The organism is Cellulomonas fimi (genome assembly GCF_012952065.1).
GTDB classification, from domain to species: domain Bacteria; phylum Actinomycetota; class Actinomycetes; order Actinomycetales; family Cellulomonadaceae; genus Pengzhenrongella; species Pengzhenrongella fimi_A.
Genome location: NZ_JABCJJ010000010.1, coordinates 57,672 through 115,342, shown reverse-complemented (window position 1 = coordinate 115,342; position 57,671 = coordinate 57,672). Strand labels below are relative to the sequence as shown.

Below are 57,671 nucleotides of genomic sequence, written 5' to 3'. Positions count from 1 at the left end.
GGTGTCGCACCCGTTCCGGTCGACGTCGGACCAGGCCTGCCCGAACAGCTCGCGCTCGTACCCGGTCCTGGGTGCGCGACCCTTGGTCTCCAGCGCCGCGAGCTGCGCGCGGGCGGTCGCGACGTCGTCGGCGGTGACGGGGTAGCGCGGGCCGCTCGTCGCGGCGGTGATGCTGGGGAGCGCCAGGCCGACGCCGAGCACGACCGTCAGCGCGGAGGCGACGTAGACGGCGAACGCGACGACCCGGCGTCGGGCACGGGATCGGGCGCGGGCGCTCCCGCGGCTGGGCGAGCGCCACGGTGGGGGCGGACGGGTGGTCACGACGGCGAGCGTGCCACGCGCCACCGACACGTCCCGACCGGGTGCTCCGCGGATGTGGACGGGAGCCCGCCCCCGGCCCTCGGCGTCCGGCGGCGCGCGCCCGCCCTACCCCAGCTCCGGTGGACGCGCCTCGTGCCCCAGGCGTCCGGGGGTGCGGTTGAGCTCCTTCAGCTGGGCCTCGTAGACATGGCGTCGCCCGCCGAGCAGCTGCTCGCGGACCTTGCGCTCGAGGTCGCGGAAGGTCTGCCAGTAGTTCTCGTCGTAGTCCTCGACCATCTGGAAGGTCCATCGCCCGTGGATGACGTTGCGCCCCACCAGCTCCGCCCGGAGCTCCTCCGCCAGATCCTGGTGTCCCGCCTCGTCGAGCTGGTCCAGCGCCTCCTGCAGCTCGTTGTCGGACCGACCGGTGAGGCGGTGGAAGGCGTACAGCATCCCGCGCGCGTGCTCGGTGACCTCGAGCGCGGCGGTGAGCTTGCCGACCGCGACGACGGTCGCGTCGTCGACCTCCTGCGGGATGCGGTGCTCGCGGTCGGGGCCGTCGGGGCGGGCGTCGTCGGGGGGAGTCAGGTCCATGCGGTCATGGTGGGGGCGACGAGCGGGGTTCGCATCCGCGACGGTCCTCAGCGCTGCGTGAGCACCACGCAGCAGCGGCCGGGAGCCGGCTCGAGCCGGGCCTCGAGCCCGGGGTCGAGGGAGCTCGCGAGCCCGCCGAGGAGCGACAGGTTCATACCGCACACCAGTTCCGTGTGCTCGCGCGCGAGCGCGTGGAACGGGCAGTTCGCGAGCGTCACCGTGTCGGCGTCGCGGCGCGGTTCGTAGCCGTTGTCCGCGAGGACCCGGCACGCGCGGTCCAGCGGGCTCGTGGCCGGCGCCACCTCGTCGGTCGGCATCGCGCCGGATCGTGTCGCCTCGTCGCGCGGACTCGTTCCGGACGACGTCACCTCGTCGGCCGGCACCGTGCCCGACGTGGCAGGCTCGCGAGTCGGCACCGCGCCCGACGGCGTCGCCTCCGGCTCGGCGGCCGTGGCGCCACCGCGGGACGTCCGCGCCGCCCCGGCGAGCCAGGCGCCGGCGTCGGCGGCTGCGCGGTCGAGGGCGGTGAGGACGTCGGTTCCCTCCCGGCGCGAGTCGTCGACGGCGCGGGCGAGCAGGCGCCCCGCGAGCTCGTAGCGGCGGTCCGGCAACGAGACGGACATCTCGCGCGCGGCGCGCCGGTAGAGCTTGGCCGGACGACCCGCGCCGGGGCCCTGCCGCCCGGTGAGCCGGCGGGACTCGGTCTCCAGGAGACCGTCGCGCACCAACCGGTCGAGGTGGAACTTGGCCGTGTGCCGCTCGACGCCGGTCCCCGCCGCCGCCTGGTCGCGACTGACCGGCTCCGGTTGTGAGACGACGAAGAGGTAGAGCTCGCGCCGGACGGGCTCCGCGAGCGCGGCCACCCCCGCGACGGCGGACACGAAGTCGTCCACGGTGCTCCTCTCGACCCTTGACCTGCGAGGCATTGCGTTCTAACGTCAACCATAGTATCCGTTAGAAACGAGGGCAACGATGCTGACCGAGGGTCTCACCGCAAGGACGGGCGTCGACACCGCGGGCGGCGGCTCGCCGGTCGTCGATCTCAGTGCGGCGGAGCGGGCTGCGGCGGCGTTCCTCGCGGCGTTGGGGGTCCCGCTGGACTCGGAGAGCCGGCGCGCGACGCCGGGTCGGATGGCGCGGGCGTACGCGGAGATGCTGACGCCGCGACCGTTCGAGCCGACGACGTTCCCCAACGACGAGGGGTACGACGAGCTGGTGCTCGCGCGGTCGCTGCCGGTGCGGTCGGTGTGCGAGCACCACCTGCTGCCGTTCGTCGGGGTGGCGCACGTGGGCTACCTGCCGGGGGAGCGCATCCTGGGGCTGTCGAAGCTCGCCCGCGTCGTCGAGATGTTCGCGCGGCGGCCGCAGGTGCAGGAGCGGTTGACCCAGCAGGTGGCGAACTGGATGCAGGGGACGTTGGCCCCGCGTGGGGTGGGTGTGGTGGTCGAGGCCGAGCACATGTGCATGTCGATGCGCGGCGTCGGGGTGACCGGCGCCTCGACCACGACGTCGGCCCTCCACGGCCTGCTGCGCGACGACGCGCGGTCCCGGGCCGAGTTCTTCGCCCTGGTCGACCGACCCGGGGCCGCCGGTCCCGGCCCGCGACCTCATCCGGCGCGGCCTCATCCGGCGCGCCCGGATCCGGCGCGACCTCATCCAACCTTGACCCGGACCCCGATCCCGATGACCACGGAGTGATCACGATGGCCGACACGAGCACGATCGTCATCGTCGGCGCCGGCCTGACCGCGGCGTTCGCCGCTCAAGGGCTGCGCGAGGAGGGGTTCGAGGGGCGCATCCTGCTGATCGGCGCCGAGCCGGAGCGACCGTACGAACGGCCGCCGCTCTCGAAGGGCTACCTGCTCGGGACCTCCCCACGGGACGAGGTGTTCGTGCACCCGGCGCAGTGGTACGACGAGAACCGGGTGGAGCTCGTGCTCCGTGCCGAGGTCGTCGCGATCGACCGGGAGTCCGGGGAGGTCGTGCTCAAGGGCGGCGTGCGTCACGCCTACGACCGCCTGCTCCTCGCGACCGGGTCCGAGCCCCGGCGCCTCAGCGTCCCGGGCGCGACGGACTACGGGGTGATGTACCTGCGCCGGCTCGAGGACAGCGACCGGATCAAGGCCGCGTTCACCCGTGGGCCGCGCGTGGTGATCGTCGGCGCCGGCTGGATCGGCCTCGAGACGGCCGCCGCCGCACGCGCAGCCGGTCTCGAGGTCACCGTGCTGGAGGCCGCCGAGCTGCCGTTGCTGCGGGTGCTGGGCCCCGAGATGGCGCGGATGTTCGCCGACCTCCACCGCGAGCACGGCGTGGACCTGCGGTTCGGCGTCCAGGTCGCGGGGATCACCGGCACAGGGGCCGACGGCGGCGGCGCCGTCACCGGGGTCGAGCTGGGCGACGGGACCGTGATCCCGGCCGACCTCGTCCTCGTGGGCGTGGGCATCACGCCGTCGGTCGCGCTCGCCGTCGAGGCCGGGCTCGACGTGGACGACGGCGTGCTGGTCGACGACCACCTGCGCACCTCGGACCCCGCGATCTTCGCGGCCGGCGACGTGGCGAACGCGTTCCACCCCCGGCTCGGCACGCACATCCGGGTCGAGCACTGGGAGAACGCCCGGCGCCAGGGAGCGCTCGCGGCGCGGACCATGCTGGGGCAGGACGCCGTCTTCGACCGCCTGCCGTACTTCTTCAGCGACCAGTACGACCTCGGCATGGAGTACGTCGGCTACGCCGAGCCAGGGGCGTACGACCACCTCGTGATCCGCGGTGATCTCGACAAGCGCGAGCTGGTGGCGTTCTGGCTCGCCGAGGGCCGCGTGCTGGCCGGGATGAACGTCAACGTCTGGGACGTGGTCGGCGAGGTCGAGGCGCTGATCCTCAGCGCGCGCGTGGTGGACGTGGAGCGGTTGGCGAACCCGGGGATCGCGCTCGCGGACGTGTGACGGCCCGCGCGCGGCCCGCTCACTGCGCGACGTCGGCCCCGAACGCCCTGAGGGCGCGTGCGAGCGCGCCCCACGGGTCGTCGGCGCCGCCGTCGTCCAACGCGTCGGCCGCGCGGTGCAGCTCGCGCGCCAGGGCGGCCGCCTCCCGGGCGTCTTCGCCGCCGAGCATCGCCGCGTACCGCGCGTCGAGGAGGTAGGACACGTCCGACGACGCGTACATCCCGAGCGCGTCGAGGAAGATCGCGAGGTCGCGCACCGTCTGGTCCGACGCCGCGTCCCGGCCGTCCGCACCTCGCGGCGGCACGACGACGTCGCTCACGGAGACGTGGTCGAGCTCGCCCTCCCAGAGCTCCGCCTGGGCGGCCTTGATGCCGAGGGTCAGGACCGTGCCGATCGGGGTGTCGAGCTGGTTCATGCGACGGAAGTCGATCACCTCGTGCGCGAGCCGGAGCAGGTTGTCGTCGGTGAGCGAGGCACCGACGACCAGCAGGTGGCGCGACAGCATGAGCGTCTGCACGACCGAGCCGACCGGTCGCCACATCGCGTCGTAGCGCACGAAGTCCCGTCGCGACAGGACGATCGACTGCGGCCGGCGCACGTCGCCGTGCATCTTGAGGATCCACGGGCGATCTGCCCGCGGTCGCATCCAGGGCAGGACGGCGATCGCGTCGTCGTCCCCGCTGACGCTCCTGACCGCGCGCTCGAAGAGGTCGTCGAAGTTGGTGGTGATGATCTCGCGCGTGTCGAGGCCGGCCAGGAGGGCGTGCGCGAGAGCGGGCGGCTCGCCGGCGTCCATGACGTCGACGACCTCCTCGCCTAGCCGTCCCTCACGCGACTCCCACCGGCGCCGCAACAGCTCGGCCTGGTCGAGCAGCCCGAGGTCGTCGAGCGGGGTGTCGTCGGGCGCGAGGCGGCGGATCAGCTCGCCCCACGACGGCAGGCCGGCGCTCATGCTGACGCCGGCCCCGAGGAAGAGCGCGAGCTCACCGGCGCGCGCGACACCGCCGAGCTGGCGCGCGACCGCGAGCCGCTCGTCGTCGAGCCCGCGGAAGCCACGGGTGCGACGCATCGCCTGGAGCGCCGCGAAGGCCGACGCGTTGAGCGCGACGATCGCGACGTCGATCCCCAGGTGGTCGACCGCGTGGTCGGTGACGTCGAGGATCTCTTCGAGCAACTGCCCCCGGACGTGGTTGAACCCGCCACCCGCGCTCCCGAGCACCGGCATCGCGATGAGCGGACGGACGCGCCGGTTGCGCGGCTCAGGCTTCGCGCTGTCGATCGCGCGCAGGAGCCGGCCGAGGCTGCGTCCGACGTCGGGCACGTCACCCTCGACCACGTCGAGGAACCAGACGTCGTCCCGTCCGACCGCCGGAGCCGCTCCCTGGCGGCCCCAGTCCGGCGGCCTGACCCCGGCCGGGTCACCGCCGCCCCACAGCGCCCACCAGTGCCTCTCGACGGTGAACGACGCATCGGTCGGGACGACAGCCACGTCCCACCCGATCTCCTCGAGCCGGCCCCGAACGACGAAGACGTGCCCTCGCGTCATGGCCCGATGATCCCGTGGCAGGTGGCGCGACGCCTCCCGGCTCGGACGAGTCAGGCGTTCTCGCGTCGGAACGTCGCCGTGCCCCACCAGATCGCGAGCGCGAACATCACCAGCGCCCAGATGCCGCCCCACAGCAGCCCGTTCGCGGCGAAGTCTCCGGCGAAGGAGCTGCGGACGCCGTCGACCACGTGGCGGAACGGCATGAAGTCGCTCGCGGTCTGCAGCCACTTCGGCCCGATGGTCATCGGCAGGAGGATCCCGGAGAGCAGCAGCACCGGCATCATCACCATGTTGATGACCGGCGCCATGACGTCCTCGCTCTTGGTCGTCAGCGCAAGGGCGTTGGATGCTGCCGCGCACGCGCCGCCGACGAGCAGGGTCAGCGCCGTGCCGAGCACCAGGCCGGGCACCGAGGCCCGCATGCCGAGCAGGTAGCCGAGCCCCACGAGGATCAGCGCCTGCACGAGCAGCTGGAGCTCGTCGCGGACGAGCCGGCCCACCAGCAGCGCGGTGCGGCTCGCGGGGGTGACGCGCTCGGCCTCGATCACGCCCTCGCGCCACTCGCCGATCAGCGAGAAGCCGGCGAAGAACGCACCGAAGATGCCGAGCTGCACGAGCATGCCGGGCACGAAGAACGTGTAGGCGTTGGTCGCGCCGAACTGGCTGATCAGCGGCTCGAGCAGCGGGCCGAAGAGGAGCAGGTACAGCACCGGCTGCAGCATGCCGATGATCACCCACGCCGGGTTGCGGAGGTTCATGCGCAGCTGCCGGCGGAACACGATCCAGGACTCACGGACGAAGGTCATCGCAGGGCTCCTTGCGGTGCGTCGGCGGCGGAGGCGGGCGGCACGCCGGGCGTGAGGCCCGATCCCGCCGCGTCGGCCGCGGTCGGGAGGGGCGCGTCGGTCCCGTCGCCGGTGCGGGCCGTCGTCTCGGCGTCGCGGAGCGAGCGGCCGGTGAGGGTGAGGAAGACGTCGTCGAGGGTCGGGCGGTGGATCTCGACCGAGTCGAGCGTGAGGCCCGCGCGGTCGAGGTCGCGGAGCAGCCCGGGCACCGCGCGGCCGGCCCGGGGCACGCGTCCGCGCACGTGCGTGCCCTCGATGGTGACCTGGCTGTCGCGCCCCTCCGTGATGGCCTCGAGCCGGCGCGCGGTGTCGTGCACGTGGGCGGCGTCCGAGAGCTCGAGGTCGACCAGGTCGCCCGCGACCTGCGTCTTGAGGTTCTCCGAGGTGTCCGACGCGACGATCCGGCCCTGGTCGATGATGACGATCCGGTCGGAGAGCGTGTCCGCCTCGTCGAGGTAGTGCGTCGTGAGGAAGACCGTGGTGCCGAGCCGGTCGCGGAGGCCGCGGATGTGCTCCCAGAGGTTGGCGCGGGCCTGCGGGTCGAGGCCCGTGGTCGGCTCGTCGAGGAACATCAGGGTCGGCTCGTGGATGAGGCCCATGACGATGTCGAGGCGCCGCTTCTGCCCGCCCGACATGGTCTTCGGCATGCGCGTCCACAGCCCGTCGAGCTGCATCTGCTCGAACAGGTGCTTGCCACGCTCCTCGACGACCTTGCGGCTGAGCCCGTAGAGCATGCCGTGGTCCACGACCTCGTCGCCCGCGCGCGCCTGGCTGAAGGCGCCGCCCGCCTGCGAGACGTACCCGATGCGGCGTCGGACGTCGACGGAGTGCGTGACCACGTCGTAGCCGGCGACCCTCGCCGAGCCGCTGGTCGGCCGGAGCAGCGTCGTGAGCATGCGCAGCGTCGTCGTCTTGCCCGCGCCGTTGGGCCCCACGAAGCCGACGACCTCGCCCTCGGCCACGTCGAGATCGACCCCGTCGACCGCCCTGACCTCGGACTTCTCCCTGCCTTGTCGCGTCGTGAACGTCTGCACCAGACCTCGCGCGTGGATCACGGGTCCATCCCCTCCGCGACCCCCGACGGATCGCTCGACCAGTACAGACCGTGCCACCGACACGAACTCATCTGCGCCCGCTTTTCCACCCGCTTCTTCCACCCGCCGGGCGCGGCGACCCCGGGGGTGCCTCGGACCGCGGACGCCGCCGGGATGGGGTTAGGCTGCGCCGCGAAGCCGACCGGCTCTCCTCGACCGCCGTCCCGTCGCCCGGCCCGCCCGGGCACTGAGGAGTCAGACATGGCCGTCCTGTCCGAGGTCTTCGCGACCAACCACAAGGGCGCGCTCGAGCGCGCCGACGCTCTCGAGTCGGGTGCCGACGTGCCCGACGACGTCGCGCGGCTCGAGCTGAGCGACGTGGGCCCCATGGACCTCGAGGCGCTCGGGGCGATCGCCGCCCGGACGCTGCGGTTCGGCACCGGCGACCTGGAGCTCGAGGAGGTCGACCTCGACCACGAGCTGCTGTTCGAGCTGCCGCCCTACCTGTGCGAGGTGCTCGTCGAGCTCGGCAAGGCCGAGGACCCGGACGCGCTCGCCGAGGTCGCCGCCGAGTGGGCCGACGTCGAGGACGTGACCATGTCGGCTGCCACGGCCCAGCCGGTGCTCAGCGACCTCGTGGAGCTCGTCACGACCGCCACGCGCGACGGGAAGAACGTCTACCTCTGGGTCGAGGAGGTCTAGCTCGAGCCCGCCGCGCGCTCGACCGGTTGACGCAGGATCGTCCGGAGCTTCTCGGGGGCGACCTTGCGGACGTCGCTGAGGTAGATCTCGTGGTGCTTCCCGGTCAGGACGAGCCCGTGCTCGGGGATGAAGCGGTGGTGCAGGTCGTCGAGCACAGGTCCCTCGGCCTCGAACGACCCGACGTGGAGCGTCTGGACGCACAGCCCCTCGTCGAGGGTCTCGAGCCGTACCCTCTCGAGCGCCGTGGTGCTGACGGCAGGCTTGGCCCGAGCCGCCTCCCTGACCACCTCGACCGTCTCGGCGGAGATCCACTCGGGGACGAGGAGCAGCAAGGTCCAGCTCCACGCCGACTTGTCGCGCGCGGTGGTGAACGCGCTCATGTCGTCGGCCCACCACAGACCCTCGAGCGGCGGCACCACGTAGTCGCGTCCGAGCTCGTTCTTGCTCGCGAACTTCAGCCCGTAGGCCATCGGGTACAGCGCGCCCAGCGCGTCGGCGTACTCCGGGGCGGTGTTCGGGTCGCCGTGGCCGTCGAGCATCAGGTACTGGAGCGGTGGCACCTCGAGGATCCGGAGCTCGCCGGCCTTGGCCCGGTACGAGTCCAGCGTCTTGAGGTCGAGCTTCGTCATGGTGCCGGCGCCTCCTAGCGTCCAGTGTGCCGCCCGCGGCTGAGCCCGAGGAAGGCGCCGAGCTCCTCGAGGCCCTCGGGCTTGGTCGGCAGGTAGTCGGTCAGGGTCGCCGAGCGCACGATGATCGCGCACCACTTCCCACGCGAGACCGCGACGTTGACCCGGTTGCGCGACAGCAGGAACTCCATGCCGCGCGGCACGTCGTCGGCCGACGACGCGGCCGTCGTCAGGATGACGACGGGAGCCTGCTGCCCCTGGAACTTGTCGACCGTGCCGACGCGCACGCCGCCCAGCCCGGCGCCCTCGAGCGCCTGGCGCACGCGAAACACCTGCGCGTTGTAGGCCGCCACGACGACGACGTCGTCGGCCGCGAGCGGGCGGTCCTCGGGCCGACCGTCGACGACGTGTGCCGGGTCGTGCCAGCGTCGCCCGACGACGGCCCGCACCTGCCGGACCACCTCCGCCGCCTCCTCGACGGAGGCCACGGCGTTCCCCGTGTGCTCGACGAGCACCGTGCGGACGCCGGGCTCGACGCCTTCGAGCGAGCGGGCTGCCGTCGACGGCACGCTGGTCAGCCGGTTCTCGTACGACAGCCGCGACACCGCCGCCGTCAGAGCGGGGTGCATCCGCCAGGTCGAGGCGAGGAAGTACCCGAGCGTCTCGGGCAGGGTCTCGTGCCCGTCGGTGAGCCACCCGAGCGCCGAGCGGTCGACCGGCTCGGGATGCCGGCCCTGGCTCACCTGCGGGAGCTGCTGAGGGTCGCCGAGGAGCAGCAGGTTCCGCGCGGCCCCGGAGACGGCGACCGTGTTGGCGAGGCAGAACTGGCCGGCCTCGTCGATGACGAGAAGATCCAGTCCGTCGGCAGGGAGACGTGCGGCGTTCGCGAAGTCCCACGCCGTCCCGCCCACCACGGCGCCGTCAGGATGGGCGGCGTAGAACGCGGCGAAGGCCGTGGAGTCCTTGAGCGCCCGCCACGGCACCGCCGCCGGACCGCGCGGCGCCGAACCGCGCGCTGCCGAACCGCGCGCTGCCGGACCGCGCGCTGCCGGACCCCGGGGCGCCGAGGGCGCCGGCTTCTTCCCGATGCGCTCGGCCGGGACGCCGGCTCGCGCCACCTCGGCCAGCATGTTCTCGACCACGGCGTGCGACTGCGCGACGACGCCGACGCGCCACCCGCGCTCGACCAGCGACGCGATCACCCGGGCGCCCGTGTACGTCTTCCCGGTCCCGGGCGGTCCCTGGACCGCGAGGTAGGAGTGGTCGAGGTCGCGGACCGCCGCCGTGATCGCGTCGACGTAGCCGCCGTCCACGACCGGTGGCAGCCCCGCGCCGCTCCGCGTGCGCGGCGCGATGCGCTGCAGGACGTCGAGCGCGGGCTGGCCGGGAAGCACGAGCTCGTCGGCGCCCTCCAGCTTCCCGGCGACCTCCGTGGCGAGGTCGCGGATCGCCCGCTGGATCGTGCCGGTCGGCGGCGGCGCAGCGGGACCGAGCGCCATCGGCAGCTCGGCGTACGGAACCGCGTCCGTCGGCAGCTTCTCGTCGACGACGAGCACGTCGAGCTCCCTGCCGCCCTCGGTGATTGCGGTCACCTCGACGACCACCGCGCCGACGAGCCAGCCGCGGACCCCCTCGGTCGAGGTCCTCGCGCAGTCCGGGACGGGGTGGTCGTAGAGGGTCACGGCCTCGGCGCCGACCCGCAGGTCGCTGCCCGGCTCGAGCTGGCCGGTGATCCGGACCCGTCGCCGTGGGTTCTGCCGCGGCGCTCGCACGGTCCAGTCCTGCAGCACCTCGACGTGGTCCGCGACCAGCGTCCCGCGCGGCTCGGTCCACTCGGCGGGCGGGAACACGAGTCGCTGGTAGTGCGCCCACCAGAACGGCTTCGCCTCGCGCCAGTGGTAGCCCAGCGACGCGGCCAGCATCGCGACCGCCTGTCGCTCCGGGCCGCGCGTCGCGACCGACCCTTCGCCCGCGACCGACCCTTCGTCCGCGACCGACCTTTCGCGCGCGACCGACCCTTCGCCCGCGATGGCGAGCAGCGCCGCCGCGAGCTCGTCCTCCTCGGGCGCGTCCGAGCCGATCCCCTCGTCGTCGTCGCCGGCGGCGGGCGGGACGCGGGTCGCGGGACGGGACGGCAGGACATCGACCAGCGCAGCCTGGGCGAGGAGCCAGTCGCGCAGGCCGAGGGTCGAGAGGCAGTCGTACCGGTTGTACTCGGCGATCTTCACCATGCGGGCGTCGAACGCCTCGACGTCACCCGCGTCACGCAGGACGCAGGCGTCGGCGTACTCCACGATCGAGTCGCCGGCCGTCGTGACGTCACCCTCGCGTCCTCTGGTCATGTAGAGCGGCTCGAGCTTCTTGAGCGAGTACGACCCCTGCCCGACCCGCAGGCTCGCGCGGACCGTCGCGTACAGGTCGACCAGCACGCCGCTGCGCAGGAGGTCGTCGATCACGTCCTCACCGACGCCGTGCCGTCCCGCGAGCCGCAGGAGGGCCGTCTTCTCGTAGGGCGCGTAGTGGTAGATGTGCAGGTCGGGGTAGCGGGCCCGCCGCTCGGCCACGTACTCGAGGAAGTCGATCAGCGCCTGCTTCTCCTGGGCGCGGTCGTGCGCCCAGAAGGGCCGGAACACCGGCTCCGCGCCGGAAGCCGCCGGCGCCTCGACCACGCCGAACAGGTACTCCAGGCCCCAGTCGGTGGACCCCTCCTCCATCCAGAGCGGGTCGCCCTCGAAGTCGAAGAAGAGGTCGCCAGCGTCCGGCGCGGGGAGCGACCGCACGACCTCGGGCGCGAACAGCTCGTGCAGCACCTCGTCCGGCGCCTGCCTGACCTGCAGCCGGGCCTGCGCACGCAGCTTCTCGAGGGTGACGGCGCCGATCCCCTCGACCGGACCCTCGCTCGCGGCGAGGCGCTCGATGGTGGTGATCCCGGCGTCGTGCAGGCGGGCGCGCTGGGTGGTGCGCATGCCGGCGACCAGCAGGACGTCGCGGGTGCGCTCCACCTCCGGGGCGCAGATCTCGCAGCGACCGCAGGCGCGGACCCCGGGGTCGCCCCACGCCACGGGGTCCGGGCCGGCCTGGTGCGAGTCGAGCATCGCCTGGAGCCGGGCGCGGCGGTCGCGGTACACGGGCAGGAGGTCGGCGAGCCGGTGCGTCGTGATCGTGCGGTCGCCGAGGACGAGGTGGACGTGCTCGGCCGGGGTGATACCGCCGGCGAGGAGCTGGTCGCCGTACGCCGCGAGCTGCAGCATCGCGGTGATCTTCGCGTGCCGGGCGAGCTTGGTGTCGTGGACGGCGTAGACCGGGCCGCTCGCCGTCGACCCGGCACCTCGCTCGCGCACGAGGAAGTCGGCCCAGCCGCCGAAGCGTCCGTCGAAGAACCCCGCCTGGAAGACGACGTCGGCACCGGTCCGCAGGGCCGTCATCGTCTCGTCGTGCTTGCCCTGGAGCGCCGTCGCGTCGGTCAGGCGCTCGCGGTCCGGACGCTCGATCTCGACCACCCCCGTGCCGCGCGCGGCGTCCCACGGCCCGAATCGCGCCCGGTACTCGTCGAGGACGCGGAGCTCGTGCGCATCGCCGAGCCGCGCCGCCCGGTCGAGCATCGCGTCGGCCGGGAGCTCGATCGGGTCGATCCGGCCGAGCTTCGCGTCGAGCGAGCGCAGGACGGCGAACTCGCATGCGGCCGCGTTGGCCAGGTCCGAGGCGCTGTAGACCAGCGTGCCGTCGCTCAGCAGGAACATGGGACGAGGGTAGGTCGAGGGTCTGACACGACCGTGTGCAGCACGCTCGAACCCTCCTCGCACCACGAGGATGTCCCCATGGACCCCATGGACCCCATGGACCGCACGGACTACGAGCTCGACGACGACCCGACCCGCCTCGACCTCGACGCCGTCTGGGCCTTCCTCTCGACCGAGGCGTCGCCGTCGCCTACCTCGCCGACGTCTACGTGCGCGCGGAGCACCGCGGCCAGGGTCTCGCGAAGCTGCTGGTGGCGACCATGGTCGACGACGGCCCCGGCGCCCACTTCCGCTGGATCCTCTTCACGCAGGACGCGCACGGCCTGTACGAGGCGTTCGGGTTCGCTGCGCCCGACGAGACGGCCATGGTGCGGCCGGCGCGATAGCCGGCGACGACGGGCGACCGGACCTGCCGCCGAGACCCCGCGACGGCACACTGGCAGCGGGCGCCGAACGCCCGACCTCACCCGATCCCACCCGATCCCACCCGACCGTGAGGAGCCACCGTGGCCACGTCTGCCGTCGCTTCAGCCGTGCTCGCCGGGCTCGACCGCATCCGCGCGGCGCAGGAGGACCTGTACCGCAACCTCCACCAGCACCCCGAGCTGTCCCATCAGGAGCACCGCACCGCGGCGGCGGTCGTCGGGCAGCTCGAGCAGGCCGGGCTCGAGGTCCACACCGGGGTCGGGGGGACCGGCGTCGTCGGCGTGCTGCGGAACGGCGACGGGCCCACGGTGCTGCTCCGGGCCGACATGGACGCGCTGCCGGTCCGGGAGGCGACCGGCCTGCCCTACGCCAGCACCGACGCCGCGACGGACCTCGACGGCGTCGAGGTGCCCGTGATGCACGCGTGCGGCCACGACGTGCACGTCGCCTGCCTGGTGGGGGCGGTCCAGCTGCTCGCCGGTCGTCCCGACGCCTGGAGGGGGACGGTGGTCGCCCTGTTCCAGCCGGCCGAGGAGACCGGCGACGGCGCTCGCGGCATGGTCGACGACGGCCTCGCCGGGTTGGTCGCCGGCGTCGACGTCGCGCTGGCCCAGCACGTGCTGGCGTTCCCGGCCGGCCTGGTCGGCACCCGCGCGGGCCCGGTCCTCTCCGCAGCGGACAGCGTGCGCATCACGGTGCACGGCCGCGGCGCGCACGGGTCGATGCCGCACGCGGCGGTCGACCCGGTGGTGCTCGCGGCGATGATCGTCGTCCGCCTGCAGACCGTCGTCGCGCGCGAGGTCCCGCCCACCGAGACCGCGGTGCTGACGGTCGGCAGCATCCAGGCCGGGACCAAGAGCAACGTGATCCCGGACTCCGCACAGCTGCTGCTCAACCTGCGCACCTACGACGACGCCACCCGCACGACGATGCTGGACGCGATTCGGCGCATCGTCACGGCGGAGTGCCAGGCGTCCGGATCGCCCCGCGACCCCGAGCTCGAGCTGTTCGACCGGTTCCCGCTGACCGACAACGACCCGGCGACGACCGCCACGGTGGCCGCGGCGTTCACCGCCTCGTTCGCGGAGCGTGCCGTCAGCCTCCCGCGGCAGTCGGCGAGCGAGGACTTCAGCGACCTCCCGACCGCCTTGGGTGTCCCGTACACGTACTGGGGCATCGGCGGTGTGGACCCCGAGTCGTACCTCCGCGCAGAGCAGGCGGGCCGGGTCGCGCAGGACATCCCGGTCAACCACTCCGCCGCCTTCGCGCCCGTGCTCCAGCCCACGCTGGACACCGGCACGCAGGCGCTGGTCGTCGCCGCGCTGGCGTGGCTCGCGCGCTGACTGGCCCCACGCGGGTGGTGTCGCCTCATGCCGTCTGGCCCGACGAAAGAGCAGCGTCGAGTCCGACGAACCGGTACGCCCTGCCTTCCTCATGCGCTCGCGACGAGGAACGTGGGCACGGTCATCCCCGTGACAGGGTCGGTGATCGGTGTGAAGTCCAGCTCGCCGACGCCTGGCGGCGGGCTGCCGCGTGACGCGTCGCCGACGGGGGGCGGCTCGCCGTCACGTCGCGGCGGGGCAGCGAGGCGGCGGCCGGCGGAGTCGTGGAACTCGTAGTGGACCCGCGCCATGGTGCCGTGGTCGCGCGTGGATGCCGTCCGCCCCATGGTCGCCTGCGCGCCGCGACGGGTGATGGTCAGGTCGCGACGGTGGACCTCGTGGTGATGGAAGCTGCACAGGAGCACACCGTTGTCGACGGAGGTGGGTCCGTCGTCGCGGTCCCACCACGTGATGTGGTGGACCTGGCACCAACGGGCGTGGGCGCCGCACTGGGGCCAGGCGCACTCACGGTCCCGGGCGATCACGGCGCGGCGCTGGATCCCGGTGAAGACCCGCTCGCTCCGGCCGAGGTCGAGGGGAGCGCCGGCGGCGTCGATGACGATGCGAGTGAGCTCGCAGTCGCACAGCGCGGCGGCCAGCTCGCTCACCGGCACGGGAGCTCCGTCCTCCAGGGTCGCCGGCAGGTAGCTCGAGGAGTCGCGACTGCTCGGGTGGCCGTCGTGGCGTCCGGAAACGCCGGCGTCTTCCGCGGGAGCGTCGCCCGACCCGAGAGCGCGTCGTCGACGGTCGCGCTCCGCGCGTGCGGCGAGCCAGGTGGTCTCGGTCAGGATCAGGGAGACGTGCGGCGGGACGTGCGCGCCCGGCTTGCTGTCCTTGAGCGTGAGGATGCGCTCGGCGACGGTGTCGAGAGCGTCGGCGCGGCGCTGCCCGGGGTCGCGGTCGTCGTCCGCGGCGGGTCGGGCGGTGACGGCCTCCAGGGCAAGCGTCAGCCGGTGCCCGGCCATCGAGTCGAGCCGGCCCTTGACGAGGGTGCCGTGCGGGGTGTGGGTCACGTGCAGGTACCGCTCGGCGCGCTGGGCCTGGTGGTCGCGTTCCAGGCCGGCGGGGTCGACAGTGGCGGCCCAGCGCGCGGCGGTGGTCGCGAACGTGCCGGCATCGAGGTGCTCGGCCAGCTCCAGGAGGTGCGCCTGACCGGCCGGGGAACGGGTGGCGTCCCGCTGGGCCGGGGTGCCCGCGCCGGCCACCTTGGCGATCGTGGTCGCGTGCTCGAGGCTGATGCGCCCGGCGGTGACCGCCGCGACCACCGCGGGTACCGCGTCGAGCTGCTCGGCCTGACGCACCTGCGCCTGCGCCGACCGCTGACCGGCGCGCGACGTCCGTCCGCGCCAGGCCTCGAACGACCGGTCCCCGGACCCCCGCCACGACTCCGACTGCCGCTCGGCCACCAGCACCGCGGCACGGACGGCGGCCAGCCCGTCGATCGCCCGATCGAGCTGCTCGAGAACCTCCCGCCGCTCACCGGCGGACCAGCCGGCCGCTGTGCCGGACTCCGCCGCGAGCCGAACCACCACCGCCCCCACGGACCGCGCATGCGCCACGGCGGTCGAATGGCCCACGGCGGGCGCAGGACCAGCCACGATCACCTCTCCCGTGGGCATCGCACCTGCCGCCTCCGCGATCGTCGTTCGAACGTATGTTCGAATAGTAGCAATTCGGACAGGCGTACCGCAAGCACCTGCGCCTGCCGACTCCCGGGGCCTGCCGACTCCCGGGGCCCGCCGACTCCGCGGGGCCCGCCGACTCCGCGTGGCACGCCGACTCCGCGTGGCCCCGCCGACTCCCGCGTGGCCCGCCGACTCCCGCGGGCGCCGCCGCAGCTCGACGCTCCGTCCCGACCCCCGACGTCGTCCGACGGAGGAAGAGCGAGGTCCAACCGAAGCCGGACACCCACTGCCCACCTACGCTCCGGCGTCGTCCACTGTCGCTGCGTCGACCGCGGGACCCCGCGGCATCGACCTCGCCGCCAGCACGACGCCGACCGCCACGACGGCGACGGCGACCAGCACCCACGTCACCGAGGTGGCGAACAGCGCAGGGTCGTCCCGGGGGTCCCGCCCGTCGAGCACCCCGTTGACGAGCGCACCGAGCACCGCGACCCCGACGGCGCTGCCCATGGACCGGGCGAAGAGGTTCGTCCCGGTGACGACTCCGCGCTCACCCCACCCCACGCTCGACTGGGCGGCGATGAGACTCGGCGACGCGACCCAGCCCATGCCGAACCCGACCAGGAAGCAGCTCGCACCCAGGGCGAGCACCGACGGCGACCGCGACACGAAGGCAAGCAGCACGGCACCGAGGACGATGAGCGACGCGCCGATCAGCGCGGTGCTCCGGAACCCGATGCGCAGGTAGAGGCGGCCCGACTGCGACGCGGCGATCGGCCAGCCGAGGCTGAGCGCGGCCAGCGTGAGCCCCGCCGTCAGCGGTGACGCATCGAGCCGGATCTCGACGAACGTCGGCACGTACGACGTGAGCCCGAGCAGCACCACCCCGACCCCCACCGCGACCAGCGACGTGCTGCGCAGCAGCGGGCGGGACAGCACCCACAGGGGCAGCACCGGCTCCTCGGCCCGGCGCTCGACCAGCACGAAGGCGACCAGCAGCACGAGCCCGAGCGCGAAGGCGCCGACGCCGACGGGAGACGTCCACGCCCACGCGTGCCCGCCCTCGAGCAGCGCCAGGAGCAGCAGGCTGACCCCGAGCGTCAGCAGCGCGCCGCCGAGCCAGTCGATGCGGTGCCGGGTGCGCTCGACGGTCTCGTCGAGGTGCCGCACGAGCAGCGCGCCCGCGAGCACGCACAGCGGCACGTTGACGAGGAAGATCCAGTGCCACGTCGCGAACTCGGAGATCACGCCGCCGAGCGTCGGACCGACGACGGCGGAGACTCCCCACACGCTCGCGAGGTACCCCTGGACCTTGGCGCGCTCGGCGAGCGTGTAGATGTCGCCCGCGATGGTGATCGCGATCGGCTGGACCGCACCCGCGCCGAGTCCCTGGACCGCGCGGAACGCGATGAGGGCGGGCATGCTCCACGCGAGCGCGCACAGCACCGAGCCGATCATGAAGATCGCGATCCCGGTCAGGATGACCGGCTTGCGGCCGAGGGTGTCGGCGAGCTTCGAGTAGATCGGGACGGACACCGCCTGCATGAGCAGGTAGATCGAGAACAGCCAGGGGAACTGCGCGAAGCCGCCGAGGTCACCGACGATCGTCGGCACGGCGGTGGCCAGGATCGTGGCGTCGATCGCGATGAGGCCCGAGGTCACCATCAGGGCGACGAGGATCGGGCCGCGCTCGGACCGGAAGCCGACGGCGGCGGTGGGCGCGTCGGTCACCGGGCGGGCCGCGCGGTGGTGCGGGTCATGGGGGACATCGTCGGTCGGATGGCCCGGGGGCGCATCGTGGTGGTCGCCTATCCGGCCCGGGCAGCGAACCGGTCCCAGCGCCACCGCTCGGCCGGAAGCATGAATCCTGATGGACCGCGGGCGGCGGACGCTCACCCGCCCGTCACACCCCGACCTGCGCCGCCCGCCCCAGCAGGTCGATCGCCGACGCCCGCAACCGGCCCACCATCCCACCGAGCTCCCGCTCGGCCGCCGCGCCCACGTCGTCGACCCCGCCCGCCGCCAGCCCGCCCGACTCCATCACGCGCCACACCGCGAGCCGGGCCGCGTCCGACGTCGCCCGCGCGCCGAGGTCGAGCAGCACGCGCAGCTGGGGCGACGCCGGCATCGCCGGCGAGAGCGGCTCGCCGCCCATGGCCACCGGCGACCCGGCGGCGCGCGTCAGGTCCCGCCCCACCCGGTCCGCGACGTACCAGGCGTCCAGCAGCTGCCGGTCGTACAGGGAGGTCTGCAGGACCATCGACGCCCGGGTCGCCCCGAGGGCGACCGAGCGCATCACCGCACGGGCAGCGAGCACGTCGTCGGCGTCGGTCAGCGGCCTCAGCTCCCGGAGCGCGCGCGTCTCGCCCGAGAGGCCCGCGACGTCGAGCCACGCCGCGGTGAAGACCCACACGCTCCAGTCCGCGCGCAGCAGCCCACGCTCGACGTCCAGGCCGTCACCCACGGTCGCCTCGAGATCGGGGAGCAGCTCGACGACCCGGTGCCGCTCGTCCGGTCGGAGCACACCGTGGACCGCGACGACGAGGCCCCACAGCTCCGGGGCGAGACGCTCGAGGACGGGAGTGAGCGGCCCATCGGCGGCCGGTGCGCGCGTCAGCACACCCGCATGCGCCGCTCTTGCCACCACGGCGACACCCCTTACTGCGCGCGAGCCCGAACCGCGATCCTCTCGCGCGAATGCTCCTGATTCCTCCTGTACGTCCGTTTGCCTCCGATCGGGTGACGTCGCACGCCGGCCGCGCGCCGGCCACCGCACGCCCGAAGCCTCAGGTCCGGCCGCGTGTGGACGATGAGCACGGACACATCGCGGGGAGGAGGGCGGACGTGGACGGCATCGCGGCCATCGGGAATCGCATCGCCACCATCCAGGCGACCCTCGACGGCCTTCGCGCGGCCCCCCTCGCGGCCCCGACCGCCCCGGCCGCCCCGGCCGCCCCGACCACCGCGGCACGCGCCGGCACCTCGCTCGGCACGACGACGTCGTCGGGCACCGCGAGCCAGTTCGCCTCCGCGCTCGCGGCCGAGGTCACGGCGCAGGCTGGCGGCCTCGCGCCGGCCGGCCTCGCGCAAGGCGGCCTCGCGCCGGCCGGCCCCGCCGCGGGCGCGGTCGCAGCGGCAGCCGCGGTCGGTCCGCTCACGACCCGCACCGGGACCGCGTTCACGCAGGCCCAGGTCGACAACGCCGCCGCGGTCGTCGGCGCGGGCCAGGCCCTGGGCCTCTCGCTGCGCGACCAGGCGATCGGCGTCATGACGGCGCTCGGGGAGTCGTCGCTGCGCGTCCTCGACCGCGGCGACAAGGCCGGTCCCGACAGCCGCGGGCTCTTCCAGCAGCGGGACAACGGCGCGTGGGGCAGCCTCGCCGAGCGCATGGACCCGACCGCGAGCGCGACGAGCTTCTTCCGCGCCCTCGCGCGGGTCGGCGCCCGCGAGACGATGAGCCCGACGCTCGCCGCCCACGCCGTCCAGCGCAACGCCGACCCGCAGCACTACGCGCGGTACTGGGGCGACGCCGTCGACCTCACCTCGCGCCTCACCGGCACGGACCGCGCGGCGATCGCCGGCCGCTGAACCGCTCACGAGCGCAACTTCACCCGCGTCCGCGCGCGCTGACTGGGCGGACCGCCGCTCACGCTGGACCACCCTGTGCCGATAGGCACGACGGATGGGCCGCGTCCGGGCACCGGTCCGGTTCGATCCGACGGCCACGGAGGACGCATGAGACGCGAGACGAGGGACGTGAGCCGCAACGCGACCCTGGTCGTCCGTCGCGCCTCGACCGGGACCCTCCTCTCCGCGGTGATGATCCTGGGCTATCTCGCATCCACCTGGGGTGACCCGAACCGGCCCCTGATGGTGGTCGGCGTGGTGGTGCTCCTCGTCGCGGCGGCACTGACGCTGTGGGGGGTCGGGCAGCCGCGGGCCCGGCCCGTCGTCGTCCAGGTCGGCCCGGTCCTCGCCGTCCTCACGCTCGCCCTCTACGCGCTGCTCGCCTATCTCGACGGCGGCGTCGCGAGCCCGCTCGGCGTCGTCCCCTACGCGGGCATGACGCTCATGGCCATCGTCGTGAGCCGGCACTGGCTCCAGGTGTACGTGCTGTGGACCGTGCTGCTCTACGTGATCGTCGCGGTGCTCGGCGGGCCCGCGCCCCCGGGGCATGCGGCCGTCTTCACCGTCGCCTTCGTCATGTTGGCGACCGTCTGCTTCCGGCATGCCCAGGCCCTGCGGTCGCTCCGTAGGCGCCTCGCGGTGATGGCCGACGTCGACCCCCTCACCGGGTGCCTCAACCGCGGCGCCTTCGACCGCCGTCTCGACCAGGAGCTCGCCCGGGCCGCGCGCACGGGTCAGCCGGTGACGCTCGTGCTGCTCGACCTCGACGGGTTCAAGGGCGTCAACGACGCCCACGGCCACGGCGTGGGCGACGCGGTGCTGCGCTGGACCGGCACGACCCTGCGCGACGCCGTGCGCTCCCACGACGTGGTCGGCCGGATCGGCGGGGACGAGTTCGCGGTCGTCCTCACCGGCAGCACGCACAGTCCGGCGACCGTCACCGAGCGGCTCCGCGAGCTGCTCGCGACGCAGTCGCCCGCGAGCGTCGGCTACGCGACCGCGCCGTCGGGGGGCGGTGACGCCGAGACGCTGCGGCGTCGCGCCGATGAGCGCCTGTACGCCGACAAGGTGCTGCGCGGCCGGGCGGGCCACGTCCGCAGGCCCGCCCCGACGGTTCCGCGCACCGGTACCACCGAGCTCGTGGTCTCGCGGTTCGAGCGTCGCCGCCACGCGGTCACGCAGACCGGGTGGCTCAGCGCCTTCTGCTTCCTGGTCGGGGCGTTCTACGCCGTGCTCGCCGAACGCGCTGCGGTGGTCCCGCTGCTGGTGCTGAGCATCGTGGGGGTGGGCCTCGGCCTGGGCGCGGTGCTCACGGCGGACTGGCTCGCACGCTCGGCGCGGACGCGCCGGTACCTCGCTGTCTTCACCGCGCTCGCGACCGGGACGGGCGCGCTCTACATCGTGCTCGACGGCGGGATCGAGTCGTCCGCGTCGCTCGGCATGCTCGCCACGATCCCGCTCGTCGCGCTCAGCGCGCCCCGCCGGTCAGCGATCCCGATCATCGGCACGATGGCGGGGGCCTACCTCGTCATCGCGCTGGTCCAGGGGGTGTCCGATCCGTGGCGACCGGCCGTCACGATGCTCGCGTTCCTCAGCCTCGCGTTCGCGTGCGGGCTGCACGGTCGGGACGCCGCGGTCCAGCGCCGTCGTCTCACCGAGCTGTCGCGGCACGACGCCCTCACCGGCACGCTCAACCGCCGCGGCTTCGACGACGAGCTCGCCGCCGCGCTCTCCCGGGTCGACCGGCTGCCGGCGCCCCTGTCGCTGCTGGTGCTCGACCTCGACGGGTTCAAGGCGGTCAACGACACCCACGGCCATGCGGCCGGTGACGACCTGCTGCGGTGGGTGGGCGAGCAGCTCCGCGCGACCGTCCGCGCCGGGGACAGCGTCGGCCGGCTGGGCGGGGACGAGTTCGCCGTCCTGCTCGTGGACTGCGGGGCCGACGACGCCGCGCTGCTGGCCGAGCGCCTCCAGGCCCTGCTGGGCGAGCGCACGCGGTGCAGCACGGGCACCGCGACGCTGGGCCGGGACGGCGGTGACCCGGAGGCGCTGTACCTGCGCGCGGACCAGCAGCTGTACGCGGCGAAGCGTCAGCGGCAGGCGCTCGGTGAGACGGCTGGCCGCGGGCCCGTCACGGTCGAGTGGGCTCCGCTGGGCTGATGGGGCTCCGGACCACCTCGACGCTCCCGTCGGGCGCACCGCCGAGGGGGAAGCCGATGACCTGGCATGATCGCACCAGCGCCGGAGCGACCCGATCGGCCGGCATCGGCCGGAGTGAGCAGCAACGGAGCGAGCAGCGGTGAAGTCGACGTCCCACCAGTGGAAGAAGCTCGGCGAGCCCGCTTCCACCGACGAGGCGCTTGCGCTCGACGCCATCCGCGCCCTGCTGCCCGACGACGCCGTCACGCACGCGTGGACGAACCTCACCTTCGTGGACCTCGACGGCCGCACGGCCGAGGTCGACCTGCTGCTCATGTCGAAGGTCGGCTTCTTCGTCGTCGAGCTCAAGGGGTGGCACGGCCGGGTCGCGGGCGACCAGCAGAACTGGCGCCACACCCAGCCCAACGGGCACGTGCGCAACGAGCGGAACCCCCTCTTCGCCACGGACGGCAAGGCCAAGCGCCTGCGCAGCCTGCTCGAGCGCATGGCCCCCAACGAGCAGGTCCGGCGGACCGTCCCGTTCGTGGAGCCGCTCGTCGTGCTGCACGGCAAGGGTTCTACCGTGGAGCTGGACCAGACAGCCCAGGCGAGCGTCGTCGCGCTCGACGGGTACGGCGTCACGGGGCTGACGCGATCCCTCAGCGACGTGCTCGACACCCCACCCACCAACGCCCAGCGCGTCATCGACGGTCCGCGCGCGACGAAGATCCGCACCCTGCTCGACCACCACGCGGGCTTCCGTCCGACGCCCAAGAACCGCTACATCGGCGACTACTCGCTGGACAAGGCGGACCCGCTCGACGACGGCCCCGCCTGGCAGGACCTGCTCGCGGCCCACCCCGCCGCGCCGGCGGTCAAGCGCCGGATCAGGCTCTTCGACCTCAAGCCGGGCGCCTCGGCGGAGGCCCGCGCCGAGATCGAGCGGGCGGCCAGGCGTGAGTTCCTGTTCACCCAGGGCATCCAGCACAGCGGGATCGCGTGCCCGAAGGAGCTCGTCGAGTCGGGTCTCGGCCCCGCGCTCATCTACGACCACTCGGACTCCGAGGTCCCGCTCGACGCCTACCTCGCGGACGCGGGCGCCACGCTCGGCCTGGGCGACCGGCTCGACCTCGTCCGCCGGCTCGCGGACATCCTGCGCTACGCGCACCAGCGCCGGCTGGTCCACCGCGCGCTGACCCCGCGCCAGGTCTACGTGAACACGGCGGCGAAGCCGCCCGAGCTCGTGGTCCGCGACTGGCAGAGCGGTCGTCGCAACCCGGCGGCATCGAGCGCAGCCGGAGGCGGCGCCCCGCAGTCGGCGACGTCGTTCGGCACGGCCGACGTCCGTGGCCTGATCGCTCAACGTGACTGGGTCTACCTCGCGCCGGAGACCCACCGCGGCGCCGACGACCTCCCGCCCATCCCGCTCGACGTCTACGGCCTCGGCGCGCTGAGCTACCTCGTGCTCACCGGTGAGCCGCCCGCCGCGACCCTCGCCGAGCTCCAGCAGCGGCTCGACGCCGACGGCGCCCTCGACCCTCAGCTCGCCGATCCCGCGCTCGACGACGTCGTCGCCGACCTCGTCCGCCGCGCCACCACCCGGGTCGAGGCGGACCGCATCGCGAGCGTGGAGGAGTTCCTCGCCGGCCTCGACGACGTCGAGGACGCGCTCACGTCCCCGGACCAGGACGCCCCGGTCGACGAGCGGCCGCGCGCTCAGGACCCGCTCGAGGCCCGCCGCGGCGACACCATCGCCGACCGCTTCATCGTGCGCGAGGAGCGGGGCCAGGGCTCGACCGGCGTCGCGCTCCTGGTCGAGGACACCGAGCCGGTCCGCGAAGGGGTGATCCTCAAGATCGCCCGGGACGACTCCGCCGCCCGCCGCCTGGCGGAGGAGGCGGCCGTCCTCGCCCAGCTCGAGCACCCCCGGCTCGTGCGGTTGCTCGCACCGCCCCTCGACGTCGACGGCCGCACGGCGCTGCTGCTCTCCGACGCGGGCAAGGAGACGCTCGCCACCCGGATCAAGGACCGCGGACGCGCCACGCTCCAGGAGCTCGAGCGGTTCGGCGCCGACCTGATGGAAGCCGTCGCGTACCTCGACTCGCGGGGGTTCTTCCACCGCGACATCAAGCCGGCCAACCTCGGCATCCAGGCCGACCCCGGCACCCGCAGGCCGCGCCTGGTGCTCTTCGACTTCTCCCTCGCGCGCGAACCGCTGGAGAACCTCGGCTCGGGGACGCGCGGCTACCTGGACCCGTACATCGCCGTCTCCCGGTCGTCCAGGGGACGCGCCCGCCGTCGCTACGACCGGGCGGCCGAGCTCTACGCCGTCGCCGCCACGCTGTTCGAGATGGCCGCCACCGACCTACCGTGGTGGGTCGACGGCGAGCTCGCGCCCGCGTCGATGACGGATCGCGTCGTCATCACCCCGGAGATGTTCGAGGCCTCCGTCGCGGCGCCGCTCTCGGGGTTCTTCGCCCAGGCGCTCGCCCCCGACGTCGCGGACCGGTTCGCCGACGTCGCGGCGATGGCGCAGGCCTGGCACCGGCTCTTCGCGGCGATCGACTCCCCCTCGGACGAGCTGGACGACGCCGCCCGGGACGCCGCCGCCGAGGCGGCCACCCTGGGCACGGCGCTGACGGAGTCGGGTCTCTCGGCACGCGCCCTGTCCGCCCTGAGCCGCGTCCCCGCCCAGACCGTCGGTGACCTGCTGCGCACCTCGCCGATGCAGATCAACGCGATCGCGGGCATGGGCGAGCAGCACCGCAAGGAGATCCAGCGCCGCATCCGTCGGTGGCGGTCCCGGCTGCTCGCCGTGGCGACGACGACGGACCACGCCGAGCCCGTCGGGGCCGACCGCAGCGTCGAGACGTTCCTCGCCCGGCTCCTGCCGAGGAGCACGTCCGCCGACCGCGCGGAGGTCGACGCGCTCCGCGCCCTGCTGGGGATGACCGACGACGGCGACGCGGCGGTCCTGGGGTCGAACCTGTGGCCCAGCGCGGCCGAGGTCGCCGCGGCCACGGGCCGGACCCGCGCCGACGTGACGGACGCGCTCGAGAAGGCCGCCGGCCGGTGGCAGCGGTCGAGCGTGGTGCGCGAGGTGCGCGCGGAGGTCGACGCCGCCCTCGCCGCGGAGGAAGGCGTCGCGGCGCTGCCCGAGCTCGCCGGGGCGGTGCTGCTGCGGCACGGGTCGACGGCGGAGGGGTCGGTCCGGCTCCGCAGGGCCGCCGGTCTGGTGCGGGCGGTGGTGGAGTCCGACCGGCAGTCGAAGGAGCCGGGTCTGGCCTTCCGGCGGGTCCCGGGCGGCGCCGTGGTCGTCGCGACCGCGCCGGGCGGCGACGTGGCCGCCGCGGAGGCGCTCCTCGACGACGCGGCGACCCTGGCGGCGACGGCGGCGGCACTGACGGCAGAGCGCGCCGTCGTCCCTGCGTCTGTCGCCCGAGCCGCGCTGCGCAGCCAGCCGCTCCTGCGCGCCGAGCTGTCCGACGACCGGGTGCTGCGCCTCGCCGCCGCGAGCGCGGGGTCGGTGCAGCTCTCGAGCTTCCACGAGCTCTACCGCCCGGACCTGGACCTCACCGAGGCGGCCGCGGTCGCGCTGCGGGGTGCGGCGGTGACGGTGCTCACCGAGGCGGGCGTGCGCAAGCGCGTGGGCCACCGCTTCCCGGCGCTGCCCGCGCTCCCGCCCAGGCCCGCGCTGGACCAGGTCGTCACGGCGGCGGTCCCCGGCATGCGCTGGGAGGGTGACCACTACGAGCGCACGTCGCACGGCTCGTCGCGCCTGTCCACGACCTCGCGCACGCACGTCCCGGCCGAGGCGCCCGACGTCGCGGACAGCCTGCTGCGGTCCTCGCTGCGCCGGAGCTCGGCCCTGACCCTGTGCGTCCCGCCGCGCAGCTACGAGCGCGCGACGTCGACGCTGGCCCACCTCTACGGCGTCCAGCCGGTCGACGTCGCCGCCGAGCTGCTGACGGCGGTGCGCGCGCTCGCGGGCCGCGACGGCGTCGACTGGCAGCTCGTGCTCCGGACCGACGCCGAGCCCGGGTCGGGGGGCGACTGGGACAACCTCGTCGGCCTCGTCACGGACGCGATGGCCGAGCCGTGGAAGCGGCTCGTGGCCACGCCCCGACCGCTGCTCCTGCTCAACGCCGCGCCGCTGACCCGCTACGGCATGACCGCCCTGGTCTCCGACCTGCTCGACCAGTCGCAGCCCCGGCCGGCGGCCCGCTGGCTGCTCGTGCCGCGGCACGGTCGCCAGCCGTTCCCGATGCTCGACAGCCGGCCCGTGCCCCTCGGCGCGGACCGCTGGATCGACCTGCCCGAGGACCTGTCCGCACTTCGTCCCGCCCCTGGAGTCCCCGCGTGATCGTCTCGTCCGCCCTGCTCGCCGATCTCAAGCGTCAGCTCGCCGCCCTCGAGGGCGACCTGCGCGCGCAGTCCGAGGACCCCGAGGTGGAGTGGTCGCGGGCGCTGCGGTCCGAGCACGCGCGGGCCACCGCGCGCGGCCGGACGGCGCTGACGTGGTCGGTGTGGCGGGACGGTGAGGTGGCGCAGGCCGCGGTGGCGTGGATCCTCGCGTCGACGTTCGTGCGGTTCTGCGAGGACAACCACCTGCTCGACGGGCATCCGACGGCGGGCGGCTCGCCCGTGTGGATCGCCGGTCCGGGTGAGCGCACCGCGCAGGCGGTCGAGAACCAGCAGGCGCACTACGAGAAGCACCCGACGGACAACTCCCGCGACTGGCTGCACCTCGCGTTCCGCGCGCTGGCCGACCTGCCCGCGGGCCGGGGCCTGGTGGACCCCGGGCACAACCCGGTGTGGCGGGCGCTGATCAGCGACTCCGCGGCCGACGCGCTCGTGGCGTTCTGGCGTCGCCGGCACGACGACGGCGCCCTGGTCCACGACTTCACCGACCCCGACCTGGGCACCCGGTTCCTCGGCGACCTCTACCAGGACCTCTCCGAGCACGCGAAGAAGACGTACGCGCTCTTGCAGACGCCGGTGTTCGTGGAGGAGTTCATCCTCGACCGCACGCTGACCCCGGCGATCGAGGAGTTCGGGCTGGGAGGGCTCAAGCTCATCGACCCCACGTGTGGGTCGGGGCACTTCCTGCTGGGCGCGTTCGCGCGGCTCGACGAGGCGTGGCGGGCGCACGCACCGAACCTGAGCTCGCGGGAGCGCGTGCAGAGGGCGCTCGACTCGATCCACGGGGTGGACCTCAACCCGTTCGCCGTGGCGATCGCCCGGTTCCGGTTGACGGTCGCTGCGCTCAAGGCCAGCGGGGACGCGACGCTGACGGCGGCTCCGGCGTTCGACTACTACCTAGCCGTGGGTGACTCGCTGCTCGGTGAGCAGGGCGTCCAGCAGGAGCTCGGCCTCCTGGCCGACGACGACGACGAACCGTTCGCGTACGCCGCCGAGGACCTCTCGGAGTACGCCGGGATCCTCACGCCGGGCCGGTACCACGTGGTGGTCGGCAACCCGCCGTACATCACCGTCAAGGACCCGGCGCTCTCCGAGGCGTATCGGAAGGCGTACGCGACCTGTCACCGGCAGTACGCGCTCTCTGTCCCTTTCATGGAGCTGTTCTTCCGGCTCGCCAAGCGCGAGGGAGCCGACGGCGGCGCCGGACACGTCGGTCAGATCACGTCGAACTCGTTCATGAAGCGCGAGTTTGGCACCAAGGTGATCGAGCGCCTCCTTTCCGGGGACGACCTCGGCAATCCGGTCGACCTCACCGCAGTGATCGACACGTCCGGCGCCTATATTCCTGGCCACGGAACACCGACCGTCATCCTCGTCGGACGGCGCAGGCGCGCAAGCGGCAACTCAATCAAGGCGGTTCTGGGAGTTCGGGGTGAGCCGGGCCAGCCAACCGATCCGGGGCTTGGACTCGTGTGGTCTGAAATCACCGGTCACATCGATGACGAGGCTCACGACGGGAAATTCGTCACGGTGACACGGCTCGACCGAGATCTCCTCAGGAACCACCCGTGGTCGCTTTCGGGCGGCAGTGCGGCCGAAGTCCTGGCGGAGATATCTCGTACATCGAGGATTCTCGGTGATCTAGACGTCGAGATCGGTAGGACGACTCACACCGGGTTAGATGAGGCCTTCTATCGTGACCGCCGCTTCGGCCAGCGCCGCGGAGTTCACGAGCTAGTTCCTGTCGTCTTGGGCGACGAGGTTCGTGACTTCGCGCTTTCAAGCGAGACAGCCACTCTCTTTCCCTACGCGGACGGCGGGGAGCCAAGGGAGCCGAGCTCGGAGTTTCTACGCGAGCTGTGGCCAATGCGGACGGCTCTCAAGCAGCGAGTCGACTTCGGCCACACGCCTGAGCAGCGGGGGCTGCGTTGGTTCGACCATAGTATGTTTTTTCCGGCCAGATATCGGCGACCGATGTCGATTGCGTTCCCGTTTGTAGCGACGCACAACCATTTCGTGCTTGACCGGGGCGGAAAGGTATTCAAGCAGACCGCTCCGGCTATCAAGTTGCAGGTCGGCGCTACAGAAGATGACCATCTCGGTTTGCTTTCCATTCTCAACACCAGCACCGCCTGCTTTTGGCTCAAGCAGGTGTCTCAAAATCGGGGAGACTCAACAGATACCTCCGGCGCGCGCGTCACTGGCGATCCGGCGTTTGATACGTATGAGTTCACAGGCACCAAGTTGCAGCAGTTCCCACTTCCGTCCGCACTACCGATTGCCAGGGGACGGAGGCTGGAGGAGCTCGCAGTGCGTGCCGCGGGCCGCGCTCCCGGAAGTTTCGTCGAACGTCACGGAATTGGAGACAGACTCGACACACTCGGGGATGCTCGGACTGCTTGGCGGCATACACGTGAGCGCATGATCTACGAACAGGAAGAGTTGGACTGGAACGCCTACCGCCTCTACGGGTTGGTCGACGACGACCTCACTTATCCCGGCGCCCTCGACACACTCCGCTTCGGTGAGCGAGCCTTCGAGATTGCGCTAGCCCGCGCCATGGAGGCCGGTACGGACGAGACAGTCTGGTTCGAGCGACATGGCTCAACTCCTATCACCGACTTTCCGGCGCAGTGGCCCGCCGACTACCGCGACGTCGTCAAGCGTCGGCTCGCGGCGATCGAGTCGAACCCGCACATCCGGTTGCTGGAACGTCCGGAGTACAAGCGACGGTGGGCGACCGCGTCGTGGGAGTCGCAGCTGACCGACGCGTTGCGCACCCTCGCGCTCGACCGGCTGGAGTCGGCCGACCTGTGGCGCGACCCGCAGGGCGCCTCGACCCTGTCCGTCGCGCAGCTGGCTGACAAGACACGCGACGACGACGTGCTGCGGGCGGTCCTGACGCGGCTCACAGGCTCGGCGCAGTACGACGCCGTCCAGACCCTCACGGCCCTGGTCAAGGACGAGGCGGTGCCGTACCTCGCGGCGTACCGGCTCAAGGACAGCGGCATGACGAAGTTCCGCGAGTGGCAGCAGGTGTGGGACCTGCAGCGCCGCGAGGACGCCGGCGAGCGCGTCACCATCCCGGTCCCGCCGAAGTACGCGCAGGCCGACTTCCGCTCGACCGCCGCCTGGCGCGCCCGCGGGAAGCTCGACGTGCCCAAGGAGCGGTTCATCTCCTACCCGGGCGTCGGGCGCAGCGGTGACACCTCGCCCGTGCTCGGGTGGGCCGGCTGGAACCACGCGGACCAGGCGCTCGCGTTGGCCCGCGCCGTCGGGCAGGCGAAGGAGCAGGGTGCCGAGACCGACGCCCTCACGCCGCTGCTCGCGGGGCTCGCCGAGCTGGAGCCGTGGCTGCACCAGTGGCACGCCGACCCCGACCCGGCCCGCGGCGGCAGCCCCGCCGCGGCGATCACCGGGATGCTCGACCACGAGCTGCAGGCCCTCGGGCTCACCCGCACCGACCTCGACGCGTGGCGGCCTGCATCGGCCACCCGCGGACGCACGCCACGGAAGGCCTGACCATGCTGCTGCGCGACGTCTTCACCATCCCCGAGAAGGTCGACTCCTCGGACTTCGTGCTCCAGCTCGAGCCCGGCGTCGCCGCCGCCGAGCGGACCCTGGGCGACTACGTCGTCACCGACGCGCTCGCCACAGCGATCGACGACGCGCTCGGGCTCGTGCAGCGCACGGTCGAGGCGGGGACCAGCAAGGGCGCGTTCGTGCACGGCTCGTTCGGGTCGGGCAAGAGCCACTTCATGGCCGTCCTCCACCTGCTGCTCACAGGCAACACCACGGCCCGGGCGATGCCGGGGCTCCAGCACGTCGTCGCGCAGCGCGAGGCGGTCCTCAACACCCGGCTGCTCGCCGTCGACTACCACCTGCTCGGCGCGGAGAGCTTCGAGAGCGCGCTCTTCGAGGGCTACCAGCGCGCGATCACCCGGTTGCACCCGGACGCCGAGCCGCCGGTGCTCCACCAGTCCGGCGGGCTGCTCGCGGACGCCGCCGGCCTGCGCGCCGAGGTGGGCGACGAGCGGTTCTTCGCCGGGCTCAACGAGAGCTCCGGCGTCTCGTCCGGGTGGGGCGCTCGCAACGAGGCGTGGGGCGCCGCGACCTACGAGGCTGCGGCGCAGGCCCCGGTCGGCGACGCGCGCCGGGCCAAGCTGGTCAACGCGCTCGTCACCAAGTACTTCGCGAGCTACCGCCGGTCCGGCGAGTGGCTGGACATCGAGACCGGCCTGCGGGCCATGACGCAGCACGCCGCGGACCTGGGGTACGACGGCGTCGTCCTGTTCCTCGACGAGCTGGTGCTCTGGCTCGCGCAGCACCTCTCCGACACGCACTTCATCCAGAACGAGACCTCCAAGGTCGCGCGGCTCGTCGAGACCGGCATGAGCAGCCTCCCGGTGCCGCTCGTCTCGTTCGTCGCCCGCCAGCGCGACCTCAAGGACTTCCTCGGCGGGGACGCCGTCGGGGCCGAGCAGGCGGCGATCGGGCAGAGCTTCACCTGGTGGGAGGAGCGGTTCGAGCGCATCGAGCTCGCCGCCGCGGACCTGCCGCAGATCGTCCAGCGACGCCTGCTCACCCCCGTGAGCCCCGAGGCCAAGCAGGCGCTGGCGGACGCCGTCGCGCGCGTGCGGTCCGACTCGGCCGCCTGGGGCTACCTGCTCACCGACGAGAACCGCTCCGGCGGCACGGAGTTCGAGCTCACCTACCCGTTCTCGCCCGCCCTCGTCGACGCGATGATCGCGCTCTCGGCGCTCATGCAGCGCGAACGCACCGCGCTGCGGATCATGGGCGAGCTGTTGAGCGCCGGTCGCGACGAGCTGCGGGTCACCGACGTGATCCCGGTCGGCGACCTGTTCGACGTCGTCGTGCGTGGCGGGCGTGACCCGCTCACCGCCGAGATGAAGCAGCACTTCGCCAACGCCCGGGTGTTCTACGAGCACCGGATGCGCCCGTACCTGCTCGCGAAGCACGGGCTGACCGAGGACAGCGCCCGCACCCTCCCGCGGGACCACCCGTTCCGCACCGAGGACCGCCTCGCGACGACGCTGCTGGTCGCGTTCCTCGCGCCCGGGGCGCCGTCGCTGCGGAACCTCACCTACGCCAAGCTCGCCGCGCTCAACTACGGCACCATCCAGACGTTCGTCCCCGGCCAGCAGGCCCAGCGGGTCATGGCCCTGGTCAAGGAGTGGGCGGCCGAGTTCATCGAGGTACACATCGGGGAGGGCGCCGACCCGGTGGTCAGCCTGAGCCTCACCGGGGTGAACTACGACCTGCTGCTCGAGTCCGTCCAGCACGAGGACACCGAGGCGAACCGGCGCAAGCTCATCCGGGAGATGCTCACCGACGAGCTGGGGATCACCGCCCAGGGCGGGCTGCTGGCCGAGCGCACGCTGTCCGTGGTGTGGCGCGGCTCGCGGCGCGAGGTCGACGTCGTGTTCGGCAACGTGCGCGACGCGTCGGAGCTGCCCGACGAGGTGCTCAAGGCTCCGACGGGCCGGTGGAAGGTCGTCATCGACTTCCCGTTCGACGCCGGCGACCACACGCCGCAGGAGGACCTCAACCGCCTCGCCCGCCTGCGCGAGAGCGGGTGGGAGAGCGCCACGCTCGTGTGGCTGCCGTACTTCCTCACCCCGGCGCGCATGGCGGAGATCGGCAAGCTCTACCAGCTCGACTACCTCCTGACCGGGGAGCGGTTCGAGCAGAGCGCCCGGCAGCTCAACCCCGGTGACCGCGAGCCGGCGCGGATCGCGTTGGACAACAACCGGCGCAGCCTGCGCGCCAAGGTGCTGGACGTGCTGCGGCAGGCGTACGGCGTCGTCGCGCCCGTCGCTGAGAACGTCGACGCCCAGATCCACGCGAGCGAGGTCTTCACGACGCTGCTGCCGTCCGTCTCCATCCAGCCGTCCGTCGTGGCGTCGCTGCGCGCCGCGCTCGAGTCGGCGCTGCGGCAGGGGCTCGACGCGCAGCACCCCGACCACCCGACGTTCGACTCGGTCGACACCGAGGTGAAGCGCGGCGACCTCACCACGGTGCTCGAGCTCGCTCGTCGGGCGATCGAGGCCGGCGGGCGGCTCGACCAGATCGAGCGGGCCAAGGCCGCGGTGCTCCGCAGGGTCGCGGTCCCGCTGCGCGTCGGGGAGGCGCGCGAGTCCGTCTACGCGCTCTCGGCCGAGTCGTTCGGCTGGCTCAGCGACTTCACGCGGTGGGCGGTCGACACGGGAGTGGACGGCGAGGTCAGGATCGGCGACCTCCGCGCCCGGCTCCAGCCGTACGGCATGGTGAACGACGTCGAGGACCTGCTGGTCCTCGTGTGGTCGGCGCTCGAGGACCGCGAGTGGGTGCGCGGCGGGACGCGGGTCACCGCGCCGAGCGTGGGTGCGGTCACCGGCGACATGGTGCTGCGCCCGGCGCGCCTGCCCGACCAGACCGAGTGGGCGCAGGCCACCCGCGCCGCGGCGGCGTTGTTCGGAGCCGCTGCGCAGCCGCGTCGGAGCGCCGCCGGCGCGGCCCGGTTGGCCGCCGAGGTGCGGGCCGCCGTGAGCCGCCTGCGCGAGCCCGCGACGCGCCTGGTGGACGAGCTGGAGCGGCACGCCCGGGTGCTGCGGCTCGACACGACGGCGACGGGGCGCCTGGCGACGGCACGGCGCGGCGCGAGCCTGCTCGACGCGCTCGGCCGCGAGAACGACGACACCGTGCTGCTGCAGGTGCTCGCCCGCGCCGACGTGCCCCAGGAGCCGCAGGCGCTGGCGAAGTCGATGAGCTCGGCCGCGGACGTGCGCGCCGGGCTCGCCGGGACGGACTGGGACCTCATCGGTTCCGCCCGCCGGCTGCCGGACGGCGTGGGCGACGCGATCCTCACCGACCTCGCCGCCGTGGCGGCCCAGGAGGAGCTGCACGCCCCGCTGGCGCCCGCGCTGCGGGCGGCGTCGAAGGCTGTCCGGGAGGCGCTGCTCGACCGGACGCCGGGGGTCGTGACGCCGCTTTCGTCGGACGTGCCGCCGGTAAACCCGGCGCCGGTGAACCCGCCGCCGGTGGAGCCGGTCGCTGCGCCGGTCACCGTCGACGAGATCACGCTCGACGTCGACCGCGACAACCCGCAGCTCGGCGAGCTCACCGCGCGGATCGCCGAGAGCGTCCGCGCGCACCCGGGCAAGCGGCTGCGCGTCACGTGGTGGTTCGAGTGACCGACCGCGTCCCCCAGGCGTCGGTCGCCCTGGTCACCGAGCGCGCCAAGAAGCTCGTCGCCGACGGCGGCGCCAAGGTGCTCGTCCTCCGGGCGCGGCCGCGCTGGACGGGGCCGCCCGAGATCACCGTCGGCACCGCCCGCGTCCTGGTGCGCCCGGCCGTCTCCCAGCTGGCCGCGCTCGACGCGATCTCGGAGCGCAAGCCCGACGACTTCCTGGTCCTCCTGAGCGACCGCACCGAGCAGGAGATCGGCGACGCCGTGCTGGTGCGCGCCGAGCGGCACCGGGTCGAGCTCCTCGACGAGTGGTCCGCGATCCCGGGCCTGTTCGGCGCGCGCGCCCTCGACCCGGCGCTCCGGGCAGCCGGGAGGTGGGTGCCCGTCGCCCTGCTCGAGCACCAGCCGCCGGAGGGGTGGCCGCAGGTCTCGTCCGGCGTCGTCGGCGCCGACCACGCGTTGGGCAACCTGCTCGGGGTCCTCCTGCGTCGACCACTCCCGGTCGAGCTCGACCTCGTGGCGCTGCTCGCCGCGCTCGAGGTCCCGGCGGGCCGCGCCTCGTGGACGCAGGCGCCCGACCCCCTCCGGTCGGGGCTCACGACGTGGGCGGGCAAGGCGTTCGGCCGTGCCGCGGCCATGGCACTGGCCGCCGCGGCACGCGGGCCGGTGTCCGTCGTCGCGATCGGCCTGGCTCTGGACGTGCTGTGGCCGGAGGCGAGCAGCGCCGTCGTCGGGCCGGAGCAGGGGCCCGCGCGCGGCCGGATCGAGAGCCGCATCGACGACAAGCCGGTCTCGCCGACCGCCGCCCGCGAGCTCGCGCGCGCGGCGCGCACGCTCCTGGTCCGCATGGACGCCACCGACTCGACCGCCGTCCCGTCCGTGCTGGCCCAGGCGGAGGCGCTGCTCGGCGACGTCGGCTGGTCCGCCGGCGCCGAGTGGTCGTCGGTGCTGCCCGCCGGCCTGCGCGCTCGCTTCCGGGCGCTCGCGGAAGCCCTCACCGCGCCGAACGTGGCTGCCCTCACGGCCGACCTGCCGCGCATCGAAGGGCGCCTGACCGAGATCGTCCAGCACGAGCGCGCCGGGGCGAGGGACTCCGCCGTGGTGGCCGCCCGCATGGTCGTCCGGCTCGTGCGGTGGCTCGCCGCGCAGCCCGACCGCGACCAGCCCGCGGACCTGGGGGCTGCCCTGCGCCGGTACGCCGACGACGGGGCCTGGGTCGACCGCGCGGCCGCCGCCGTCTGGAACGGGTCGTCCGACGAGCTCGTGGGCACGGCCTACCGGTCTGTGTTGGATCACGTCCACCTCGCCCGCGGCACCCAGGACCGGGACGCCGCCGCGCTGCTGGCCGATGCCACCGCGCGGGACGAGTCGCCGGACGGTGTCGCGCTGATCGAGTCGGTGCTGGGCGACGTGGTGTGGCCGGTCGCGTCCGCGCTCCGGCCGCTGGTGATCCTGCTGGACGGGATGAGCGCGCCGGTGGCCGTCGAGCTCGCCGAGGCGATCACGACCGAGGCGGTCCGGGTCGCAGGCTGGCGCGAGCTGGTGCCCGAGGGGAGCGGACGCCGTCTCCCCGTCCTCGCCGCCCTCCCGACGCTCACGAGGTACTCGCGCACGGCCTTCTTCACCGGTGCGCTGCGCGAGGGGAACCAGAGCACCGAGAAGCAGGCGGTCCGGGCGCGCTTCGGCGCACCCCTGTTCCACAAGGACGACCTGCGCGCCCCGGCCGGCGAGGTCCTCCCGGCGTCGGTGCGGTCCGTCATCGACGACCCCGAGCTGCGCATGGTCGCCGTCGTCCTCAACACGATCGACGACGCCCTGGACAAGCAGGACCCGGGCGGGACGCGGTGGGGCGTCGACGACGTCCAGCACCTGCACGCGCTGCTGGACGCAGCGGCGCTGGCGGGCCGCGCCGTCGTGCTGACCTCCGATCACGGCCACGTCGTCGAGCGCGGGAGCGAGGCGCGGCCCACGCCGGGCGCCGATGCCCGATGGCGGCCCACGTCCAGCGGACCGCCCACGGCGGGCGAGGTCGTGGTGCGCGGACGGCGCGTGGTGCCCGGAGAGGTGGTGCTGCCGTGGCGCGAGGACCTGCGCTACGCGAGCCTCCGCTCGGGCTACCACGGCGGAGCCAGCCTCGCGGAGATCACCGTGCCGTTCCTGCTGCTGAGCCGCTCCGGCGGGCCGGCGCCTCGCGGCTGGCGCGAGGCGGTGCCGCAGGCGCCGGCCTGGTGGAACGAGGCCCAGCGCGTGGAGTCGACCGGCGGGCGGCGAGCGCGCCGGACCGCGCAGGCCGGTGGCAGCGTGATCGACCTGGCGTACGCGGGTGCGTCGACGGCGCCGCCCCCGACGCGGGCGGACGAGGGGCCGCAGGGCGTGCTCGACTTCGCCGTCCCAAACCCGGAGGCGCAGTCCGGCACCGGGCCGACCGGGACCGGTCACGGCCTCATCGGCCGGCTCGCGGAGAGCGAGATCTACGCGTCGCAGCGGCGACGGGCGGGGCGGCACCCGCTCAAGCACGACCAGGTGGACTCCGCGCTGACGGTGCTGCTCGACCGCGGCGGCCGCGCCCACCGCGACACGGTGGCGGCGGCCCTCGGAGTCTCGGCCGGGTCGTTCGGGGTGGCGCTCGCCGCGCTGACGCGGTTGCTGAACGTCGAGGGATACGCGGTCGTCTCGATGGACGCGGACGGCGAGACCGTCCGGCTCGACGAGCGGCTCCTCCGTGAGCAGTTCGAGCTGGGTGCCGGTCGTGGCTGACGTCAGCGCGCGCCGCCGCCGCGACATCGTCGATGCCCTGCGGCGGGGGACGGTCCCCCAGCACGGGCTCGACGTCATGGCCGTCGGCCTGGCCAGGTTCGAGGCGGCCATCGACGGCGAGCTGGACGCCGCCGCGGCAGGCGGGTCGGGGTTCAAGGCCGTGCGGGGGGAGTACGGCGCCGGCAAGACGTTCTACGCCCGGTGGCTCGTCGAGCGGGCCAAGAAGCGGGGCTTCGCCGCCGCCGAGGTGCAGATCTCCGAGACCGAGACGCCGCTCCACCGCCTCGAGACGGTGTACCGGCGGATCGTGGAGAACCTGGCGACCTCGGAGGCCGCCCCCAGCGCCCTGCGCGAGATCGTCGACGGGTGGTTCCACGTCCTGGAGGAGGACGTGATCGCGTCGGGGCTCGATCGCGGCGACGAGAGCGCCGTCCAACGTGGCGCCGCCGCGCTCCTCGACCGTCGGCTCGACACGGTGAGCCGCTCGGCGCCCGCCTTCGCCACCGCGCTGCGTGGCTACCGGCGCGCAGTCCTGAGCGGCGACGTCGACCAGGCCGAGGGCCTCATCGGCTGGCTCGGCGGGCAGCCGCACGTGGCGGCGTCCGTGCGCCGGTCCGCCGGCGTCCGTGGCGAGCTCGACCACTTCGGGGCGCTCGGCTTCCTCCAGGGCCTGCTCACCGTGCTCCGCGACTCCGACTACCACGGGATGGTCGTCGTCCTCGACGAGGTCGAGACCCTCCAGCGCGTGCGCTCCGACGTCCGCGAGAAGTCGCTGAACGCGCTGAGGCAGCTGGTCGACGAGATCGACTCCGGCCGCTTCCCCGGCCTGTACCTCGTGATCACCGGGACTCCGGCGTTCTACGACGGCCAGCAGGGGATGCAGCGCCTTCCGCCGCTCGCCCAGCGGCTCGCGGTCGACTTCTCGGTGGACGCCGCCTTCGACAACCCGCGGGCCCCGCAGATCCGGTTGCCCGGGTTCTCGCTCGCCTCGCTCGTGGAGCTCGGATCACGGGTGCGGGACATCTACGTCACGGGAGCCGACGCCCCGGAGCGCGTGCGGGCCCAGATCGACGACGCGTACGTCGCGGACTTCGCCGTCACGGTCGCGGGCCGGCTCGGCGACAAGGTCGGCGTCGCCCCGCGGCTGTTCCTGAAGAAGCTGATCGACGTGATGGACCGCGTCGACCAGTTCGACGCCTTCGACCCCCGGCGCGACTACTCGCTCACGGTCGCGTCGTCCGAGCTCACCGACACCGAGCGCGAGGCGAGCCACCGGGGCGACCTTCGCGCGCCGGCCGCGCCGGTCGGGGTCGACGACATCGAGCTCGACGTCTAGTGGCATGACGGGTCGATCGGTCCTGCATCCCGCGCTCGAGTACCACGTCGTCAACTCGCTCGGCTGGCAGGATCTCCGCCCGCTCCAACGCGCCGCCGTCGCGCCGATCCTCGAAGGCCGCGACACCCTGCTGATCGCGCCGACCGCCGGCGGCAAGACCGAGGCGGCGGTCTTCCCGACTCTTTCTCGCATGGTGGCCGAGGACTGGCACGGGGTCTCGGTGCTCTACGTGACACCGCTGCGGGCCCTGCTCAACAACCTGCACCCTCGCCTCGAGGCGTACGCCGCCTGGCTCGGTCGCACGGTGGGGCTGTGGCACGGTGACGTGGGTGCGGGTGAGCGTCGTCGGATCCTGTCGGACCGCCCCGACATCCTGCTCACCACGCCCGAGTCGCTGGAGGCGATGCTGGTCTCGCGCCGGGTGGACCACCGGGCCCTTCTCGGTGGCGTCCGCGCCGTCGTCATCGACGAGCTGCACGCGTTCGCGGGCGACGACCGCGGGTGGCACCTGCTCGCGGTTCTCGAGCGGATCCAGCGCGTCGCCGGCAGGCCGCTCCAACGGATCGGGCTCTCGGCCACGGTGGGCAACCCCGATGAGATGCTGCGCTGGCTCCAGGGTGGTGGCGGTGGCGGCGCGGGATCTCGGCCGCGCGAGGTGGTGACGGAGGCGACGTCGTCGACCACAGGCATCGACGTCACCGTCGACTACGTCGGATCGGTGGAGAACGCCGCCGAGGTGATCTCGCGGCTGCACCACGGCGAGAAGCGCCTGGTCTTCTGCGAGGCGCGGCGCGTCGCGGAGGAGTTGGCCTACGCCTTGCGGGAGCGGGGCGTCACCACCTACGTGTCGCACTCCTCGCTCTCGGCCGACGAACGCCGCCAGAGCGAGCGGGCGTTCGCCGAGGACCGCGACTGCGTGATCGTGGCGACGTCCACGCTCGAGCTGGGCGTCGACATCGGGGACCTCGATCGCGTGATCCAGCTGGATGCGCCGCGGAGCGTGGCGTCGTTCCTCCAGCGGCTGGGGCGGACCGGCCGCCGGCCCGGGGCGAGCCGCAGCATGCTGTTCCTGGCCACGGAACCGCCGCACCTGCTGCGGGCTCTCGGCGTGCTGCACCTGTGGCGGCAGGGCTTCGTCGAACCGGTCGAGCCTCCCGCCGCACCGCGGCACATCCTGGCCCAGCAGCTGCTCGCGCTCGCCCTCCAGGAAGGCCGCCTGGGGACGTCGACCTGGCCGGAGTGGTTCGGGGGACTGGCGATCATGGCCGACGGCGACGCCGTGCTCGAGCACCTTCGACGCGAGTCCTTCCTCGTCGAGGACGGCGGCCTCCTCTTCATCGGCCCCGCGGCCGAGCGAGAGTTCGGGCGGCGCTACTTCATGGACCTGCTCTCCTCGTTCACCAGCGCGTGGGAGATGCGGGTGGTGGCCGGGCGGCGGGAGATCGGCACCGTCTCGCCCATGGCGGTCACGGGGACCAGGCCTGACGCGCAGAAGCACATCCTTCTCGCGGGACGCGCCTGGCTCGTCGAGTCCATCGACTGGGAGCGGCACGAGATCCTCGTGAGCGAGCAGCCGCAGCGGGCCAAGGTGCGGTGGCCGAGCGAACCCGTCGCGGAGTCGTTCGACCTGGTGCGCGCGCAACGCGACGTCCTGCTGGGGGCCAACCCGTCCGTGACGATCTCCCGTCGGGCGTCAGCTCGTCTCGCGGCACTGCGAGACGAGCTGGCGGGGGTCGTGGACGATCACGGCACCGTCCTCATCGACCGGGCCACCGGCTCCGAGTGGTGGACGTGGGCCGGGTGGCGCGCGAACGAGACGCTCATCGGAGCGCTCGGTGCATCCGAGGCCGCCGCGGACAACCTCGTCATCACGCTGCCCAGCGGCGTGGGGGCTCGTCAGATCCGGGACGCGCTCCTCGATGGGGTCCTTCCGCGGGTCACCCAGGAGGCCGTCGACGGCCTGAAGTTCTCGGCGGCCCTCCCGCTGGAGCTCGCGACAGCAACGCTGGCCGAGCGAGATGCCGACACCCGTGGGGCCGCGGCAGCTCAGGCTGAGGGGCTCGTGATCCGCGCAGCGGACGGATGATCGCTCCTCCCGACGTCAGCCGGCTGCCCGGAGGTGCACGACGAGAGCCTGCCCCGGCAGCAGCAGCGGGGCCGGCAGCCCCGCCTCTGTCAGGAGCCGCCCGGGCAGGACGACGTCGTCGCGCTCGACCCAGGGCGGCGGGGCGGCGTGCAGCACTCTCGGAGGGTCGCCGATCGGCAGCACCCGCACCGCGTACTCCTGCTCCGCGTCGAGCCCCGGGAAGCGCATCGGGGCGGGCAGCGCCGACCTCGGCGAGGACAGCGCTACCTGCGCGAACACCGCCTCGCGACGGTCCGCGGCGACGACGCCGTGCAGCTCGACCGCCGGGTCGGAGGCGTCGACGCGCACCATGCTCCCCGAGTGCAGGAGCCCGCGGAGCCCGCGGTAGCCGGCGATCCACGCGGCGACGTGCCGGCGCTCCTCGACCGACGCCCGCGTGAGGTCCCACTCCAGGCCGGCGCTGAGGAACAGGCTCGTGACCAGCCGGAACCCGAGGTCGGTCACACGCCCCGTCGTGTGCGCAGGCGAGGGCCCCACATGGCTGCCGAGGTACTCCGGCGGCACGAGCAGGGTGCTCCACCGCTGGATCGCCTGACGCTCGAGCGGGTCGTTGTCGTCCGAGGTCCAGAAGCGGTCGACCCGCTCCAGGATGCCGAGGTCCACGCGCGCGCCCCCCGACGCGCACGACTCGATCTCCACCGTGGGGTGCCGCCGCCGGAGCTCGTCCAGGAGCGCGTACAGCGCCGTCGTCTGCCGGTGGGCGGCGGGAACCAGCAGGTCTCGGTTGTGGTCCCACTTCAGGTACCCGATCGGGTACTCCGCGAGCAGCGCGTCGATCGAACCCAGCACGTGCGCCGCGGCCGCAGGCACGGACAGGTCGAGCACGTGCTGGTTCCGCCAGGTCCCTCGACGGGTCAGCAGCCAGTCGGGGTGCTCCCGCGCCGTCCGGGAGTCCGGGCTGACCATCTCCGGCTCGACCCACAGCCCGAGCTCCATGCCCAGCCCGGTGACGACGTCGGCGAGCGGGTGCAGCCCGTCGGGCCAGCGGGTGTCGTCCACCCACCAGTCCCCGAGCGCCCGACGGTCGTCGGTGCGCCCCTGGAACCAGCCGTCGTCCAGCACGAACCGCTCCACGCCGACGGCGGCCGCCTCCTCGGCGAGCGCGACCAGCCGCGGCAGGTCGTGGTCGAAGTAGACAGCCTCCCAGGTGTTGAGCGTGACGGGTCGCGGCCCGGGGACCGGCGACGTCGCCCGCACCCACCGGTGCAGCCGCGCGGACAGCCCGTCCAGGCCGGCGTCCGACCACACGGCGACCAGCCAGGGCGTGGTCCACGAGTCGCCCGGCCGCAGGACCATCTCGCCGGGGTGCAGCAGCTCGCCGCCGGCGAGCACCGTGGCGCCCAGCGGTGACCGCTCGACCCAGTGCCGGGTGTCGCCGCTCCACGCCACGTGGGCTGCCCACACCTCACCGCTGCGGAACCCGAACCCCGGCGTGCCGACCACCACCAGGTACGGGTGATCGTGCCCCGGACGTCCGTGGCGGGTCTCGCGCGACCACACGCCGTCGACCACCTGGTGGCGTTGCGGCCGGCGCTCGTGGGACCACGTCCCCGAGAGGTCGAGCACCTCCGCCGCCCGCTCGGGCACCGGCAGCACGGCGTCGAGGGACCCGACCTCCACGAGTCGTTCGCCCTCGTTCGCCCAGGTGTGCCGCACGCGCAGCACGCCCTGCGGCGTCAGCTCGACGTCCGTGGTCACCCACAGGCAGCCGTCGGCGACGTGCCGGAACCGGGCCGACGACGGCGTCGTCGCGACGTCTTCCAGCGCGAGCATCGGCAGGGGCGAACGCGCGTCGCCCGGCTCACCTGCCGGCGCGGTGACGAACCCGCTGATGCCGGGCCGTCCCGACCAACCGTCGTCCAGTGTGGGCAGGAGCGAGAGCCGGAAGGGCACGTCAAGGGCGCTCGGGGGCACGGGCGGTACCCGGGCGGCGACGAGGCGCCCGAGGGCGTCGTCGTCGAGGGGGCCCAGGTCCGCGCCCCAGTGGGTGACAGCGGGAACGGCCGTGCCGCGGGCATCCAGCACGACGCTGGTGCCCGCGGCACGGAGGTGGATCAGCACGGTCTCAGGGTCTCCTACCGATCGCCGTCACTCGGCCACGGGGATGGCCTGGGCCTTGAGCGCGTCGACCGTCGAGCCCTGCGCGGTCCCGAGCGCGTCGGTCAGCGTGCCCTCACCGGACACCGCCGACGAGAAGCCGTCGGCCACGTCGTTGTAGACCTGCGTCATGGTCGGGCCCCACACGAAGTCGCCCGGCACGTTCTCGCCGGCCTCGGTGAACACCGTGTAGATGTCCTGGCCGCCGTAGAACTCCACGCCCTCCTTGAGCGCCGGGAGCTGCTGACCCGCGGTCGTCGCGGGGTACAGGTTCGCCGCCTCGTTGAGCAGGGACAACGCCTCCTCGGAGGTGTTGAGCCACAGCGCGAACTTGGCCGCCTCGTACACGTTCTCGCTGCCCTTGAAGACCGCCGTGGTGGAGCCGCCCCAGTTGCCCGCGGCCCCGTCCAGACCCTCCCACGTCGGCATGGGAGCCACGCGCCACGAGCCGGCGGTGTCCGGCGCGCCGGTGGCGATGGAGTTCGCACCCCACACGGCTGACACCCAGGTCCACGACTGGCCGGTGTTGTAGGCGTTGTCCCACTCGCTCGTCCACGGCGGCAGCGTCGAGACGAGGTCACGCTGCACCAGGTCCTGCCAGTAGCCGGCGACCTTCGTCGACTCCTCGCCGTCCAGGCTCACGGTCCACTGGTCGCCGTCGTTCTCGAACCACTTTCCGCCGGCCTGCCACACGAAGCCGGCGAACTGGTTGATGTCCGAGACGGAGAAGTTGGTGATGTAGCCGCCTGCCGCCCTGACCTGCTCGGCGGCCGTCGCGTACTCCTCCCAGGTGGTGGGCACCTCGATGCCGTTCTGGGTGAAGAGGTCCTCGCGGTAGAACAGCGCCATCGGGCCGGTGTCCTGAGGGATCGCGTACACCGACCCCTCGTCGCCGAGGGTCACCTGGCTCCAGGTCCAGTCCACGAACTGGTCCTGCGCGGCCATGACGTCCTCGCAGGCCCCCAGGTTCTCCAGGCCGTCCTGCACCCGGAAGTTCGGCAGCGCGTCGAACTCGATCTGACCGAGGTCGGGCGGGCTGCCCGCCTCGAGCTGGTTGAAGAAGTTCTGGTAGGTGCCGCCGTTGCCGTTCGGGCCCGTCTGGACCTTGACCTGGATGTCGGGGTTCTGCTCGTTCCACACGGCGACGACGTCCTCGATCCCGGGGATCCAGGAGGTGTACGTCAGGGTGACGGCCTCGCCGGCCGGCTCACAGGCGCCGGCCGCGGCCCCGCCGCCCTCGTCGGCGCCGGAGCCCTCGCCGGTCCCGCCGCCGCTGCTGCAGGCAGCCAGGGTCAACGGTGCGAGCAAGGCGACGCTGACCGCTCTCTTCATGGTGCGCATCGTTCGTCCTTCTTCTGGTGGGTCGGGTCTTGCGGAAGGCTGGGGGATCGAGAGGTCGGGAGGCTGGACCGTCGGGAGGCCGGACCGGTCGGTGAGGCCGTGCGCGGGGCTCACTTGATCGAGCCCGTCCCGAGTCCGCCGCGCCAGAAGCGCTGCAGCAGGAGGAAGACGAGGATCAACGGCACGATCGAGACCAGGGCGCCGACGAGGACGTACAGGCGCAGCTCAGGCAGCTGGTTGACCACCGAGTTCCAGTTGTACAGACCGAGCGTCACGGGGAAGAGCTCGGAGTCCCGCAGCATGATGAGCGGGAGGAAGAAGTTGTTCCAGATGGCGACGAACTGGAACAGGAAGATCGTCACCAGTGCCGGGAACATCAGCCGCACGGACACGGTGAAGTACGTCCGTACCTCGCTCGCGCCGTCGAGCCGTGCCGCTTCGAGCAGCTCGTCGGGAACCGACGCCGCAGCGAAGATCCGGGACAGGTACACCCCGAACGGGCTGACGACGCTCGGGAGGAACACCGACCAGAACGTGTTCGTCGCGTCGAACGTGCTGAAGATGAGGAACAGCGGCAGAGCGAGCGCCGTCGCCGGCACCAGCACGCCGCCCAGGACGACGTTGAAGAGCACCTCGCGACCGGGGAAGCGGTACTTCGCGATCGCGTAGCCGCACATCCCCGCGAGCAGGGTCGCCACGAAGGCGCCGCCGCCGGCGTAGACGAGGCTGTTGAGCAGCCACTGGGGCAGGATGCCGCCCTGGTACTCCCACACCCCGGCGAGGTTCTCGCCGAGCCGGATGTCCGAGAACCACAGTCCGCTGGTGCTGGTCAGGTCTCCGCGGGACTTCGTCGAGGCGACCAGCAGCCACCAGATGGGCGTGAGGAAGTACAGCGTGAAGACCGCCATGACCAGCATGGCGCCGGTTCGGGAGAAGACGCTCTCCCGCGGCCCCGTGGCGGGGCTGGTGGCACGGCCTCGGCTCCGCGAGGAGGACGGCCGGGTGGTGAGCTGCCCTGTCGCGGCGGGTGCGGCGGAACCCCTGGAGGTGCTCACTGGAACGCCTTCCGCTGGGTCAGCCTGAGGAAGGTGAAGGACAGGATGAACGTGGCGACGGCGAGCAGCACCGAGAAGGCCGCGGCGAGGCTAGGGTTCGGCACGGCGGCCGTGGAGTACACGAGCATGTTGGGCGTGTAGTCGCTCTGGACGGCCGTGGTGAAGCCGCGAAACACCTGCGGCTCGGCGAGCAGCTGCAGCGTCCCGATGATCGAGAAGATCGCGGTGAGGATGATCGCCGGCATGACCAGGGGGATCTTGACCGACCACGCGATCCTGAGCTGCGACGCCCCGTCGAGCCGCGCCGCCTCGTAGACCTCGGCGGGGATCGCCAGCAGGGACGAGTAGATGATCAGCATGTTGTACCCGACGTACACCCAGGTGACGACGTTGGCGATGGACCAGAGCACGAGGTCCGTCGAGAGGAGGTCCAGCTCGCTCGTCACCGCGGCGAACGGGGAGAGGTTCGGCGAGTACAGGAAGCCCCACATGATCGCCGCGATCACGCCCGGGACGGCGTACGGCGCGAAGAACGCGAGGCGGAAGAACCGGCGCCCCCGGACCAGCGGAGAGTCGAGCAGGAGAGCGAAGACCAGCGCGAGCCCCAGCATGATCGGCACCTGGACCACGCCGAAGAGCACCACGCGACCGATGGACTGCCAGAACGCGTCGTTCTGCAACGCCGTCTGGTACTGGCTGAGCCCGCCGAAGACCTCCGTCGGCGCGCCATAGGTGCCTTCGCGCTCGATCACCCTCGTCGACTGCCAGATCGCGTAGCCGATGGGTACCAGGTAGAAGGCGGTGAACAGGGCCGCGAACGGGGCGACGAACACGCCCAGCGCTCTCTTGTGGGGGATGCGGACCCTCGTGTTCAGCGGCGCCCGCTGCGGGCCCGACCCGACGGCAGCTGTGGTGCTCATCGGTGCCCGTCCTCCCTGACGACGCGGACGCCGCCGGCGGGTACCTGCAGGAGGGGGCCGACGTCGGCGCCCGTGACCACCTCGTGACCCCGGACGGGAACCTCCACCGCGTCCTCGGAGTGGTTGATGACGAACAGGAAGCTGCGGTTCTCGGCTGCGCGCCGCACCACCTCGACCTCGCGGCCTGCCCCGGCGCACGGGGTCGCACCCGCCTCGACGGCGACGCTGCGGACCAGTGCCGCCGCGGCGTCCGGGTCCAGGTGGGTCCCGACGTACCAGGCGGTTCCGGTGCCGTGCTGGTTCCTGGTGACAGCAGGGGTGCCTGCGAGAGGTCCCTCGGCGAGGTGCGCGACGGTCTTCGCCGTCGTCGTCCGCAGGTCCTCGGTCCACAGCGATGCCGTGGCGCCGTCGTCCAGCCGGAGGACCTGTCCGGCGGGCAGCGGGTGGACCTCCTCCACGACGACGCCCAGCAGGTCGCGGAAGGCGCCGGGGTACCCGCCGAGGCGGACCCGGTCGTCCTCGTCCACCACCCCGGAGAAGAAGGTGACGAGTGCGTGGCCGCCCTCGGCGACGAAGCGCTCGACGACCGCCGCCTCCGCGTCCCGCACGAGGTACAGGTGGGGGACGACGACGAGGCGGTACCCGTCCAGGGACTGCCCCGGTGCGAGGACGTCGACGCTGATGCCGGCGGTCCGCAGCGCCGCGTACATCGCGTGCACCTGCTGGAGGTAGTCGACGAGCGTCGTCGGACGGCCCTCGCCGTCGGCGGCCCACCAGCTCTCGTACGAGAAGACGAGTGCGACCTCGGGGCGGACGGTCGTGCCCACGACGTCGGGCAGGGCGTGGAGCACACGGGACAGCTCCAAGAGCTCGCGCCACACCTTCGTGTCGGTGCCGGCGTGCGGCAGGAGGGCGGAGTGGAACTTCTCCGCTCCCTGGGCGGAGGCGCGCCACTGGAAGTAGCACAGCCCGTCCGCACCTCGCGCGAGGTGGGAGAACGAGGTCCGGAGCATCTCCCCCGGCGCCTTGGCCACGTTGACCGGCTGCCAGTTCACGGCGCTCGTGGCGTGCTCCATGAGCAGCCACGGCTGCCCGCCGGCCAGGCCGCGCGTGGTGTCGGCCGCGAAGGCGAGCTCGATCGCCGGCTCCGCGAGCCGGTGGTCGAGGTAGTGGTCGTTCGCGACGACATCCATCTCCGGCGCCCACGCCCAGTAGTCCATGTCTCGCTGGTGCGCCGTGACCATGAAGTTCGTGGTGACCGGGACGGTGCTGTGCCGCCGGATCACCTCCGCCTCGGCCCGGTAGTAGCCGAGGAGCTCGTCGGAGCTGAAGCGGTGGAAGTCCAGCGTTCGCGTCGGGTTGGGCAGCGAGATGGTCGACCGTGGGGGGAGCACCTCGGCCCAGTCGGTGTACCGCTGGCTCCAGAAGGCGGTGCCCCAGGCCCGGTTGAGCGCGTCGACCGAGGTGTAGCGGTCCTCGAGCCACCGCCGGAAGGCGGCCGCGCTGACGTCGCAGAAGCAGAGCGAGTTGTGGCACCCGAGCTCGTTCGACACGTGCCACAGCTGGACGGCAGGGTGGTCGCCGTACCGGCGCGCGACGGCGTCGACCAGGGCGAGGGCGCGCGCACGGAACACCGGAGAGCTGGGGCACCAGTGCTGCCGGCCGCCCGGCCAGCGTGTGGTGCCGTCGGCCATGACCGGCAGGGTCTCCGGGTACGCCGTGCTGAGCCACGGCGGGGGCGACGCCGTGCCGGTCCCCAGGTTCACGCCGATACCGTTCGCGTGGAGCAGGTCGACGACGGCGTCGAGGCGGCGGAAGTCGAAGCGGCCCTCGGCAGGCTCCACGTCCGACCAGCCGAAGATGTTCACCGCGACCAGGGACACGCCGGCCTCGCGCATGAGCGCGACGTCCTCGTCCCAGATCGCCGGGTCCCACTGCTCCGGGTTGTAGTCGCAGCCCAGCACGAGGCGTTCGGGGGTCCAGCGCGAGCGGACGGTCGTGCCGGGGACGGCGGTGCTCATGGTGCTCCTTCGCAGCTGGCCCTCACGGCGTCCTGGCTCCGGTCCGGGTCGGCCGCCGCCGCGTCAGGGCAACGCTCTGTGACCGGTCACAGAGCCAGGGGCGAGACAGAGGAATCGCTTTCTGTGACCGGTCACACACTAGAATCGGCCCGGAAAGCGTGTCAAGGGGAGACAGCGGAGGGGTGACGTGGACCGGGCGACGTCGGGCGGCGAGCGTGCCAGCGCTAGCATCCCGACCATGTCCACCAGCGGGCGACCCCGCCGCGCCACCATCCGCGACGTCGCTCTCGAGGCGGGTGTCTCACGCGGCACCGTGTCCCGCGTGTTCAACCGCGGGCCCTACGTCTCCGCAGAGGCTCGAGAGGCGATCGAGCGGGCCGTCGCGAAGGTCGGTTACGTGCCGAACACCGCCGCGCGGAACCTCGCCCTGCAACGGGCCCAGGCGGTCGGGTTCATCGTCCACGAGCCGCACGCCGTCTTTCTCGAGGACCCGAACATCGGCGCGATCCTGCTCGGGGCGAACCGCGTCCTCTCGGCTGCCGACTTCCAGATGGTCAGCCTCGTCATCGACTCGGACCGCGATGGTGACCGGGTCGCGCGGTACCTCAGCGGCGGGTTCGTCGACGGTGCCGTCGTCGTGTCCGCACGGCAGAACGACTCGCTGCTGTCGACCATCGAGCGCCTGAGCATCCCGGCGGCCGTCGTGGGGCGTCCGCCGGAGGGGCTCCCCGTGGCCTGGGTGGGCATCGACAACCGGGGTGCAGCCCGGGCCGTCACCGCGCACCTGATGGCCACCGGCCGGCGCCGCATCGCGATGGTCGCTGCGGCCCTGGACCGTGACTCCGGCTCGGACCGTCTCGCCGGCTTCCGCGACGCGCTCGGTGACCGGTTCGACCCCGACCTCGTGGTCGACCGCCCGCTCTACGAGTACAGCGCGGGACGGGCCGCCATGGAGGAGCTCCTGCGCCGGGCGCCGGACGTCGACGGCGTCTTCGCGGCCTGCGACGCCGTGGCTGCAGGCGCGCTCGACGCGCTGCGAGCAGCCGGCCGGCGCGTACCCGAGGACGTCGGCCTCGTCGGGTTCGACGACAGCTCATGGGCCCGACGTACGGACCCGCAGCTGACCACGGTCCACCAGCCCGCACGTCTGCTCGGTGAGCGTGCCGCGGAGTCCGTGCTCGCGCAGATCAGCGGCGAGACGACCGACGGGCTGGGGACGCTGCTCGAGACCCATGTGGTGCCGCGCGGCTCGGCGTGAGCCAGGCCGGGTCCACCGACTCGGGGCCTGGACGCCCACACGCTGCTGCTCACCACCGCGACCAGGCGCGCGCGGCTCCACGCGAGCCGTCCCCACCTCGGCGACTCGCCGAGCGGATCGTGGCCCTCCTCGCTCTCACCGGGATTCCCCGAGGAGAGCCTGGACGGCCTCGAGGATGGTCTGCGCCTCCCGTCGCGCTCGCGCCACCCCGGTGTCGTCCCCGGGTAGTGCCGCCGCGAGCTGGTCGAGGCGCTCGCACAGCTCGTCTACGTCGAGGGCGCCGGGGAGATCGATCTCCCACCACGCGCACGGCGGTGCCGGCAGTCCCACGTCGGCGAGGTACTCCGTGATGGCCGTCTCGATCGCCGCGAGATCGTCAGGCGTCATGGGCTCCGATGCGCGACTCGTGCGCCCGTCACGTGTCAGCTCGACGACGACGTGACGCTCGTCCAGCGGGACCAGGTGCGGACGAGCCCGGCCGGGGCCAGCGGCGTAGGCGATCACCGCACCAAGGCCGTTCTCCGGCAGGACCTGCCACTCGCGCTCGGCGTGGGCAGGGGCGGCTCTCGTGATCGCCTGCCAGCGCTCGTCCGTCACGACGTCTCCTTCGTGTGTGCCGGGGGATGCCGGGCGACGTGCGAGGTCGCCCCGGCATCGTGCGATCGGAACGAGCAGCTCGACACCGACGAGCACCAGGAACTGAGCGGCCTGAGCGTGGCGGACGCCATGCTCGGGTACCCGTCTGGCGTGAAGTTACCCGTCAGCGTGCTGAAGTAGGTGCCGGCCGAAGGCACCCGGTTGCCGTAGACGAGGTGGCTCCGGTAGTTGCCGACGTACACCGAGGGCATCGGAGATTCCGGGAAGGACAACAGCACCAACGAGCCGCCCCGTCTGCTTCAGCTGCAGCGCCTCGGGACCCTCGTAGACCTGGCGCTGCGACGGTGTCCCCGGCGGCCCCTGACGCGTGGCAGTAGCGCGGCGGCGTTCCACCAGGAACCGTCGACATGACCGTCAGGTCGACACCGCCCCGCTTCAGATCCGCGCCGTGGTAGCCGATGATCCGGGTGGGAGGTACGCCGCATGCCTGCAGGGGACTCCGCCGGCGCTGAAGCGCGTCGACAGCTCGCGCTCGCTGACGCTCATGCGAACGCGGCTGCCGAGGCGCGCGCCAAGGCGGCACGCTTCGGTATCGCCGAGCTGACCGAGCGGCGCACCGCGGCCACTCTCGCCCCGCTGAGCGGCGTCGGGTACCACCTTCTCGCCGACCGCGGCTGGCCGGGCAGCCGCACCGCTCAGGTCGATCTCGTCGTCGTCGGGCCCGGTGGTGTGTTCATCGTCGACACCAAGGCGTGGAGGGACGTCAGCATCCAGGGTGATCGCGTCCTCCGCGGGCAGGACGACGTCACCGACGACCTCCTGGCACTCGCCGACCTGGGGTATGCCGCCGAGGCCGAGTTCGCGGAGGTCGGGCTCGCGCCGGGCGAGGTGCGGCCCGTCGTCGTGCTGGCCGGGCGTCACGGGATCAACGAGCGGGTCGGCCCGGTGCGCATCGTCGGCGAGAAGGACGCGCTCAGGCACATCGCCTCCCACGGCACGCGACTGACCCCGGCCCAGGTGGACAGCGTGCTCGCGCGCGCCCTCTCGTACTTCCCCCAGGTCGGAGCGTCGCCTCCCGTGAACGTCGCCGTACCCGAGCCGCTCGTGCCATCGCCTGCGGGGTCCTTCGAGCAGGAGGCGCTCCTCAGCGAAGACGAGGTTCAGGCGGCGCTGCTCGAGGGGATCCTCGCGAGCCCGATCGAGGAGTGGATGAGCTTCCTGCATCCCGGTCAGGCCAAGCTCGTCCGCCGCAGCTTCAACGGCCCGGCTCGCATCCGGGGGTCCGCCGGCACGGGGAAGACGGTGGTCGGTCTCCACCGCGCCGCCTACCTCGCCCGGACGCGTCCGGGCACGGTCCTGGTCACTACCTTCGTACGGACGCTGCCGGGCGTCATGCGGCAGACGCTCGCGCGCCTGGCGCCTGACGTCGTCGACCAGGTGGAGTTCGCGAGCGCGCACCGGTTCGCCCTGGGTCTGCTCAAGGAGCGCGGCGTCACCGTGAACCTGCAGCCGCAGCAGGCGCGTAACGCCTTCGAGCGCGCCTGGCGCGAGGTCGCCTCCGACGGCGCCCTCGGTCGCTCGTCGTTGGAGCGGCGGTACTGGGAGGAGGAGATCGACTACGTGCTCAAGGGCCGCGGGATCACGCGCTTCGAGCAGTACGCGGACCTGACGCGCACGGGACGTCGGCACCGGTTGACGGTCGAGCAGCGCAGGGCCGTCTGGGCGTTGTTCGAGGCGTACACGCGCGAGCTGCGGGCCCGGCGCGTCCACGACTACCAGGACGTGATCCTGCTCGCCGACGCCGAGCTGCGCCGTCAGCCCCTCGACCGGTACTCCGCCGTCGTCGTCGACGAGGCACAGGACTTCTCCTGCGCGATGGTGCGGATGATGCACGCCCTGGTCCGGGACAGCACCGACGGCTTGACGCTGATCGGAGACGGTCAGCAGTCGATCTACCCGGGCGGCTACACGCTTGCGGAGGCAGGGGTCTCGCTCGCCGGACGCGGCGTCGTCCTCGACATCAACTACCGCAACACCGCCGAGATCCTCGCGTTCGCGTCGCGGATGGTGGACGGCGACGAGTTCGCCGACATCGAGGGCGTCGTCGCTCGCGGCGACGTCCCGGGGAACGTGGCCCGCACCGGGCCCGACCCCGTGATCGAGCAGTGCGTCAACCGGGCCGAGCGGGACCGGCTCGTGGTCGGCAGGGTGCGTTCCGTGACGGCGACGGTCGGCACGTCCGCCGGAGACGTGGGTGTCCTGTGCGTGACCGCCAAAGGAGTCGAGCGGGCCGCTGACGCGTTGCGTGCGGCAGGCTTCCCCGTCGTCCTGCTCTCGGACTACGACGGCGCACCCGTGGACGCCGTCAAGGTCGGCACCATCAAGCGGGCGAAGGGGTTGGAGTTCAAGCAGGTGCTCCTGGCTGACGTCCGCGCGGATCAGCTGGCTGGAGCAGAGCCGCCGAGGGAAGACGCGAGCCGCGAGCGGTGGCAGCTGCTGCGCCGGGAGCTCTACGTCGCGATGACGCGGGCACGGGACGGGTTGTGGCTCGGGGTCATCTGACCTCACGAGTCCCGGCGGTGATGCAGCCTGTGTCGCGGTGGTGACGTCTATGCGTCGGACGACATCCTGCGACGGAAGCGGGCCACGAGCCGGCAGCCTACGTAGGCGAGGAAGATCACGGTGGTGGCGTACCCGGAGACCGGGAGCCCAGGCCCGAGCGAGAGCAGGGTGCCGCCGACCAGCCCGGCCTCCGCGATCAGTATCGCCATCATGGTGGCCTTGAACGGCGACGACGTGACCTGGGCGGCTGCGGCTCCTGGCGTGACCAGGACGGCGAGCACCAGGATGGCGCCGACCACAGGGACGGCCAAGGCGGTCGTCAGGCCGATGAGCACAGCGAACACCGGGCCGAGTACCCGAACGGGTACACCGTGGGCCGCTGCGACGCTCGGGTCGGCGCTGGAGAACAGCAGTGGCCGGTAGGTCACGCACAGTGTCCCGATCACCAGTGCTGCGGTCACGGCGAGCACCAGCAGGTTGGTGGAGTCGATGGACACGATCGAACCGGTGAGCAGACCGAACCGGTTGGCCGATCGGCCCTCGTAGAGCGCAAGCATCAGCACTCCCAGGCCGAGCCCGAAGGCCAGCACGACACCGATCACCGAGTCCCGCTCGCGCTGGCGCTTGCCGAGCATCCCGAACAGCAGGGAGGCGGCCACGGCCCCGCCTATCGCTCCGGAGCTGACGTCGATGCCCAGCAGGAGCGCCGCGGCCCCACCGGTGAACGCCAGCTCACTGGTGCCGTGCACGGCGAAGGCCATCCCGCGCGCGACGATGAGCGGTGCCAGCAGGCCGGCGATCAACCCGAGTATGGCGGCTGCGAGCAGGGCGTTCTGCACGAAGGGCAGCTGGAGCAGGGTCCCTACTCCCTCGAAGTTGATGATCCTGTCCAGGTAGCTCACCGGACCGCCCGATCGGGGACGTGGTGCACCGCGTGCCCGGGGCGTGGCACCGCGTCGTCCTCGGCGCCGACCACCACCAGCCGGCCCCGGACGGTGACCACGTCGACGTCGGTGCCGTAGAGGTCAGAGAGGACCTCGGAGGTCATGACCTCGGCGGGAGTCCCGATGCGGAACCGCCCGTTCACGAGGTACACGACCCGGTCGACCAGGTGGAGCACGGGGTTGATCTCGTGCGTGACGAAGACCACTGCGGAGCTCGTCGTCCGGCGCCGGTCGTCGATCAGTCGGCTGATCGTTCGCTGGTGGGCCAGGTCCAGTCCCAGGAACGGCTCGTCGCACAGCAGCACCGCCGGATCGCCGACCAGGGCCTGCGCCACGCGGAGCCGCTGCAACTCGCCTCCCGACAGACGCCCGACCGCCACGTCGGCGTAGTCCGTTGCCTCGACCGCGGCCAGTGCCGCGTGGACGCGCCGTCGCCGCACTGCACGTCGCCTGAACGACATGCCCATCCGGTGCCCGTCCCAGCCGAACCCGACCAGGTCGCGGCCGCGCAGCGCCAGCTCGGGGTCGGCGGAGGTCTGCTGGGGGATGTAGCCGATCCGGGGGCTGCCCCGACGCGCCGGCTCGCCGTCGATCAGCAGCGAGCCGGCGGACAGCGGCAGCAGTCCGAGCAGGACCTTCAGCAGGGTCGTCTTCCCAGAACCGTTGGGGCCGAGCACAGCGACGAACTCACCGGCCGCGACGTCGAGGTCGAGGTTGTCCCACAGCAGTCGGTCGCCGAAGCTCATCCGCGCGTCCCGCAGACGTATGGCGGGGACCTCGCGCGGCACGTCCCCGTCGGGCTCGCCGGCCGTGCCGGCCGGGCCGAGCAACCGACCGTCCGGAGGCAGGGCGCTAGGCATCCAGCGCCGCCGTCAGCGCGTCGATCTGCCCGCTCATCCACGCGACGTATTCCGGTGCGGTCAGCGTCTCGCTCATCTGCACGACCGGCACGCCGGCTGCCTCGGCAGCCTGCCGGACCTGGTCGGTCACGGCGCTCTGGGTCTGGGTGTTGAGGACCAGTGCCGCGACCGGATCGTCATCGAACAACGTGAGCATCTGCTGGAGAACCGCTGCGGACGGGTCCGTGCCCTCCTCGATGGCCTGCTGGAACTCCGCGGGCGCGAGGTTCTCCAAGCCGGCGTCCTGGAGCAGGTTGTTGGCCAGCGGCTCGGTGACGGCGATCCGGGTGCCCCCGTTCTCCGCGGAGATCTGGGCCAGCTGATCCCGGAGCCCGTCGAGCTGCGCGTTGAACTCGGCGGCATTGGCCTCGAACGTCTCCACCTCGTCGGGAACGGCCTCGCCGAGCTCGGCGGCCAGCGTCACGGCCAGGTCCTGGACGGTCTCCAGGTCGTACCAGAAGTGCTCGTTGGATTCCTCGCCGGCAGCCTCTGCGGCCGACGACAGGTCGGACAGCTCTGAGACGTTGACGATCGACGCGATGCCGCCGGCGCCCTCGATCAGCTGCGGCATGAACTGGTCGTAGCCGCTGCCGTTGTAGATCACGACCTGCGCCTGCCTCACGGCGACCGCATCCGCCGGGGTGGACTCGTACTCGAGCGGGTCCGCGCCGGAGTCGCTGATGAACGAGGTGACCTGGACAAGGTCGCCGCCCACGAACGAGGCGATGCTGCCGTAGACGTCGGTGGACGCCACCACCTGGACGGGCTCACCCCGGCCCCCGGCGGGCTCGACGGCGCCGGCGTCGTCCGACTGCTCCGTCGTGCCGCATCCGGCGAGAAGTACGGACAGCACGGCAAGCGGGGGCAGCCAACGGCGCATGGGGACTCCAGACAAGACGTGATGAGGAACGAGTCTGACGGTATTGATACCGATAACGGTTGTCAATTGTGGTGGGGTGGTGGAACTCAGGATGGGCGAGGTAGCAGGCCTGCTGCGCCGGGCTGGCCTGCGCCCGACGACCCAGCGCCGCATCATCGTGACGGACCTCATCGATCGCACGGGCACGCCCACCGCACTGGAGCTGCACGCGCTGCTGCGGGATGCCGGTCACCGGGTGGGTCTGAGCACCGTCTACCGCACCCTCGGGGCGCTGGCCGAGGCCGGCGTCGTCCACACCTTTCCCCGCAGGAACGAGGTCGCCTTCCGCCGGTGCGCCGATGGCCCCCACCAGCACCTCATCTGCCTCAGCTGCGGGCGCATCGAGGATCTGGCGCCCCCCCAGCTCGACGCCGCCGCCGGCTCGCTGGCGTATCCGGCGGGTTTCACGGTGCAGGGCCGGCGCACGGACGTCTACGGCGTCTGCGCCGCGTGCTGACCACCAGCGAGGTGGCCGGCCGGCCCTGGCCTGAGCGGTCACCACGCGACCTGCACCTATACATGAAGCACGGCTCATGTGTTGATACGGCTCATGTGTTGATGAGGTCGAGGTCGGGGTGGAGGCCCGTGGCCGGGCTGCGCGGCGCCGGGCTGGTCACCTCGAGTCGCCGCGGCTGGGAGGTGTGCTACCAGCTGGCCGATGACCACGTCGCGCACATCGCGCGCGACGCCATCCGTCACGTTCAGGAGAAGCGCCCATGAGCACGACGTCCGCCGACCCGGTGCCCCACACCGCGGCCGAGCACGAGCACCGCGAGGGATGTGGGCACGCCACGGTCGAGCACCGCGACCACATCGACGCCGCCCACGACGGCCACCGCGGCTGATCGGCGCGGATCCCTGGGCCAGCGTCCATGCCTGCAGGCTGAGTGCAGATCACTTCGAAGGTGCGGGCCGCGATCGGTGGCAAACTGCTGCGCCGGGAGCTCTACGTCGCGATGACGCGGGCACGGGACGGGTTGTGGCTCGGGGTCATCTGACCTCACGAGCCCCCGCGGTGAACCGCTCCCAGCGCCACGCCAGCAGGTCACGGCTCGGTCGGTCCGCGGGCTTTCTCGGCAGCTCGAGCCGCCTGCCGTGCATCGCCTGGATGCCGTGCTCGAGCATCGGCCCGTCGATCTCCTCGAGCACCTCGAGGTCGATCCGCACCTCGTAGTCCGGCGTCACGCCGAGCATGTCGTGGTCGTAGGCGGCGTGGTGGATCTTGCACAGGGCGAGGCCGTTCGGCGTCGTCGGCGTCCCGAGCGGGTCGCCGTCCGGGACGATGTGGGCCGCGTCGAGCAGCGAGCCGTGGCGGAGCGAGCAGACGGCGCAGCGCGTCTCGTAGGCCAGGAGAACGCGCGTCCGGAAGGCGGGCTGGTGGAGCCGCTGCTTGGCGAGGCGTCGGGCGTACTCCCGCTGCGGCTCCGACAGGTCACGGACGTCACCCATGTACCGGAACGCCTCGTCGAGCGCGACCACAAAGGTCCGCTCCTCCGGGTAGTCGTCGACCACGTACACCGGCATGACGGGCGTGTAGTAGTTGGCGACCTCCTTACGGAACAGGATGAGCGGCTGCCCGGTCTCGATCGCGGCGCGCATCTTGCGGTTGTCTCCGCGGAACGGGTCGCCGTCGCGGTAGGCGTAGTGCAGGAGCCCGTCGTCGCGCTTCTCCACGTCGTCGTACGGGCCGGAGGCCGAGGCCACGATCGAGAGCGTCGAGGAGAAGCCCTGCGGGTTCCTGATCCCACGCGAGTAGTCGATGATCGGCAGGTCGCGGTCCGCGATCCGGAAGCCGAGGAGCTCCTGGCGGTGCAGGAAGCCGCCGTTGGCCTCCGCGCGTTCCCGCACCCAGTCCATGATCTGCACGCGGAGCGCGGCTTCCAACGCGGAGTCCATCTGGGCAGCTCACCACTCGGAACGGGGATGAGCTACCGCCGATCGGGGTGAATCGGCCCCGGACGCTCTCGGGCCCGCCACCCGAGCCGCGGCCTCCGCGGGCCCCCGCGCGGGTGAATGAGGATCTTCGTGCACGCACCGATGCTGTAGGCGTACCGAGCGCTGTAGCACAGCGGAACACAGTCGACATCGGTGGGCACTCGGCGTACTGGGACGCCTGCCAACGTCGTCAAGGAAGAACTGCGTTCTGAGGCTGCCTGGGGATCTCAAGGCGGTGTCGTCGGGAGAGTGACGGTGAAGGTAGCTCCTTGATCGGGGCCGTCGCTGGTGGCCCTGATGTGTCCGCCGTGGGCCTGGGTCAGGGCCCGTGCGATGGTCAGGCCGATGCCGCTGCCGCCGCGCTGGCGCGAGCGGCCGGGGTCGACGCGGTAGAAGCGCTCGAAGACGCGTCGCAGGTGCTCGGGGGCCAGGCCCTCGCCGGTGTCCACCACCGCGAGCTCGACCACTCCCTGGCCGTCTCGGGCCGTGAGCGTGACGACGCCGGGTGCCGGGGTGTGCCGGAGCGCATTGTCGAGCAGGTTGGCGAGCACCTCCTGGATCCGGTCCGGGTCCACGCGCACGGCGGGCAGGCCCGCGGTCACGTCGGTCAGCAGGCTCACCCCGGACCTGGCGTACGCCGGCCGGGCAGCCTCCGCGGCGGCATCCACCAGCTGCGCGGGTGCCATGGCTCGTAGGTGCAGGTCGAGCCGGCGCTCCTCGGCGCGGGAGACGGTGGCGAGGTCGTCCACGAGTCGCTCGACGCGTGCCAGCTGCGCGTGCAGCGTGCGGACCGCGTCGGGGTCGAGCACCAGCACGCCGTCGGAGAGCGCGTCGATGTATCCGCGCAGCGCCGTCAGCGGTGTCCGTAGCTCGTGCGCGACGTCGCGCAGCATCTCAGCACGGGTGCGTTCGGTGACGGCGAGGTCGTGCGCCGTCTGGTCCAGGGCGTTGCCCAGGGCCTCCAGCTCCGGGCCGGTGCCCCTGATGCTCACCCGGGCGGTGTAGTCCCCCGCGGCGATGCGGTCTGCCGCACCGGCCATGGCCTGGACCGGTCGGACGACCCGCCGTGTCACGAACCAGCTCACGGCCAGCACGGTGACCAAGGAAGCGACCACGGCCACCGCGAGGGAGGTGCCCGTGGCCCCGAGGAAGGCCGCGACGATGTGCTCCTCAGAGGCGGCGCCAACCGGTTCGGGGAGCTGGCTCAGGTGCTCCTGGAACAGCCCCGGGGCGAGCATCAGGGTGACGCCCAGGAGGGTCAGCGCACCCGCGACGACGACGAGGCCCTGCGCCAGGAATAGGCGCGGCCCGAGGCCCACGGGTCGGCGGGGCGGGCTCATCTGCCGGCTCCCATCCCGTATCCGAAGCCGCGTACCGTGCGGATGTAGCGGGGGGACTGGGCGTCGTCGCCGAGCTTGCGCCGCAGGTTCGCTACGTGGACGTCCACGACGTGGCGGTCGCCGAACCACTGCCCACCCCAGACCTGTTCGAAGAGCTGGTCCCGGCCGAGCACGTGCCCCGGACGCTCGGAGAGGACGTCGAGCAGGTCGAACTCGGTACGCGTGAGCTCCACGCGCCGACCGCCGCGGAAGACCTCACGCGTGGCCGGGTCGATGGTGAGGTCCCCGACCCGCCGCACCGGCTGATCCTTGGCCGTGCCGGCGCGTGGGCGGCGGAGCATCGCGCGCACCCGGGCCACCAGCTCCGGCGCCGAGAAGGGTTTCGTGACGTAGTCGTCCGCCCCG

General features: G+C 72.8%; 41 protein-coding genes (2 of these 41 cut by a window edge). 18 read left to right on the top strand and 23 right to left on the bottom strand.

What is annotated here, in order from left to right:
* The 3 genes from HIR71_RS08645 to HIR71_RS16430 all read right to left on the bottom strand — a co-directional run.
* Nucleotides 1–321 carry the 5' portion of an HNH endonuclease family protein gene (locus HIR71_RS08645; RefSeq protein WP_169324651.1) on the bottom strand. The gene continues 459 nt to the left of window position 1, outside the view, so only the first 321 of its 780 coding nucleotides appear in the window; it begins with the start codon at nt 319–321; its stop codon lies beyond the left edge, outside the window.
* 105 nt (nt 322–426) lie between these two features.
* Nucleotides 427–894: a hypothetical protein gene (locus tag HIR71_RS08640; RefSeq protein WP_169324650.1), complete on the bottom strand. Its 468-nt coding sequence runs from the start codon at nt 892–894 to the stop codon at nt 427–429.
* Between the two features lie 47 nt (nt 895–941).
* Entirely contained in the window at nt 942–1,787 is an 846-nt protein-coding gene (locus HIR71_RS16430; protein ID WP_211373958.1) for a helix-turn-helix transcriptional regulator, read from the bottom strand.
* A 79-nt stretch (nt 1,788–1,866) separates the two neighbouring features.
* On the opposite strand from HIR71_RS16430, the gene folE reads away from it, so the two are divergent.
* Both folE and HIR71_RS08625 read left to right on the top strand, forming a co-directional pair.
* Nucleotides 1,867–2,592, top strand: a complete 726-nt coding sequence (gene folE, locus HIR71_RS08630) for a GTP cyclohydrolase I FolE (RefSeq protein WP_169324649.1) — start codon at nt 1,867–1,869, stop codon at nt 2,590–2,592.
* Nucleotides 2,593–2,597: 5 nt separating this feature from the next.
* On the top strand, nt 2,598–3,836 hold the full coding sequence (locus tag HIR71_RS08625; protein ID WP_169324648.1) for an NAD(P)/FAD-dependent oxidoreductase: 1,239 nt from the start codon (nt 2,598–2,600) through the stop codon (nt 3,834–3,836).
* A 19-nt stretch (nt 3,837–3,855) separates the two neighbouring features.
* On the opposite strand, the gene HIR71_RS08620 is transcribed toward HIR71_RS08625, so the two are convergent.
* The 3 genes from HIR71_RS08620 to HIR71_RS08610 are packed head-to-tail and all read right to left on the bottom strand — an operon-like array spanning nt 3,856 to nt 7,282.
* Nucleotides 3,856–5,382, bottom strand: coding sequence for an SIR2 family protein (locus HIR71_RS08620; protein ID WP_169324647.1), 1,527 nt, complete (start codon nt 5,380–5,382; stop codon nt 3,856–3,858).
* A gap of 50 nt (nt 5,383–5,432) precedes the next feature.
* Nucleotides 5,433–6,188, bottom strand: coding sequence for an ABC transporter permease (locus HIR71_RS08615; RefSeq protein ID WP_169324646.1), 756 nt, complete (start codon nt 6,186–6,188; stop codon nt 5,433–5,435).
* A complete protein-coding gene (locus tag HIR71_RS08610; RefSeq protein WP_169324645.1) occupies nt 6,185–7,282 on the bottom strand; it encodes an ATP-binding cassette domain-containing protein in 1,098 nt (365 codons plus the stop codon). The genes HIR71_RS08615 and HIR71_RS08610 overlap by 4 nt, the downstream gene beginning before the upstream one ends.
* 240 nt (nt 7,283–7,522) lie before the next feature.
* Between HIR71_RS08610 and HIR71_RS08605 the strand changes: the two genes are divergently transcribed.
* Nucleotides 7,523–7,963 carry a hypothetical protein gene (locus tag HIR71_RS08605; RefSeq protein ID WP_169324644.1) on the top strand — a complete coding sequence of 147 codons (441 nt, stop codon included), beginning with the start codon at nt 7,523–7,525 and terminating at the stop codon, nt 7,961–7,963.
* Here the strand turns inward: HIR71_RS08605 and HIR71_RS08600 are convergent.
* Together HIR71_RS08600 and HIR71_RS08595 are read right to left on the bottom strand one after the other, a co-directional pair.
* Nucleotides 7,960–8,592 carry a GyrI-like domain-containing protein gene (locus tag HIR71_RS08600; RefSeq protein WP_169324643.1) on the bottom strand — a complete coding sequence of 211 codons (633 nt, stop codon included), beginning with the start codon at nt 8,590–8,592 and terminating at the stop codon, nt 7,960–7,962. The two genes, HIR71_RS08605 and HIR71_RS08600, sit on opposite strands and share 4 nt — an antisense overlap.
* A gap of 14 nt (nt 8,593–8,606) precedes the next feature.
* Complete coding sequence (locus HIR71_RS08595; protein WP_169324642.1) at nt 8,607–12,329, bottom strand: TM0106 family RecB-like putative nuclease; 3,723 nt, start codon at nt 12,327–12,329, stop codon at nt 8,607–8,609.
* A gap of 209 nt (nt 12,330–12,538) precedes the next feature.
* Here HIR71_RS08595 and HIR71_RS08590 point away from each other — a divergent pair, with 209 nt between their 5' ends.
* Complete coding sequence (locus tag HIR71_RS08590; protein WP_311836187.1) at nt 12,539–12,715, top strand: GNAT family N-acetyltransferase; 177 nt, start codon at nt 12,539–12,541, stop codon at nt 12,713–12,715.
* Between the two features lie 120 nt (nt 12,716–12,835).
* Nucleotides 12,836–14,098, top strand: coding sequence for an amidohydrolase (locus HIR71_RS08585; protein ID WP_311836186.1), 1,263 nt, complete (start codon nt 12,836–12,838; stop codon nt 14,096–14,098).
* Between the two features lie 89 nt (nt 14,099–14,187).
* Here HIR71_RS08585 and HIR71_RS08580 read toward each other — a convergent pair whose 3' ends face one another.
* From HIR71_RS08580 to HIR71_RS08570, 3 genes are all read right to left on the bottom strand, one after another.
* Nucleotides 14,188–15,756 carry an HNH endonuclease signature motif containing protein gene (locus HIR71_RS08580; protein ID WP_169324641.1) on the bottom strand — a complete coding sequence of 523 codons (1,569 nt, stop codon included), beginning with the start codon at nt 15,754–15,756 and terminating at the stop codon, nt 14,188–14,190.
* A gap of 300 nt (nt 15,757–16,056) precedes the next feature.
* Nucleotides 16,057–17,493, bottom strand: coding sequence for an MDR family MFS transporter (locus tag HIR71_RS08575; protein WP_311836185.1), 1,437 nt, complete (start codon nt 17,491–17,493; stop codon nt 16,057–16,059).
* A gap of 172 nt (nt 17,494–17,665) precedes the next feature.
* Nucleotides 17,666–18,409: a hypothetical protein gene (locus HIR71_RS08570; RefSeq protein ID WP_211373957.1), complete on the bottom strand. Its 744-nt coding sequence runs from the start codon at nt 18,407–18,409 to the stop codon at nt 17,666–17,668.
* 197 nt (nt 18,410–18,606) lie between these two features.
* On the opposite strand from HIR71_RS08570, the gene HIR71_RS17445 reads away from it, so the two are divergent.
* The 8 genes from HIR71_RS17445 (at nt 18,607) to HIR71_RS08530 (ending at nt 39,318) form a co-directional block, all read left to right on the top strand.
* Nucleotides 18,607–19,350: a hypothetical protein gene (locus tag HIR71_RS17445; RefSeq protein ID WP_169324639.1), complete on the top strand. Its 744-nt coding sequence runs from the start codon at nt 18,607–18,609 to the stop codon at nt 19,348–19,350.
* 147 nt (nt 19,351–19,497) lie between these two features.
* A complete protein-coding gene (locus HIR71_RS08560; protein WP_169324638.1) occupies nt 19,498–21,549 on the top strand; it encodes a GGDEF domain-containing protein in 2,052 nt (683 codons plus the stop codon).
* Nucleotides 21,550–21,688: 139 nt separating this feature from the next.
* Nucleotides 21,689–25,891 (top strand): BREX system serine/threonine kinase PglW, encoded by a 4,203-nt coding sequence (pglW, locus tag HIR71_RS08555; protein WP_169324637.1) that lies wholly within the window; start codon nt 21,689–21,691, stop codon nt 25,889–25,891.
* Complete coding sequence (gene pglX / locus HIR71_RS08550; protein WP_169324636.1) at nt 25,888–29,472, top strand: BREX-2 system adenine-specific DNA-methyltransferase PglX; 3,585 nt, start codon at nt 25,888–25,890, stop codon at nt 29,470–29,472. The genes pglW and pglX overlap by 4 nt, the downstream gene beginning before the upstream one ends.
* A gap of 2 nt (nt 29,473–29,474) precedes the next feature.
* Nucleotides 29,475–33,143 (top strand): BREX-2 system ATPase PglY family protein, encoded by a 3,669-nt coding sequence (locus HIR71_RS08545; protein WP_169324635.1) that lies wholly within the window; start codon nt 29,475–29,477, stop codon nt 33,141–33,143.
* Nucleotides 33,140–35,896, top strand: coding sequence for a BREX-2 system phosphatase PglZ (gene pglZ, locus HIR71_RS08540; protein WP_169324634.1), 2,757 nt, complete (start codon nt 33,140–33,142; stop codon nt 35,894–35,896). Before HIR71_RS08545 ends, pglZ begins: the two co-directional genes overlap by 4 nt.
* The gene (gene brxD / locus HIR71_RS08535; protein ID WP_211373956.1) at nt 35,889–37,232 is read left to right on the top strand and encodes a BREX system ATP-binding protein BrxD; all 1,344 of its coding nucleotides are present in this window, start codon (nt 35,889–35,891) and stop codon (nt 37,230–37,232) included. The genes pglZ and brxD overlap by 8 nt, the downstream gene beginning before the upstream one ends.
* A gap of 4 nt (nt 37,233–37,236) precedes the next feature.
* Nucleotides 37,237–39,318, top strand: coding sequence for a DEAD/DEAH box helicase (locus tag HIR71_RS08530; RefSeq protein ID WP_169324633.1), 2,082 nt, complete (start codon nt 37,237–37,239; stop codon nt 39,316–39,318).
* A gap of 15 nt (nt 39,319–39,333) precedes the next feature.
* Here the strand turns inward: HIR71_RS08530 and HIR71_RS08525 are convergent, their stop codons facing one another.
* From HIR71_RS08525 to HIR71_RS08505, 5 genes are all read right to left on the bottom strand, one after another.
* Nucleotides 39,334–41,439: an alpha-galactosidase gene (locus HIR71_RS08525; protein ID WP_169324632.1), complete on the bottom strand. Its 2,106-nt coding sequence runs from the start codon at nt 41,437–41,439 to the stop codon at nt 39,334–39,336.
* 27 nt (nt 41,440–41,466) lie between these two features.
* The gene (locus HIR71_RS08520; RefSeq protein ID WP_169324631.1) at nt 41,467–42,816 is read right to left on the bottom strand and encodes an ABC transporter substrate-binding protein; all 1,350 of its coding nucleotides are present in this window, start codon (nt 42,814–42,816) and stop codon (nt 41,467–41,469) included.
* Nucleotides 42,817–42,926: 110 nt separating this feature from the next.
* Entirely contained in the window at nt 42,927–43,724 is a 798-nt protein-coding gene (locus HIR71_RS08515) for a carbohydrate ABC transporter permease (RefSeq protein WP_396031251.1), read from the bottom strand.
* Between the two features lie 143 nt (nt 43,725–43,867).
* The gene (locus HIR71_RS08510) at nt 43,868–44,791 is read right to left on the bottom strand and encodes a carbohydrate ABC transporter permease (RefSeq protein ID WP_169324629.1); all 924 of its coding nucleotides are present in this window, start codon (nt 44,789–44,791) and stop codon (nt 43,868–43,870) included.
* Nucleotides 44,788–46,812, bottom strand: a complete 2,025-nt coding sequence (locus HIR71_RS08505; protein WP_169324628.1) for a beta-galactosidase — start codon at nt 46,810–46,812, stop codon at nt 44,788–44,790. The genes HIR71_RS08510 and HIR71_RS08505 overlap by 4 nt, the downstream gene beginning before the upstream one ends.
* A gap of 238 nt (nt 46,813–47,050) precedes the next feature.
* Here HIR71_RS08505 and HIR71_RS08500 point away from each other — a divergent pair, with 238 nt between their 5' ends.
* Nucleotides 47,051–48,070 (top strand): LacI family DNA-binding transcriptional regulator, encoded by a 1,020-nt coding sequence (locus HIR71_RS08500; RefSeq protein ID WP_169324627.1) that lies wholly within the window; start codon nt 47,051–47,053, stop codon nt 48,068–48,070.
* Between the two features lie 135 nt (nt 48,071–48,205).
* Here HIR71_RS08500 and HIR71_RS08495 read toward each other — a convergent pair whose 3' ends face one another.
* Nucleotides 48,206–48,667: a DUF5956 family protein gene (locus HIR71_RS08495; protein ID WP_169324626.1), complete on the bottom strand. Its 462-nt coding sequence runs from the start codon at nt 48,665–48,667 to the stop codon at nt 48,206–48,208.
* A 483-nt stretch (nt 48,668–49,150) separates the two neighbouring features.
* On the opposite strand from HIR71_RS08495, the gene HIR71_RS08490 reads away from it, so the two are divergent.
* Nucleotides 49,151–51,229, top strand: a complete 2,079-nt coding sequence (locus HIR71_RS08490; protein ID WP_169324625.1) for a nuclease-related domain-containing DEAD/DEAH box helicase — start codon at nt 49,151–49,153, stop codon at nt 51,227–51,229.
* A 47-nt stretch (nt 51,230–51,276) separates the two neighbouring features.
* Here the strand turns inward: HIR71_RS08490 and HIR71_RS08485 are convergent, their stop codons facing one another.
* The 3 genes from HIR71_RS08485 to HIR71_RS08475 form a co-directional block, all read right to left on the bottom strand.
* Nucleotides 51,277–52,131, bottom strand: a complete 855-nt coding sequence (locus HIR71_RS08485; RefSeq protein WP_311836184.1) for a metal ABC transporter permease — start codon at nt 52,129–52,131, stop codon at nt 51,277–51,279.
* The gene (locus HIR71_RS08480; RefSeq protein ID WP_249051705.1) at nt 52,128–52,919 is read right to left on the bottom strand and encodes a metal ABC transporter ATP-binding protein; all 792 of its coding nucleotides are present in this window, start codon (nt 52,917–52,919) and stop codon (nt 52,128–52,130) included. Before HIR71_RS08480 ends, HIR71_RS08485 begins: the two co-directional genes overlap by 4 nt.
* 106 nt (nt 52,920–53,025) lie before the next feature.
* On the bottom strand, nt 53,026–53,952 hold the full coding sequence (locus tag HIR71_RS08475) for a metal ABC transporter solute-binding protein, Zn/Mn family (RefSeq protein WP_169324623.1): 927 nt from the start codon (nt 53,950–53,952) through the stop codon (nt 53,026–53,028).
* Nucleotides 53,953–54,043: 91 nt separating this feature from the next.
* On the opposite strand from HIR71_RS08475, the gene HIR71_RS08470 reads away from it, so the two are divergent.
* From HIR71_RS08470 to HIR71_RS08465, 3 genes are all read left to right on the top strand, one after another.
* Nucleotides 54,044–54,448, top strand: a complete 405-nt coding sequence (locus HIR71_RS08470) for a Fur family transcriptional regulator (RefSeq protein ID WP_169324622.1) — start codon at nt 54,044–54,046, stop codon at nt 54,446–54,448.
* Between the two features lie 128 nt (nt 54,449–54,576).
* Nucleotides 54,577–54,711, top strand: a complete 135-nt coding sequence (locus HIR71_RS17175) for a hypothetical protein (protein ID WP_282959262.1) — start codon at nt 54,577–54,579, stop codon at nt 54,709–54,711.
* Nucleotides 54,708–54,836 carry a zinc transporter permease gene (locus HIR71_RS08465; protein ID WP_169324621.1) on the top strand — a complete coding sequence of 43 codons (129 nt, stop codon included), beginning with the start codon at nt 54,708–54,710 and terminating at the stop codon, nt 54,834–54,836. Before HIR71_RS17175 ends, HIR71_RS08465 begins: the two co-directional genes overlap by 4 nt.
* A 145-nt stretch (nt 54,837–54,981) precedes the next feature.
* Here the strand turns inward: HIR71_RS08465 and HIR71_RS08460 are convergent, their stop codons facing one another.
* The 3 genes from HIR71_RS08460 to HIR71_RS08450 form a co-directional block, all read right to left on the bottom strand.
* Complete coding sequence (locus HIR71_RS08460) at nt 54,982–55,887, bottom strand: HNH endonuclease (protein ID WP_211373955.1); 906 nt, start codon at nt 55,885–55,887, stop codon at nt 54,982–54,984.
* 266 nt (nt 55,888–56,153) lie between these two features.
* The gene (locus HIR71_RS08455) at nt 56,154–57,266 is read right to left on the bottom strand and encodes a sensor histidine kinase (RefSeq protein WP_169324620.1); all 1,113 of its coding nucleotides are present in this window, start codon (nt 57,264–57,266) and stop codon (nt 56,154–56,156) included.
* Nucleotides 57,263–57,671, bottom strand: the 3' portion of a protein-coding gene (locus HIR71_RS08450) for a response regulator transcription factor (RefSeq protein ID WP_169324619.1). It continues 335 nt past the right edge of the window; 409 of the gene's 744 nt are visible here — the last part of the coding sequence; the start codon falls outside the window, past its right edge; its stop codon occupies nt 57,263–57,265. The genes HIR71_RS08455 and HIR71_RS08450 overlap by 4 nt, the downstream gene beginning before the upstream one ends.

Excerpts from the sequence above, each read along its gene's own strand:
- HIR71_RS08580 (WP_169324641.1), bottom strand. The coding sequence starts at position 15,756 with ATGCCCACGGGAGAGGTGATCGTGGCTGGTCCTGCGCCCGCCGTGGGC.
- HIR71_RS08640 (WP_169324650.1), bottom strand. The coding sequence starts at position 894 with ATGGACCTGACTCCCCCCGACGACGCCCGCCCCGACGGCCCCGACCGC.
- HIR71_RS08605 (WP_169324644.1), top strand. The coding sequence starts at position 7,523 with ATGGCCGTCCTGTCCGAGGTCTTCGCGACCAACCACAAGGGCGCGCTC.
- HIR71_RS08500 (WP_169324627.1), top strand. The coding sequence starts at position 47,051 with ATGTCCACCAGCGGGCGACCCCGCCGCGCCACCATCCGCGACGTCGCT.
- HIR71_RS08460 (WP_211373955.1), bottom strand. The coding sequence starts at position 55,887 with ATGGACTCCGCGTTGGAAGCCGCGCTCCGCGTGCAGATCATGGACTGG.
- HIR71_RS08615 (WP_169324646.1), bottom strand. The coding sequence starts at position 6,188 with ATGACCTTCGTCCGTGAGTCCTGGATCGTGTTCCGCCGGCAGCTGCGC.
- HIR71_RS08470 (WP_169324622.1), top strand. The coding sequence starts at position 54,044 with ATGGGCGAGGTAGCAGGCCTGCTGCGCCGGGCTGGCCTGCGCCCGACG.
- folE (WP_169324649.1), top strand. The coding sequence starts at position 1,867 with ATGCTGACCGAGGGTCTCACCGCAAGGACGGGCGTCGACACCGCGGGC.
- HIR71_RS08515 (WP_396031251.1), bottom strand. The coding sequence starts at position 43,724 with ATGGCGGTCTTCACGCTGTACTTCCTCACGCCCATCTGGTGGCTGCTG.
- HIR71_RS08480 (WP_249051705.1), bottom strand. The coding sequence starts at position 52,919 with ATGAGCTTCGGCGACCGACTGCTGTGGGACAACCTCGACCTCGACGTC.
- HIR71_RS08465 (WP_169324621.1), top strand. The coding sequence starts at position 54,708 with ATGAGCACGACGTCCGCCGACCCGGTGCCCCACACCGCGGCCGAGCAC.
- HIR71_RS08545 (WP_169324635.1), top strand. The coding sequence starts at position 29,475 with ATGCTGCTGCGCGACGTCTTCACCATCCCCGAGAAGGTCGACTCCTCG.
- HIR71_RS08510 (WP_169324629.1), bottom strand. The coding sequence starts at position 44,791 with ATGAGCACCACAGCTGCCGTCGGGTCGGGCCCGCAGCGGGCGCCGCTG.
- HIR71_RS08600 (WP_169324643.1), bottom strand. The coding sequence starts at position 8,592 with ATGACGAAGCTCGACCTCAAGACGCTGGACTCGTACCGGGCCAAGGCC.
- HIR71_RS08625 (WP_169324648.1), top strand. The coding sequence starts at position 2,598 with ATGGCCGACACGAGCACGATCGTCATCGTCGGCGCCGGCCTGACCGCG.
- HIR71_RS08475 (WP_169324623.1), bottom strand. The coding sequence starts at position 53,952 with ATGCGCCGTTGGCTGCCCCCGCTTGCCGTGCTGTCCGTACTTCTCGCC.
- HIR71_RS08520 (WP_169324631.1), bottom strand. The coding sequence starts at position 42,816 with ATGCGCACCATGAAGAGAGCGGTCAGCGTCGCCTTGCTCGCACCGTTG.
- HIR71_RS08620 (WP_169324647.1), bottom strand. The coding sequence starts at position 5,382 with ATGACGCGAGGGCACGTCTTCGTCGTTCGGGGCCGGCTCGAGGAGATC.
- HIR71_RS08490 (WP_169324625.1), top strand. The coding sequence starts at position 49,151 with ATGCCTGCAGGGGACTCCGCCGGCGCTGAAGCGCGTCGACAGCTCGCG.
- HIR71_RS08560 (WP_169324638.1), top strand. The coding sequence starts at position 19,498 with ATGAGACGCGAGACGAGGGACGTGAGCCGCAACGCGACCCTGGTCGTC.
- HIR71_RS08505 (WP_169324628.1), bottom strand. The coding sequence starts at position 46,812 with ATGAGCACCGCCGTCCCCGGCACGACCGTCCGCTCGCGCTGGACCCCC.
- HIR71_RS08530 (WP_169324633.1), top strand. The coding sequence starts at position 37,237 with ATGACGGGTCGATCGGTCCTGCATCCCGCGCTCGAGTACCACGTCGTC.
- HIR71_RS08455 (WP_169324620.1), bottom strand. The coding sequence starts at position 57,266 with ATGAGCCCGCCCCGCCGACCCGTGGGCCTCGGGCCGCGCCTATTCCTG.
- HIR71_RS08595 (WP_169324642.1), bottom strand. The coding sequence starts at position 12,329 with ATGTTCCTGCTGAGCGACGGCACGCTGGTCTACAGCGCCTCGGACCTG.